The sequence below is a fragment of the archaeon CG10_big_fil_rev_8_21_14_0_10_43_11 genome (genome assembly GCA_002763265.1).
Lineage (GTDB): Archaea > Nanobdellota > Nanobdellia > PEZQ01 > PEZQ01 > PEZQ01.
The window spans coordinates 1-57,671 of the sequence record PEZQ01000002.1; the positions used below are offsets into that span (position 1 = coordinate 1).

34 protein-coding genes (1 of these 34 running past the window's edge) are annotated in these 57,671 nt (G+C 45.6%); 9 read left to right on the forward strand and 25 right to left on the reverse strand.

The genetic code is table 11. The annotated features are described in order from the left end of the window. The 11 genes from COT72_00365 to COT72_00415 all read right to left on the reverse strand — a co-directional run. Positions 1–18,682 (reverse strand): hypothetical protein (locus COT72_00365; GenBank protein PIO00515.1); only part of this gene is annotated, 18,682 nt, incomplete at its 3' end. Between the two features lie 165 nt (positions 18,683–18,847). Further along, positions 18,848–20,074: a hypothetical protein gene (locus COT72_00370; GenBank protein ID PIO00516.1), complete on the reverse strand. Its 1,227-nt coding sequence runs from the start codon at positions 20,072–20,074 to the stop codon at positions 18,848–18,850. Positions 20,075–20,114: 40 nt separating this feature from the next. Beyond that, a complete protein-coding gene (locus COT72_00375) occupies positions 20,115–20,495 on the reverse strand; it encodes a hypothetical protein (GenBank protein PIO00517.1) in 381 nt (126 codons plus the stop codon). Further along, a complete protein-coding gene (locus tag COT72_00380) occupies positions 20,464–22,341 on the reverse strand; it encodes a hypothetical protein (GenBank protein ID PIO00518.1) in 1,878 nt (625 codons plus the stop codon). Before COT72_00380 ends, COT72_00375 begins: the two co-directional genes overlap by 32 nt. A 52-nt stretch (positions 22,342–22,393) precedes the next feature. After that, the gene (locus COT72_00385) at positions 22,394–23,764 is read right to left on the reverse strand and encodes a hypothetical protein (protein PIO00519.1); all 1,371 of its coding nucleotides are present in this window, start codon (positions 23,762–23,764) and stop codon (positions 22,394–22,396) included. 36 nt (positions 23,765–23,800) lie between these two features. After that, positions 23,801–24,994 (reverse strand): hypothetical protein, encoded by a 1,194-nt coding sequence (locus COT72_00390; GenBank protein PIO00520.1) that lies wholly within the window; start codon positions 24,992–24,994, stop codon positions 23,801–23,803. Between the two features lie 6 nt (positions 24,995–25,000). Next, positions 25,001–26,416, reverse strand: a complete 1,416-nt coding sequence (locus COT72_00395) for a hypothetical protein (GenBank protein ID PIO00521.1) — start codon at positions 26,414–26,416, stop codon at positions 25,001–25,003. Positions 26,417–26,472: 56 nt separating this feature from the next. Beyond that, positions 26,473–27,879: a hypothetical protein gene (locus COT72_00400; GenBank protein PIO00522.1), complete on the reverse strand. Its 1,407-nt coding sequence runs from the start codon at positions 27,877–27,879 to the stop codon at positions 26,473–26,475. Then, entirely contained in the window at positions 27,876–30,713 is a 2,838-nt protein-coding gene (locus COT72_00405; GenBank protein PIO00523.1) for a hypothetical protein, read from the reverse strand. Before COT72_00405 ends, COT72_00400 begins: the two co-directional genes overlap by 4 nt. Positions 30,714–30,752: 39 nt before the next feature. Beyond that, positions 30,753–32,534, reverse strand: coding sequence for a hypothetical protein (locus COT72_00410; GenBank protein PIO00524.1), 1,782 nt, complete (start codon positions 32,532–32,534; stop codon positions 30,753–30,755). 31 nt (positions 32,535–32,565) lie between these two features. Beyond that, positions 32,566–33,327 (reverse strand): hypothetical protein, encoded by a 762-nt coding sequence (locus COT72_00415; protein PIO00525.1) that lies wholly within the window; start codon positions 33,325–33,327, stop codon positions 32,566–32,568. A 115-nt stretch (positions 33,328–33,442) separates the two neighbouring features. Between COT72_00415 and COT72_00420 the strand changes: the two genes are divergently transcribed. Beyond that, the gene (locus tag COT72_00420; protein PIO00526.1) at positions 33,443–34,813 is read left to right on the forward strand and encodes a hypothetical protein; all 1,371 of its coding nucleotides are present in this window, start codon (positions 33,443–33,445) and stop codon (positions 34,811–34,813) included. Here the strand turns inward: COT72_00420 and COT72_00425 are convergent. After that, the gene (locus tag COT72_00425; GenBank protein PIO00527.1) at positions 34,810–35,610 is read right to left on the reverse strand and encodes a hypothetical protein; all 801 of its coding nucleotides are present in this window, start codon (positions 35,608–35,610) and stop codon (positions 34,810–34,812) included. The two genes, COT72_00420 and COT72_00425, sit on opposite strands and share 4 nt — an antisense overlap. Beyond that, positions 35,510–36,259, reverse strand: a complete 750-nt coding sequence (locus COT72_00430) for a hypothetical protein (GenBank protein PIO00528.1) — start codon at positions 36,257–36,259, stop codon at positions 35,510–35,512. Before COT72_00430 ends, COT72_00425 begins: the two co-directional genes overlap by 101 nt. A 65-nt stretch (positions 36,260–36,324) precedes the next feature. Between COT72_00430 and COT72_00435 the strand changes: the two genes are divergently transcribed. After that, the gene (locus COT72_00435) at positions 36,325–37,005 is read left to right on the forward strand and encodes a dolichyl-phosphate beta-D-mannosyltransferase (GenBank protein PIO00529.1); all 681 of its coding nucleotides are present in this window, start codon (positions 36,325–36,327) and stop codon (positions 37,003–37,005) included. Here the strand turns inward: COT72_00435 and COT72_00440 are convergent. The 6 genes from COT72_00440 to psmB all read right to left on the reverse strand — a co-directional run bounded on the left by COT72_00440 (position 37,002) and on the right by psmB (position 42,870). Next, positions 37,002–37,379: a hypothetical protein gene (locus tag COT72_00440; protein ID PIO00530.1), complete on the reverse strand. Its 378-nt coding sequence runs from the start codon at positions 37,377–37,379 to the stop codon at positions 37,002–37,004. The genes COT72_00435 and COT72_00440 overlap by 4 nt on opposite strands. 84 nt (positions 37,380–37,463) lie before the next feature. Next, entirely contained in the window at positions 37,464–38,702 is a 1,239-nt protein-coding gene (locus tag COT72_00445) for a hypothetical protein (GenBank protein PIO00531.1), read from the reverse strand. A 408-nt stretch (positions 38,703–39,110) separates the two neighbouring features. After that, on the reverse strand, positions 39,111–39,632 hold the full coding sequence (locus COT72_00450; GenBank protein ID PIO00532.1) for a hypothetical protein: 522 nt from the start codon (positions 39,630–39,632) through the stop codon (positions 39,111–39,113). A 33-nt stretch (positions 39,633–39,665) separates the two neighbouring features. Beyond that, positions 39,666–40,208, reverse strand: a complete 543-nt coding sequence (locus COT72_00455) for a hypothetical protein (GenBank protein ID PIO00533.1) — start codon at positions 40,206–40,208, stop codon at positions 39,666–39,668. Between the two features lie 44 nt (positions 40,209–40,252). Continuing rightward, positions 40,253–42,151: a beta-CASP ribonuclease aCPSF1 gene (locus COT72_00460; GenBank protein ID PIO00534.1), complete on the reverse strand. Its 1,899-nt coding sequence runs from the start codon at positions 42,149–42,151 to the stop codon at positions 40,253–40,255. Positions 42,152–42,225: 74 nt separating this feature from the next. Further along, positions 42,226–42,870: a proteasome endopeptidase complex, archaeal, beta subunit gene (gene psmB, locus COT72_00465; protein PIO00535.1), complete on the reverse strand. Its 645-nt coding sequence runs from the start codon at positions 42,868–42,870 to the stop codon at positions 42,226–42,228. A 90-nt stretch (positions 42,871–42,960) separates the two neighbouring features. Between psmB and COT72_00470 the strand changes: the two genes are divergently transcribed. The 3 genes from COT72_00470 to COT72_00480 all read left to right on the forward strand — a co-directional run bounded on the left by COT72_00470 (position 42,961) and on the right by COT72_00480 (position 45,180). Then, positions 42,961–43,479, forward strand: a complete 519-nt coding sequence (locus COT72_00470) for a hypothetical protein (protein PIO00536.1) — start codon at positions 42,961–42,963, stop codon at positions 43,477–43,479. A gap of 129 nt (positions 43,480–43,608) precedes the next feature. Then, positions 43,609–44,685, forward strand: a complete 1,077-nt coding sequence (gene prf1, locus COT72_00475; protein PIO00537.1) for a peptide chain release factor 1 — start codon at positions 43,609–43,611, stop codon at positions 44,683–44,685. Positions 44,686–44,742: 57 nt separating this feature from the next. Next, complete coding sequence (locus tag COT72_00480; protein ID PIO00538.1) at positions 44,743–45,180, forward strand: translation initiation factor IF-5A; 438 nt, start codon at positions 44,743–44,745, stop codon at positions 45,178–45,180. 28 nt (positions 45,181–45,208) lie between these two features. On the opposite strand, the gene COT72_00485 is transcribed toward COT72_00480, so the two are convergent. Then, on the reverse strand, positions 45,209–46,207 hold the full coding sequence (locus COT72_00485) for a hypothetical protein (GenBank protein ID PIO00539.1): 999 nt from the start codon (positions 46,205–46,207) through the stop codon (positions 45,209–45,211). A 281-nt stretch (positions 46,208–46,488) separates the two neighbouring features. On the opposite strand from COT72_00485, the gene COT72_00490 reads away from it, so the two are divergent. From COT72_00490 to COT72_00505, 4 genes are all read left to right on the forward strand, one after another. Further along, positions 46,489–46,866, forward strand: coding sequence for a hypothetical protein (locus COT72_00490; GenBank protein ID PIO00540.1), 378 nt, complete (start codon positions 46,489–46,491; stop codon positions 46,864–46,866). 417 nt (positions 46,867–47,283) lie between these two features. After that, positions 47,284–48,498 (forward strand): cell division control protein Cdc6, encoded by a 1,215-nt coding sequence (locus COT72_00495; GenBank protein ID PIO00602.1) that lies wholly within the window; start codon positions 47,284–47,286, stop codon positions 48,496–48,498. 158 nt (positions 48,499–48,656) lie between these two features. Beyond that, positions 48,657–50,102 carry a DNA polymerase II gene (locus tag COT72_00500; GenBank protein ID PIO00541.1) on the forward strand — a complete coding sequence of 482 codons (1,446 nt, stop codon included), beginning with the start codon at positions 48,657–48,659 and terminating at the stop codon, positions 50,100–50,102. Positions 50,103–50,157: 55 nt separating this feature from the next. Then, a complete protein-coding gene (locus COT72_00505) occupies positions 50,158–53,739 on the forward strand; it encodes a DNA polymerase II large subunit (GenBank protein PIO00542.1) in 3,582 nt (1,193 codons plus the stop codon). Here COT72_00505 and COT72_00510 read toward each other — a convergent pair. The 5 genes in view from COT72_00510 to COT72_00530 are tightly spaced (at most 38 nt apart) and all read right to left on the reverse strand, a layout consistent with a single transcriptional unit that may run on beyond the window. Continuing rightward, a complete protein-coding gene (locus COT72_00510; GenBank protein ID PIO00543.1) occupies positions 53,732–54,937 on the reverse strand; it encodes a hypothetical protein in 1,206 nt (401 codons plus the stop codon). The genes COT72_00505 and COT72_00510 overlap by 8 nt on opposite strands. Continuing rightward, entirely contained in the window at positions 54,934–55,428 is a 495-nt protein-coding gene (locus COT72_00515) for a kinase (GenBank protein ID PIO00544.1), read from the reverse strand. The genes COT72_00510 and COT72_00515 overlap by 4 nt, the downstream gene beginning before the upstream one ends. Positions 55,429–55,430: 2 nt before the next feature. Continuing rightward, a complete protein-coding gene (locus COT72_00520; GenBank protein PIO00545.1) occupies positions 55,431–56,051 on the reverse strand; it encodes a hypothetical protein in 621 nt (206 codons plus the stop codon). Positions 56,052–56,089: 38 nt separating this feature from the next. Further along, positions 56,090–56,683 carry a hypothetical protein gene (locus COT72_00525; GenBank protein ID PIO00546.1) on the reverse strand — a complete coding sequence of 198 codons (594 nt, stop codon included), beginning with the start codon at positions 56,681–56,683 and terminating at the stop codon, positions 56,090–56,092. Between the two features lie 6 nt (positions 56,684–56,689). Then, positions 56,690–57,671, reverse strand: the 3' portion of a protein-coding gene (locus COT72_00530) for an ATPase (GenBank protein PIO00547.1). The gene runs 878 nt beyond the window's last position; the window shows 982 of its 1,860 coding nt (coding positions 879–1,860); its start codon lies off the right edge, out of view; the stop codon is at positions 56,690–56,692.

The window sequence follows — 57,671 nt, forward strand, 5'->3', positions numbered from 1 at the left end:
CACAGCCAATTGTTTCATTTGCAGACTGACAGCCGCTTGCATCACATTCCGCGCTTTGACCAACATCAAAGTAGAAGCAGGAAGCGTTATAGTATGAACCTTCATCGCTTACCGTGACGTTGCCTGCTTTTCCGCACGCAACTGAATTTGTAAACTGCCAGCCACCATCAATGGTGTCATTCATTTCACAGGATACGCCATAATAGCAGAGGAATGTATTATCGTTGTACTGGTATCCCTGGTCACAGGTTGTGCAGGTGGTATCGTCAACCTGCGTTGCGTCATCGAGCGTGAGGTCAGTGTACACGCTCACGCCCGTGCCGTCGCAAGGGTCGCTTCCTGAGCCGAGGTGATAGCACGTGTTTCCAACCTGACAGTTTGCGCCTGCGTTATCAATGTAGCCGCCAGCATCACAGGTTTGGAGTGCCGTGCTTGTTGGCGCGGTGTATGCGCCATTTGCGCATGATTCGCCATAGTAACATGAGCAGTCAGCGCCAGATGTACACGTTGTGTCTGGCGCGCTTGGTTTTCGAATCGTACCTGATGCAGCACAATTGTCAAGGTCGTTAAAGCAACTGCTTGAACCATATGTGCCGTCACAGTACGTGCACGTGTCAGGATTAATATTATCATTGTTTTGCGCAGATTCAGTGATGCGCGCTGCAATGTCACCTGCACCTCCGCTGTCATCTCCGCAACAGTTGTTGCTTGAAAAGAGCGCGTCCCATGTGTAAGTACATGCATCACAATAGTTTTCTGCACTATCAGGGTCAAACGCGCTTGTGTTTGTAAACGTGTTATTGAAAATGTTTGTGTACGCTGGGTCAAGGGACTGGCACGCAAAGTAGTTGCCACTTCCACCACACAACGCACTTATGTTTACCACAGCGCTTCCGCCAGCACTTCCTGCAGCGTGAGTTGCTGTTGCGTTCACTGATGTCTGCAGACTGGAGCCATCATACAAAAAGCAGGTTACGTTTACGTCACGTGTGTCAGTTGTGCAGTAGTTTCCGGTGAATGAAACATTTACACCTGAACTGGTGCTTGCCGTGCTGTTGAGCGCAATCGAGAGGGAGGCAATGTCATCAACAATCGGACCATTTGCAGTTGTGTAGTTTTGGAGTGCGCCAACAAGCGTGGTCGCGTTCACCTCAGGCGTGAGCGATGTGCTTGTGCTTGATTTTGTGCCAAAGTTTGTGGTGTCAAAATACACATAGTATGTTTGCGTGCTGTTTGCGCTTTGGCTTCCGCTCCACACAAATTCAAGCATAAGAGAGCCATCAGACCAGCCAGACTCATGGTTAACTGCGCTTCCTGCAGCACTGATGACACGAATTGAATCCTGGTCAATTGTGTCCGTGACTTGTGCGTTTTCAAGCATTTTTGTGAGGTTAATTGTTGCCTGTACTGTGTTGCTGCTTGTTGCGCTTGTGTGCGAGAGCGTGACTGGCACGCGGTAATGCCATGTTGTGTTCCACCAGTCAGCAAGCGTGTTTGAACCGTCGTGGATGCGTATCCAGTCAATATCCGTTGTGTGACTAACTGATTCATTTATGGTTATCTCAGCTTGGTCAATTGAAAGACTGCTTGCAAGCGTTGTTTGCCACACATTCCATGACGTGTTTTGTGGAGGGTAGAGCGTTGTCTGCGTGACGCCAGCGCTGTTTTTGAGGACAATTGACTGAATGCTTCCCTGCGTGTTCTTGTAGCGGAGAGCAAAATAAGGATATGTTGTTGAGCTTATGTCTTCAATACCCTCATAGCTGGTGACTGCGGTTTGTCCGCTTGTCACATTGAGCGTGACATATTCATCGGTTTGCACGAGATTTCCTAAGCTTGTTGTCCAGTCAGTAATAACAGCAAAGCTCTCACCCCACCCCTTGGCAAACGTGTCAGCGTTTGAGACGAGCTTGTCTGAAACAAAATAATAATCATGTGAGAGTGAACACGCAAGCCCGTTTTTTGTGACACTGAGAGTTGCACCGTCAATGCCTGCGCTTGAGTCGTGGCTACTGTCATCAATCCATAGGTTTGCTGTTGCGTTCTCATTGCTGGTGGTGTTAAACACAGCAGAGTAGGTGTATGTGTCTGTTGCCGTGCCGTTTGTCGGTGAAACTGCTGCGTACGTGCTTAGAACTCCGTCTGCAGGTGTACACAGGCAAGAGCCGCTGCGCTCGTAGCCTGAACTGAAATTAAGCGACTGGCAGTACGCAACGCATTGCGTTACTGAAACCTGACATCCATTTGTTGGGTGGCATACTTCTCCTTCTGCAAGCGTACATGTGGTAATCTGACAGCCTGCAGTAGTACAGTCATCGCTTCGGTCGCTTGTTGCATGATAATAACAGGTGCTTCCTGCAGTGCTTCCCGGGTCAGCGCATGCTGCACTTGACCAGTCAAAGCCATCATTGTCTTCTGCACACACATTTGATGCAGAATAATAACAGTTGTTTGCCGTGTCGTCAAGACAATATCCTGCTCCGGCTCTGCTTGTTCCTGTTGTGTTTGAGAGACTTGTGTAATCACAGTTTTGCGTGTCAGTGAGTGTGTTGCATCCGCTTGCATCGCACACACTTGTAGTGTTATAGTAACACGTGAGCGTGGCGTCTGAGAGGCTTAATTCCCCTGCCTGATAACACGCGGCGTTTGCTGTTCCACTCCAGCCTGATGCACCGCAGTCAGTTGCAAAGTAACATAAGTCATTTGTATCGGAATACTCGTAGCCCGCACTGTCCTCAGCACACGTAGTGCAGGTGAGGTCTGCGTTTCCGTCGACTTGAATGGTTGTGTCCCCGCTTCCTTGCAAGCATGACCCGCTTGCATCGCAGGTTTGTGCAAAGTAACAGGTTTGTCCGTCTGCTTGTGATTCTACGCATGCTGATGAACAACAGTTATCATTACAGTATGAGGTAGCGCATTGGTAGCCTTCATTGTTTTGACATGCTTCACCAAGGTCAAGACGGCACTTGTTGCCATCTACACCGTTTACACAGCTTCGCGCAGAATCAACATCAGAGCACTGATAGTTTGAGGTGCACGTTTCAGTTGGGGTGTCAACTGTTCCGTTAACCACGCAAAATCCAACTGTCGGGTAGGTAGTATTTGCCCAGCTAAAGCCTGGAACAATGTCAGTTGCAAGTCCACCAAGCCCGTAGTATTGGCGATTTTGTGATGATGGCTCAACACTCCAAATGCCGGTACCATTGCTTTGCACAGCAATAATAAGTGAGGTTGGCGTTGCATCAGTCTCATTTGTAAACACGCCAACAACGTCATCAGTTGCGTTTCTGACTGTCCACGTGTTTGATGCAAGACAGCAACTAATGCCTGCTTGTAAGTCAAACGAAGTCGTGTCGCTTGGCACTTCAAAATAATACCTGCCTGATTGGAAAATTTCGCTTGCAAGCGTGCTGTTTGAAACGCACACATTGTTGGTGGTGGTGGCGCCATCCATTTCAATAAAGGACACGTTTGCGATATAGTAGAGGCGCACGTCTGCAGAATCTGGCGTGAACACTGCTTTCCACACGCCTGCTGTTTCTGAGTCAGGAATGGTTAGTGAGTGCGTGTTTGAGGCGCTTACTGAATTTGAAGCAGTCGCATCTCCATCATCAGCAAAGCACCCTGTTGAAAGTGACGGATTGCAGGCAGTGTCGGTGTATGAGGTGTACTCTTCTGTTGAGAGCTCGGTTCCATTTGGTTTGTAGAGCGTGACCGTGAGGTTGTCTGAGCCTGCGTAATTGTTTGCGTCTTTTGCAAAGACACGCATTTCAAAGCCATTTCCTGCGGTGTTGTCAAGATAGACATGGCGGGCTGCGCTTCTTAGGCTTGGAAGCGCGTAGCAGTCGGTACCGCTTCCGTCACGGTCGTAGCATGCTTTGAGCGCGAGGGTATCCCAGTTTGAGCTGTCATCGCTGCATGCTTGCAGTTCACTGCCATCACAGCTTGACTGGCATGTTCCTTCAACACACAGGTTAGAACAACAGTCAGCACCGGTGAGACATGACGCGCCCGTGTCATCAAACACGCCTGACGCGCTATACGTAGTGTTAATGTTATTATATGTTGTTGAGCGCACACTGCATTCAACATAGTAGCCAGGACACATGTTCTGACGATTGTTTGTGATACTCACATCATCTACGGTCCCGCTCAGGGATTGGTCGCTTGTCCAGTCTGTGGCGCCAAGCACCAGTGCCTTATCTGTTTCGTTATATATGGTACAGTTGTAATCAATATTATCTGCCAAGCAACTTGCTGAATGCGCAAAAGCGTAGTCAACATCAACAATCACATCATCAGTTCCGCTTCCAGACGCATTTGTTGCAGTCGCGCTGCTCTCAATAAAGTGGTCAATGCACACCGTGCCCGTGTTGTGGTCAGTGCAGCGGTCATTGTATGAGGCATCATTTTCAAAGTCGTAGCGCGGGTCAAGTTGGGTGTTGTAGGGTCCTGTGCTCTCATCACTAAGAGTAATACAGAAGGTAGAAGGGTCTGCTGCGCATGCTTCATTATTAAGATTGTATGAATCACCGTCATCAAGCACGCTTGGCAGGAGTTGTGACGCGCTAAACGTTGCTCCTGAGGAGAGGTAGGTTGGACTTCCATCAGTAGGCCCATAGAGCTGGAATGTTCCGCCATCACTGCTTGTTTGCAAAAGGTCAAGGTCACCATTGTTTGTTATTGAACCGCAGAAGCAAATTTGGTTTGTGCTCGCATTTACATACACCGTGCTCGTGGCGTACGCGTTTACGCCTGCAACTTTCCATTGTGAGGCTGAACTGCAGTCTGGTGTGAATGATTGAGAGAGCACGGTCTCGTCATAGGCAATGCGCGCGTAGTCAGGGTCAAGTGCGTCGCAATACATCGTGTTTGAAACGCCTTCTGACAATACGCTTGAGAGTGAAGTAATAACGCACGTCTTGTTCTCGCCAACCGTGTCTTCAAATGCGCAGGATTCTGTTGCGCTCTGATCAATTGGCGTGGCGTCATCAACGGCGCATACTACTTGCGCTGCTCGTGAAAGACCGCTTTCATAGGTAATGTTGAATACTGGCTCGATTTGTGTGGTGTTTCCTTCAACATCAACTATCACAAACGTGCTTGTGGTAATGTCATCAACAAGCGGGTTGTCCGTGTACGCAAGATTCTGAAGCGCGCCGGGAACCGTGATGAATGCGGGATTTGCTCCGGCAAGTGAGTAGCGCACGTAATCCCAGATAACCTCAGCAGTAGGGTCAGCGCTTCCCGCACCGTCAAGACCAAAGTAAATGGTTTGTGCAGAAGACGCCGCGTTGAGTGTGTCATTTATGCGCAGCACGCCATCAATGTACACGTTAACGGTTGTTCCAAGAGCAGTCATGCGATACGTATGGAACGCGTCAGTTGTATTGAAATAGTAATTGAGTGAGGTATCATCATAAAAACTGATGTGGTCTTCAAATAATTGCAAGTAGAAGCTTTGCGCGTCATCGCGAATAATGAGAATAACCGCTTCATCATCCCCGCTTGTTTGCTGTATTTTGAGTCGTGCTTCAAGTGTGGTTCCAACACCGTTGTCGCCTGAGATGCTTCGCGTGTAATAGATGCGGTCGCTTGCGCTCGCGTCAGTAGTGTTGAGTTTGCTATCAACAATGGCTTCGCTTTGCGTGCCGCTCTTAGACCAACCATCGCTTGTTGGAAGCACGTTTGCTTCGTATTCAACGTCCCACACGGTTGCTGGGGCGTATGAAATGTTTGGCTGGTCGCGCGTGCTAAAGTACACATAGAAGGTTTTGTTTGCGTTCGCGTTGTGTGAGCCCGTCCATTCCCAACTCACGGTTGCAAGAGGGTTTTGTCGCGGGGTTGCGATTGCCATAACGCCATTGCTCAGTGTTGTGTCATCAATAATTGTTGCACTTGCAAACGTGCCGTCACCATTGCCTGCATAGTACTTGATGTCACCGCTTGTCCATCCCATAGTAACAAGGTCAAGATGTCCATCACGATCAAAGTCGTACGTGTCACAGCCCGTGTGCTCGCTTACGGTGAAGAGCGTAGTTGATGAGCTAAAGTCTCCCGCACCATCGCCATAGTTAAAAATAATATTTCCCGTACCCCCGTTATTGCAGATGTAATCAATATCGCCATCCTCATCAAAGTCGCCGGTTGCAGAGCAGTACGCGTCACCAGAGCAGCCATCACTTACTGCAACCGCGCCGCCAAACGTGCCATCACCATTTCCGTAAACGATTTGTGCGTTACTCGCACCAGTTGACGCATGCACGATAATATCGAGATTGCCGTCTCCATCAAAGTCTGCAGCGTCTGCTGAGCGCGTTCCCGCCGTTGTTACGGTGCTTCTTGCAAAGGTTCGATCACCGTTGTTGAGGTAGAGATAGTCAGTACTCGCGTCAGCATTATTATAGAAAAAGTCCATTAAACCATCATTGTTAAAGTCTCCTGCAACAATGTCCCCGTTATCAGTAAGTCCTGACAAGTCGTCAATGAGCACTTGGACAAACGTTCCTGCGCTTGTTTGCACAAACAAGTAAATGTCATCTGGAGTGCCTTCTTCTGGTGCGATAATATCAAAAAGCCCGTCGCCGGTGAAATCAGCAATGGCAACCCCGTTAACTTCATTAGTGAAGTCAATAATTTGGGTGAGTGTGCTAAACACTGCTGAAGCGCTGAAGTTAGCATAGTGTATTTGTCCTGCAGTTCTTCCGCCAACTGTTATGAATTCCTGGCCTACGGCAAGGTCGTGTTTTGTTGCGACAAAACCTGTTTCTGGGTCGTATACGCGCACAGAGTAGGGGTCAACCTGTTTGTGCGAAAGGTTTGCCTGTGCAAGGTAGCGATTGAAATTGATGCGCGCATTTATGACCGGGTCTGTTGAGGATGTGGTTGTCGTGACATGAACAGGAATACGGTAGGGGTATGAGGTGTTTTGCCATGATGCAAGGTAACGCGTCTCATTTGATTGCGGCTTGCCTGTTTGGTCAGCAGTCCAGTACGTGTAGCTTGTGTTTCCTGAAAGGAAGGTTTCAGTTCCTACCTCATGCGAAACGCGCTGATTATTTGAGTCAGTATCAAAGATGGCAAGCGTGACGTTGTCAAAGTAATTAGTACTTGTAGGCTCATCAAGTTTGACGCCAAACTGGCCGGTTCCTGCGCTCACGGGTTCCTGGAAGATGAGTTCGCCATCAGCGTAGAAGGTAAGGAACGTGCCATTTTCAATAACTTTCCAGTTATTTCCAAACGCCGCAGTATACGAGCCTCCCCCAACAAGCTGGTACGTTGTTGCTGATAATCGTCTGATATAGCGACCATTTGAAATGATGCCAGTGCTTGTCACATCATTTTCTACAAACACTTCGTACGTGTAGTTAACGTGCGTGCCAAAGTCTTTGAACGTGAGGTCGTCGTCCTGCGAGTTGCCCGTGCCTGAGAGTTGTCCATTTGACACAGCCCATGTTGCGCTTCCTGCAGTCACGCTCCATGTTGGGGTGTTTGTGTAGTCTCCGTCGCTAAAGTCATCATAATAATAACTGCTAAATGCGCCGGCATCAGCTTGCGGGGCGGTTGTTTTGAGAATTGCTGAAAGGTTGAACGTGTCGCTTGGCTCACCATGCGCTGTGAAACCATTAGTGTACAGGTCTGTTATTTCTGTTGCTGAGAGTGTTCGATTATATATAGCAAGGTTGTCGATTCTGCCATCAAAACCGCGTATTCCACCTGCATTGTTGCCAAGGTTAAATGCATTTGCAGAATCACTGGTTCTTGTTCCCGTAGTAGAACTCGATTGCGTTAAAGATTCACTGACTCCATCAATATAAATAGCAGGACTATTAGAGACAGAATCACTATCATATACTAATGTAATATGAGACCATTGGTCAAGAGGAACTGCATAAGCAGTTGTGTACCATGCATTTGTCCCTCCGCTAAATGCCTGATTGAACTGTATTCTTGCATTTGAACCTGAAACAACAACATGCGCTAAGTGCTGACTCTTATCCCATAACCGTCCTAAACTCCCTCCTCCCGCAGATTCAGGATAAATCCACGCGCTTATAGTTCCTCCCGCGTCAAAGACATCAGCGATGCTAGAAACAGCAGATACCGCTATATTATTAGAAGCACCATCAAACTTCAGCGCGCTTCCGTTATACCCCCCAACCCATGACGCGCCGGTAATGGTTCCATCATTTCCATTTCCCGAGAGGTCGTGGAGCACGCTGCCTTGTGCTTCATCAAACGTGTACGCAGCAGCAAGGTTGGGGTCAGCAACAACCGCGCCGCTCACGAGTGTGGCTTCTGCAGGCACGCAGTAACATGTGCTGCTTGAAACATAGCCCGTGCCATACCCTTCAGCACGGCATGCTGCTTCGCACGCGCTTGCATCCACAAAGCAGCCATCTGTTTCGCCTGACGGCGGCACGCCATGACATGTTTCGCCAAAACCAAGCGAACAGGATTGTACTTGGCATCCGCTTGCTGAGCAATCATCAGCGCGCGAACCAGTTGAGTGATAATAACAGGTAGTGCCTGAAACCGTGCCAATATCCGGACAGTTTCCCGTGCTTCCGGTAAGACCCCAGCCTGTTCCACTTGCACAACTGTCACCGCTTGCAGCATAACACGAATCAGTATCATCATCAAGACAGTAGTCCGCGCTTCCGGTGTGAGAAGAGTATTCACAATTGCTCCACGCGCCAATATCAGTAATAGTGCTGTCAGGGGATGCGCACGCACTACAACAATACGTAGTGTCGCTACCAACCCCGCCAAGCGTGACTTCATCGCACACCGCGCTTGCAGCGCCAGTTATGCAGTCTTCTTCGCACAAGCCTTCAGCATCCTGCCCGCTTGAACAACCAGACTGGGAGCGCCATGTTGTGTCTGAACTGTCACAAAAAAGCGCTGAGCCAGAACAATCGTTATTTGGGCAGTATTGTGTGTCATCTGATTGACATTCGTCCCATTTTGTTGAGTAACATGCCCATGCAGCATCTCCTGTGCGCGTGTTGTCTGTTGCGGTACATCCATTTGCATCTGCGCAATCAGTTGCTGCATCACAGCATGCGCCGCCTGTTGGACTATTTGAAAGGCCGTTTGTAGTGTAGTTCTGGTTTTCAAAGTAGTATTCGCTTGCGTCATCACCACAGCAGGTTGTTGTTGCAACATCGCCAAGCCCAAGATTCCATGACACGCCGCTGTCGTTTCCACCGGTTGTTTTATCGCCAGCACTGCACGCGTTACAGTAGCCTTCAGCATCATCAGGGTCAAAGGTAACAATTGAGGAAGGTTTTGTAATGCCGCTTGGCGTGTATGAAAAGTTCGTGGTCAAAAGCACTGCGTCAACGTATTGCGTGTTTCCGCCACACGCGCTCGCGCTTGTTATAGTAATGCCATACGCGCCAGAAGACAGGTTCCAATAGCCCGCATCTGACCACGCGAGGGTTGAGGATGATGAAGAATAATTCGCGTAATGGGTGATGCTATTAACTGTTACTGCATAGTCTCCTGCACTGTTTCCTGAATTACACTGGGTTGCGTATATCCAGACTTTATAGGTTTCCCGGTGCGGCGTTGTTGCAGTAACCACAATCTGGCTTCCCCCGCTAAATAAGCGCTTGAATCCTGCGCTGGTGCTCCCATCTGCAACAGGGTTTCCGCCAGTTGAACCGTTTTCAGCTTCAAGCCACGTGTTTGCGGTATTAATAGTGTAAAATGAGGGGTCGTAGGCAAAGCATTCAACTAAATCATTTTCACCATTACAGGGGAGTGTGCCGCTTGAAAATGTGACGCTGTAGGGCGAGGCGGTGTCTGTTTGCGTAACATATCCTGAACTGCCCGGTGCACGACATGAGAACGTGACTGCGCGGTCGTCACCCGTACAGTACGTGAGCGAGCTTGTTGTTGCGTCAAAATCGGTTCCACCAGTGTTTGCGGTGCTCACGGTAAAATCATTAACTGCATCAACCACAATTGTATCAGCATACGAATAGTTTTGAGCAGTCTTTGCGTAGCGCACAAAATCTGTTTGCGCGTACAGTGCATTGACTTCTTCAGCAGTGAGAGCTCTATTATACAAGTATACTTCATCAATAATACCATCAAAGCGTTCAGATGAGCCAGCATAATTTGCGCCAATAACAAACGCAGCACTTGTTGAACCAAGGGTTCCCGCGTCATTGTCAGCTAACGCACCGTTCTTGTAGAGCCGAATTGTTGAGCCGTCAAAAGTCATAGCCCAGTGCGCCCACGTTGTCGCACTCACAGACGTGATTGACGAGTAACTCGTGCCTGCGTTGTACACGGCAGCATACATTACTCCGTTTACGTGGCGCAAGAAGAAACCATTGTACGGTCCTGATGAGAACTTGCTTGCAAGAGTAGCAAGCGTGCCGTCAGTCACGTCCGGATACGCCCATGCCGAGAGGGTAAACGCAGATGGCGTGGTGGTTATGCCGGTTGAAATATAATCAGAACTGCCGTCAAACGTGAACGCGCTTCCAATTTTTCCGTAGCGAACCCAGTCCGCGCTTGTGATGGTGCCGTTATTGTCCATGCCTGATTGGTCGTAGGCGCTGGTTGAATCATTTGCTTCAAAATCCCAATATCCTAAAAGCGCGGGATCAAAGCTTGCGTATGGCGCATCAGGTTTTGCGCCGCTATCAATGGTATCAAAGTACACGTAATGTGTGGTATTGGTATCCGCGCTGTGCGTGGCGTTCCACAACCATGAGGCTTTTCTGCCCGCATACTCTGCACGGACTTCATCTGGCGTGAGTGCGTAATTATAGATTTTGACTTCGTCAAGCCATCCTTTTGTTGAGTATGCTCCTGTGTCGTACCCCCCAATGCTCAAATCACCAGTTGTTGATGATGGCGTGCCGCTCACACTCCATTCATTGTCCAAATCTCCATTCACATACAATCGTAGCGTGCTTGCCCCGTCATGAGTTGCAACAAGATGGTACCATTCCCCGTTTGAAAGCCCTGTTGAACCAAGTTTACTTTGAACGCTTGGGTCCCACACACGAATAGTCGCGGCACCCCCACTTCCTGAACAATGATAGAGCTCAAACTGACCTGCTTTTCTTACAAGCGCAGTACACACATAACTATCAGGCTTAAACCATGCTTCAATAGTAAAGCCAGTGCTGACATCTACATCAATTGCTGCGTTATCCCCAACAACCACGACATCTGATGAGTCTGCAGTATTTCCCTCATTTGTTCCTGCAAAGTAAAGCGCGTTGCCGTGGATTCCCTCATCCCATGTTGCAGTGTAAATCGTGCCAGTCAAGCCATTGCCTGAACCATCCGCAGTTGTGGCCCCAACACCTTCACTGAAGCGATACTGCGCAACTGGGCCTGTTTCGTTGAATTGCACAACTGACGCGAGTTCTTCTCCCGTCTCATTAATCACGCGCACGCTGTTTGGGTCAAATGAGCTGACCGCGTTCATGGTTGACAAGTACGCGTCAAAATTGATGCGCGTGTGCACCGGGGTAGCGTTTCGACCGCTTGAACCTGCTTGCAATTCTACGGGCACACGGTAGTGCCATTCTGACGGGCTGATGCGCAGATTGTCAACGCGCGTGAGCGATGAAATGCTTCTAAACCCAATGTACCCACTATCGCGCGTTCCGGTTGCTTCACACTGCAACTCGCCATCAACATAGAAGCGCGCGGTTGGACCGTTTACTACTGCTTTAATGTGATACCATGTGTTGAGAGTTGGGGTGAACGTCGGCGTAGCGGTAGAGCCACTGCAGTAAACATCCCCATTATCAACACGGATATTAAACACGCCCTCAGCGTCACCAAATGAACTATCAAGCTGGTTGAAGTAGAAACCTAATTCTTTATTGGTGTACGCAGAGGATACAATATTGATGTCTGCTTCAACAGTGATGTTTTCAAAGGTTTTGCCTGAGTAATAAATATACTCATTTGTGTCTGATGAATCTGGTGATTCAAGCACGCCGCTTGACGCGCTCCACGTGCCTGCAGTCACGCTCCATCCTGACAGGTCATAGTCAAAACCGTCAAAGAAATTATTCCATTCTGAAAGCTCATAGTGTCCGTCATGCACCATGACCCAATCAATTGCAAGGCTTTGGGATGCATCATTGTAATCAGCAATATCAATGCCTGTGAGCAGGTGTGATGTGCCGCTTAGACTTGCGGCGTCAAGAATATTTACGGTGCGCGTTTCCCAATCTCCTGTTCCTGCAGCGTTATAGGTATTATAATACCACGTGGTTCCAATCTTGAACGCACCGCCAATCGTATGGCCTGATGGTGCTTTAAAGCGAATGGTGAAGTTTGGATACTCAGTTACATTTACGCTGATACCTTCTTGACGCAAATAGACCGTGTTTGATGCTTGCACACCAGTAATATTTGCAACACCGCCGCTTACCGTAACTGCTGAATCATTATTGTACGCAGTCCACTCACGCGCATCTGAGAAGCTTTCAGCCCAGCCACGCGTGACATGGTCGCTATTTGCGCCGGCTTCATCAGAAACAGCATATACTGAGTGGTCAAGACCGCACATAAGTGCATTGCTTTCAAGCTGCACAGATACGGTGTTTGGTGAACTAACACTTGGGGATAAATAATTATTTTGTTCAAAGAGCTGGCGAACTTCAGCCGCGGAAAGGGCGCGGTTCCAAAATTTAACATCATCAATGAGACCGTCAAAATATTCTGAACCAAGAGGATATCTGCCAATATAGTGTGTGTCTGCGCCAAAGGCAATGGTTCCAGAATCACTGTTTGCACCAATAAGCGCATTATCAACATACAGGCTTTTTCCCGAGCCATTGTACACGGCAGTTATTAAATGCCATTGCCCATCAACAAAGTCGTCCGCATCAATAGAAACATCAAGCTCATTGTAAGAAGCTCCGGCATTCAAACCAAATGAAAGAATCGTGCCTGAATTCTGGAATGCAAGCAACCAGTCAAGAGCTGCATTTTGTTGTCGAACAATCTCATAGTACACGTTTGATGTTATGTCATCAGGTTTAATCCATGCTGAAATCGTCATTGCCGAAAACGCACTTAAGTCAAGCGCAGGAATGTTCACATAAGACGTGCTTCCATCAAAGCTCAGCGCATTTCCCGCGTACCCGCTTGCCCACGTTGCACTGAAAATAGTTCCATCATTTCCATTTCCTGATGCGTCCTCTGCAACACCGCCAACACCTTCATCAAGAGCCCAATATCCTACAAGCCCTTCATCAAGGGCAGCCACGTCCGTTGTAAGACTGGTTTTAAGCGATGCGTTTGCACTTGATTTCACGCTTGCAGAAAGAACAATCGTATCTTTTGGCTCAACTGCTTCGTACGTGCCGCGCGTTGACTCGTAAATTTTCTGGATTTCTGCAGGCGCCATATACCGGTTAATGATGCGCACGTCATCAATCACTTCGTCAATAGCATAGTTTCCCGTTGAGTAGCCAAGAAGCGTTAAATCCTCAGTGGTTGGCTGTTTAATCGTGAAGCTGCCGTCAATGCCGTTATTATACGTGCCGTTGATGTAGACTTCCATGCGCGAACTGTTTTTTGTCACAACAAAGAAATACCACGTGTCAGCATCGAAAATGTTATCGCGCGACATGGCGTGTGCTGTGTCAGAATCATCATAGAGTCCCGTCCAGTACCCATACGTCCAGTCAACACCGTACGAACCCCCATCATACCCGTCCCTGCCGTGTTCAACACGATGCGGAACTGAGCCGGCAAGCTGGTGAATCGTGTCCTGCCAAGGATAGCTTTCCTGATTAACCCCCTGTTTCCACCAGAACGCAATTGTGATTTCATTGCCGGAAAATGCTTCAGAAATACTATCATCATTTGGAATCGTGATTTTTCCCGGCTTTGAGTACGCGCCAAGCCCATGTTTTCCAGCAGTATATGTTGCACTGCCCGTTCCATGATTTGCGTAAACAGAACTGTCGTGGAAGTATGAAGAATCATTGCCGTCTTCAAACGTCAGGTATACAACCGTGTCATTGGTTGAAACAACCGCGCTTGCTGAAAATGCGCCCTGCGCACCCGTACAAAAACATACATCATTATCCAAATATCCTGTTCCTGCACCTGCTTGCGCACAATCATTCTCGCACGCAGCAAGACCGCTTGCACAACCCTGGGTTTGGTCACAATACTGACCAAATTCAAGCGCACAGCTTGCAATGCCTGAACAACCACTTGTGGTGCAGTCATTGCTTCGGTCAAGCGAGCCTCCCCCATCATAATAACACGTTCCACTCACCACCGTGCCCGGGTCATAACATGTCGCGCTTGATGTAGCTTGCAATCCTCCGCTGGTGCACGGGTCAGACGCGAGGTAATAGCACGTGTTTGCAGAATCGTCAAGACAGTCCACACCAGAGCCATCAGTGTAACCCCCATAATCACATGAGCGTGAAAGTGCGGCACTTGACGGAGCAGTATACCCACTTGACGCGCAAGCTTCTGCATAATAACAATAACAACCAGTACCCTCAGTACAGGCGCTATCCGTGTTTTGCGTGAGCAACTGACCATTTAAGTCGCAGCCCTGATTTTCATAACAGCTTGATGTGCCCGCACTGCCCGCATTGCAGTAATGGCACACGTCAGGGCTTCCAGATGTGTCAACACCATAGTTATTATCACTGGTCGTGTCGTCACCACAACATTGTTGGTTTGCAACATTTGTCAACACACTATCCCACGTGTACCCACTACACCCACTCGCGGTTGATTCACAGCGCGCTTGGGTCGTGTCACGGTCATAACTTGTGCCAGCAGCTCCGCTTCCCGAACAACCAACTCCTTCCCAGATAGTGCTGCTTGCCGTACAACACGTTGACGTGCCCGCACTGCATGAGGTTGTTTCGGGTGTTGGGCAATTGCTTGGCGAATAACAACTTGTTCCTGTCCAGCAATAGCCTGAAGAGCCGCCACCGCTCGTGCACGAGAGATAATCAACCGGGTACGCGCTCGCGGTTGAAGAGTAGGAACCATAATTTCCTGCCGTGTCATTTGCGCGCACGCGATACGTGTACTGGTTAAAACAGCTCAATCCAGAATCAGTATAAGACGTTGTGGCAATTGAGTACCCGTCAGTTGCTCCAGGATTTGCTGTTGTTTCATCCACTTCGTACTTGTCAAGACCCGTAAGAAGGGTTTCGCTCTCCACGTGGTACAGACGGCAATTGTCCCAATACACGTCGCCGGTTGCCGTGCCAAGCGTGTAGGCAAGCAGGCGGATATTGCCACTCGCGCCTGTTGTAAAAACGGTCTTGATTGGCACCCATTCGTGATAGCCGCTTACTTGGTCGTAGCTCACGAAGCTTCCCTGCTGTTCAACGTGCAAACGCGCGTATCCTGCTGAAAGCGAGGTATTTACCATGCACTGCATGACGTACGTTGATGACGCATCAAGGTGCGTGCCAATCGTAAAGTCAGAGCCAAAGTACTTGTTGCTTGCTGAAGTAGTTTGCTTAAGACTATACCCACCGGTGTATACTTCGGTTGTGTCAAAACTATACCCGTTTTGCACAAGCGAGCCTGAGCGCCAATAGCCTTGTTCGCTTGCCTTCTCAAACGAGCCGTCATAGAACCAATCATCATCATTACCTTGGTCATCCCACGCACTCACTGTGTAGTAGTAGGTGGCTCCCGTATCGCTTACCCCGCCCCACGAGACTACAAGCGATGACAAGTCAGCCTGTTCTGTAACTGAGGCAGATGGCGTGCCCGGACCACCGGACTCTGCGGCATCAGAATCAGGATAATCATCGTCTGCTACAAGTGGGGTAATCTTGAAGTTGTCAACCGTCATATACGTGTTGCAGGAAGTGACGCCCGCATTGCCTGAAGTAAGTGAAGCGTCCGTCACTTCGTACTGTTTTACCCCGTCAACATAGAGTGTAAACGTGTCGCCTTCAACAAATAATTTCCAGTGATGCCATGCGTTGTCTTTGCTAAAGCCAACCGGCGTGCTTGCCGAAAGCACGTATGCTGATTGCGAATAATCATACACATCAATACCGCTTCCATCAATCCACGTGCGGTACTGGTTTGAGCCGCCGGTGTTTCTGAAAATAATTCCCGGAACATCAGCCCCGCTCACTTCATCATGGCGTAGGTCAACTTCAACAAGGTAATCAGTAAGACCGGTGTCGCCAACAAGCGCGTTTGCCCAGCACGTTGCGTCATTAGTTTTAGTGAATTGTTCTGAACTCACACTCCACGACCCCGCACTAATGGACCATGCGGGATTGCTCGTGTAGTCCCCGTCCGTGAACATGTCAATCACGCCGCCAACTGGAACGAACTGGTCTGACGAGGAGTTTGCCCGATAAAACGCGTTTTTCTTCACACCAGACTGCATCACATCAATAACTTCGCTTTGTGAGAGTTCCTTGTCAAACACGTAGAACTCATCAACAAGCCCGTCATAGTTGTATGAGCCGTCAGAATATGCACCAAGTTTTGCTGTTGTGATAGTTGAGATTGTTCGCGTGAGACCCGTTCCTGAATGCCACAACTCACCATTGAGATATATCTTCATGTCCCCGCTTGTTGCATTCTTAGTAAATGCCCAGTGATTCCACACACCTTCATATTCTGATGCAGTGGCCGCCTTGTTAATGCGGTCATAACTTGCGCCACCTGAGTTACCCGCGTCCCAATAGACATTTTCGTTGCTCCAAGGCAGATGAATGTTAATCACGCGCTGCGAACTCGCATCACGCGCTTCAAACAAGGTATCCGCTTGAGGCTGAATTGTAGCATCACCATACTGCCAGAACGCGAGCGTAACTTCATTTGTTAATGAAGAAAATGCAGAGGACGGAATAGTCACGTAGTCTGCACCGTTGAACGTGAGCGCTGAACCGTATTGTCCTACACTTGACCATGCCGCGCCCGTGATTGTGCCTTGCACGTTGCTTTGGCTCCAGTCATCAGTCGTGCTTCCTGAGCCTTCTTCAAATGGCATGTAGAGCACGAGATTAGCATTGCCATTGGTCGTGTTAATGTCAATTCTGTTGTTTGAATCATTCTGTGCGCTAAGCGAAGCGTCAGGCGATTTGTTTTTTGTTCGGTCAGCAGTGTTCACACAACTTGACGAGCTATACGAACCATAATGCGCTTGACTCGTGTCTTCAATGCGTGCGCGATAACAATAGTACGTGTTGTCAGAAAGACTATCATGCGTTGTTGACGTGCTCGTTCCCGTATAAAGGTCAGTCCATGAACCACTATTTGCCTGATACTGCACGCGATACTGGTAACTGCCCGGCAAGCTTCCTGACCATGACAGGCTTGTTTTGCCAATCTCGCTGTTAAGTACTTTATCAGTCACAACTGTGGCAGTAATAGAGGGTGTGGCAATGGCACTGCAATCATTTGACGTGCAATAACTTGCCGTTGGGCAGTGCGCATCAGCATTGCAGTCATACCACGTGCCAGAACTGCAATAATCTGTGCCGTCACCGCCCACGTTGCCGGTAACACCAGAATTATAACATGTACTGCTGTACGTGCAATCCGTGCTTGCAGAACAACACGCGTCATCAGAGGATGAAGTAGTGCACCCCGAGCCGGCATCGCACGCACGCGTTCGCTTGTTCTCCCCGCCATCCTCACAACAGGTGGTTGCTGAAGTTTCACCGCCAAGATTCCAATAGCCCGCGCCCTTGACACAGTCACAAATCGTCTGGCTTGCATCACCATCACTTTGAGCAACCCCGCTTGAACAATAGGTGGTACCATAACAACCATCCGCTTTAGGGTCATAGGCAAGTTGCGAGAAATAAGGCGTCAAACAGTTGGAGCCAACCCTATTCCACTTTACAAAAAACCTAAGATTGCCTGCTGCATCCCAGCAACTGCTTGGAAAATTAAAATCAGAACCATAACTGTTGCATGAATACGGGTCCCAGCTCTGCACCGCAGTTCCTGCCGCCACCGTACCAGGGGGCCCCGCTACATCAAGATCGTGGTCGCAGTTTATGTTGCGATGCGTCATATACGCAAAATTGGTACCATCATCTGAACAGGTCACATCCATGTCACCAAGATACCCTGATGCCGTGTACTTTCCCTCAAGATATACACCATCAAGACAGGTGGTTGAAAGTGACGTATCATACACCACATATGTGGGGTTTGCCCACGCGTAAGAAGGACCACAGGCCATGTAAGTATTCGCGTTTGCTGTCTCATCCAAGTACGCACACCAATCGCCCGTGTCATCAGTGTACCCGTTGCAACGCCAATACACACCAGCAATTCCCTGATACTCCTCAAATGTTCCAGAAGCGGACGTATCGGCCAGCTTTGTAGGACCAATTACTGTGAAACCTGCGGATGTGGCAAGCACAAGAGTAGAGTGGCCAAAAAGAATGTAGGTAATAAAAAACGTAAAAACGAGAAGATAGGAGAAAAAACTCTTTTGCGTGCTGCGGGGAAGCGCTGCTTTTCTGATGTAGAGAATGCTTGCAAACCAGCAAAGAAGAATGCCTATTGCAAAAAACCGCTCAAGAAATGCGAAATTTGAAAAAAGCAAAAAGAGCGCAAGAAACGCGAGGGAAAGCGCGTATGCACTAGTGCGAATAATTACTGCAATAGCCCTGTCCAGTTTCAAGACACCTACTCCCCAAACACTAAAAAGATTCACCGCATGCACATAAAAAGCTTACGAAAAAGAAGCGCGGAGAGTGCTTGAAATTAATAAAAAAGAGTTAAGACTGCCAAAAAAAGACATAACCCTGTTTTGAGACACATAAACGCGAGAATAAGACGTATGAGACCTTTCTTGTCTGCAATTTTTGCGTGTTGAGACCTATTTGGATAAGGAGAATACTACAAAATGAGAGGTGTTAAACAAGAGCTCATAGGTTTGGGCGATAAAGTCGTTGAGCACACTGCTTTGAGTCATAAACTCATCAGACATAATAATGGTTTGAGGAGGGTTACTGCCAAGACGCATAACCACGTCACCCCACCCCTTTGCACCTAAATGCTGGGGAAAAGAGTCATATTCACCTTCAAATACCGGAGTATTATACAAGAAGGATGCGTAATTTACCACAATAGGGTCGCCAAACAGCGTGGCGTTCCGGTCAAGCCTGCTTAAAACTAATACCAGCTCAGAATTATCCTGCAATGAAGAAATAATAGTTGCGTGTGCAAGCAAAATGCCAAACAACAACGCGAATAAAACAACATCTTTTTGTTTTACCTCTGAGAGAACAACCGCAAAAAACGGAAGCGAAATAAGAACATAGTGGTAAAATGGCGCGCTAAAGAGAAACAAAATAAACGCGTCAGTTGCAAGCAAAAGCAGAGCATGATGTTTTTTGAAAAGAAACGCAATAGAGACAAGAATAAACAAATTAAGGGTTGCATAGTCAAACAGGAATGATACTTGTGTAATACCTATCTTTGTTGCGGCGTGAAAGAACAGGGTGTTTTCAATAAATGGTAGGCCATACATGAGTGTGAGACTTATGAAACCTATGCTTATACTGGTAAGTGCGCTCACTAGAAAACGCCGGTTTTTCCCATACATAAAAAACACAAAGGGCAGATACATAAGAGCAAGATAGCGCGTAAAAAAAGCAAACGAAAACAAAACCCCGGCAAGCACAGGGCGTTTTCGCACAAGCGCAAATGCAGAGAGTGCGACAAACATGCCGGCAAGCAGCATGCCAACACCGCTGCGCGAGAACGCGAGAAACCCCGGCATAAGCAGGAGAATCACAACAGCAAAGAGCTTGTTTTTTGGCGCAAGCGCGTACACCAGAACAAGCAATGCTGACGCACAAAAAACAGGCACAAGACGGGCAATAAAAAGCGACGCACCAAAAAAAGTGAACAGCGCTGAGAGCACCCATACCTGAACGGGAGGGTGAGCAAAAAATAAGTCAGTGTAGAGCAACGCGCCGTTGGCGGCTTGCTTTGCACTATTAAAATAAAAAATGTCATCCGAGTAGATTATGCCCGCAAAAAGCAGGCTTAGGGAAAAAAAGATGCCTACTACAACAATGAGGGGTTTTGCAAGCGCCATGTTACACAACAAAACGTGGGCAGGGGATAAAAGGTTTTAGTCAGCATTGCATTGCCCTGCGCGCAGCACCAACCCCGGTTGATGTGTTGAGCGCGGCATATATAACATACGTTGCATTGCGCAGTGGAACCATGAATGTTCGGTGTTCAGGCTCAGAGCAGGCGTGCGTACGGATAGTATCATAGAGCGCTGCATGAACTGAATGGGTAACAAACACGCGTGAGGTCACGTCTGATTCGCATGAAGCGGTAATTGTGCAGGTTATGTTGCACGCGCCAAGTGTAGTGCGCACACCAGCACACACAAGCGATGTTTCAAATGATGCGCGGGGCATAAGAACAATGCCTGCAATGATTACTGCACACAAAAAGAGCATGCCAACAAGGAAACTACGCCACTTTGAAGATGCTTGTGTTTGCATCAGAAAACACCTCCGTATAGTACATGCTTTTTGAGAATAGTGCGCGACTGAGACCTGTTGAAAATGAGCCAATAAACACGTGGGTCACACCCTTTGCTAAAAGTTGGTCATGCAGCGTTTGGTTGTTTGGATTGAGAGTAAGAACATGGTAAAGAGCAACACGCGAAGCATACTCAGTGTAGTTGTACGCACTCCAGCACGTATTTGTAAAGTACCATACCTTTCGCGAAGTAATGGGAAAAATGCGCTCTCCATAACTGCTTGAACGCCCCACACATCCCGCACCACCCCCATCAATGAGAAAGGTTGCATTAAGAGAAACATTTTCACGAATAAAGTCCATTGCGTGATAAAATGACGCGTCAGGAACTGGAATTGAAGATGCAAACGTTCCCTGCACAATCGTGCTGAAGAAAAACAAAGGAGAGGGGGAGGCAACAAGCACAAATGCAATAACGATAATAGTATTAATTCTGGTGCGCGTTAAAACGCGTGAAAACGCAATTGCATAAAACAACCAAACTATCAGGGTTTGACGAACAAAGTTATTGTCGCCAAACAGAAAGAAATTAAACACAACAAGAAAAATAAAAAACAAGCCAAGCGTTTTTTTCTTCACTAATGTTTGCCAGTCAAACACAAGAAACAGGATGCCTAAAACAAACAGGATAGAAAATGAAACGCCCTGCGAGAAAAGAACAAACACACCAAGCACGCGGGCAGGTAGTGGAAGCGCGTTTGCTGTTGAAATTGCAAAAAGGTCTGCTTTATTCTGCAACAAAAACGGGAGCAGAAGATACGCGCCAAAGGTTAAAAAAAAAGGAACAAGCGCAACAGCGCTCAACACTGCTGCAAACAAAAACTCTTTAATGATGCGATAAAGGCGTGCGTACTCTTTTTCAATACTAAGCGCGCATGCAACTGCTGCTCCAAACACTGCGGCAACAAGACCCACATACCAGTGAAATAACGCAATACCAAGAGTTGCAAGCACAAAAGCAAAACGGGCATGCCCTCCTTTTGAAAGCACATTGAGCGCGTACATAAAAAGCATGAGAAAAGGGAGTGCAAGCGCGTATGGATAAATGCCTGAGACTGCGAGAAGAAAACAAAAATCAAAGGCAAACGCGAAAAACAAGAACGCGTTTTTCGCGCGTTTTTTGCTAAACAACTGTGAGAAAAAAAGAAAGGCAAAAACCAAAAAAGCACTATTGCCAAACAACAGTGCAAATGACGCACCAACAAGCGTGTTTATTCCGGCAAGGTCAAAAAGAAGAGGTATAATGATAGTTCCTGGAAAATAAAAAAACCCTTCAATAATTTCAAAGGGTACAAGATTTGCCATAATACCCCCTTTAAGAACCATAGCATGGGCAAGAGAACCAAAACGCCCCACATCAGAACCAAGAATAATCCAATTGAGTTTTGCAAAGACAAACACGCGGGCAAAAAACGCGAGCACAAGTATCATAAGTGCAGACCTGCTTTCCAACCTGAATTCAAGAGCGCGCTTAGACAAGAGCAAGATACGAAACGCGAACGGAAACGAAGAGAGTGAAAACACAAAAAACAAAAACCATTTTGAAAGTGGCGCGTTAAGCAAACTACCAAGCACAAGAGTAGCAAGCGTGTTAAGTACAAAACTGCCAAGAACTGAGAAGCCAATAAAACTGAGCAGAGCAGGTTTTTTTGAAAATGAAAGGTATGCGAGCGCGCCAGGAATAAACAGAATAAAAAGCGCACTTAACAGCAAGACAAGAGGAGAAATAGAAAAAAACAGGCCGCACAAAAGAAGGGAAAACGCGCTAAGCACGAGAAACAAAACACCACCTTGTTTGATGCGCATACCACCTTCATACACTATGCGCCATTAAAAAAATGTAGCGCGTGCACACGTATTATGCGCGTAAAATCTTTTCTTTTAGCACAAGCCAGCCTGAGCGAAGCTTGACTTTCAAGTCGCGCGGGCTTCTTACTGAAAGCAGATTTGAAACAATTTTTTGGGGGGTGAGATAAAATGATGAGTACGCCTTTGTTTGCAGAGACTTCATCTCGTCAAGAGTCACCCCTTTTGGAACATAAAAGGGAAATGTGTCATCAGGCATGAAACGCGCCCAAAAATCAGGCGCGAGTTTTCCTTCACGAACCGCAATACTAAACAAATCAGAACCCGGAATGGGCATAGCAAGATGAAAATCAGCGTAATCAGGATTCAGCTTCTTTGCAAAGGCAAGGGTTTGTTCCATCTCTTCTTTTGTTTCGGTTGGGTGGCCAAACACAAAATAACCAATGGTTTTGAGTCCTGCTTTTTTTGCTTCATAAAACCCATGAAATAATGCCTCATTGCTCACATATTTTTTGATAACCTCGTTTCGCACGCGCTCGCTTCCAGATTCCACACCGAACTTGATATTTGTGCACCCTGCTTTTTTCATGAGGTCAAGAAGTGGTCTGTCTACATAATCAGCACGCGTCTCACACCCCCAGCGAATCCTGATACCGCGTTCAAGAAGTAAAACACACATATCTCGCACGCGTTGCATGTCAAGGGTGAAAAAATCATCTTGAATCTCAACATAATCAATGCCCTGTTTTGCAAGCAGTACAAACTCGTCAACCACGTTTTTAGCGCTTCGCTTGCGATACGAGCGTTTTGTTGGTAGCGCGCAAAACACGCAATTGTAAGGACACCCGCGTGACGTGATAAGGGTAGTAATACGGCCCGGGTCAAGGGGTGAAAAATATTTTTGTTGGGGTAGCAAGTCGCGCGCGGGAAGCGGGAGCGCGTCTAAATTTTTAATTGGTTCAGGTTTGTTTGCGCGCACGATGCCCGTATCATCAGCCCATACCAAGCCAGGCGTGCTCATGTCACGTGTTTTAAGAAAGTGAGGAAATGAGCGTTCAGCATCACCGCGAAACCCGAAATCAGCGCCAATCATGGTAAGTGAGTGGGGTGCGTGGTGAATGTGGGGTCCGCCAACAAACGTTTCAGCGCTAATGCCTTCTGCAAGTCTTTTTGCAATAGCAAATGAAAATGAAGATACATAAAATCCAACTGCGTCAGGCTTCTTGTCATTTACAAACGCAATAACGTCTGAGACTGACATATTGAGTGCTGGCGCGTCAAGAATAGATACTTCGATGCCTGCTTTGCGAATACTTCCTGCAATGTAGGCAAGACCAAGCGGGGGGTAGAGTTGAACGGGTAAATGGAGGTTTGTATCTTGTGAAGAGAGCGTGTACGGGGGGTTGACCAGTATAACGTTCATACTACAAGAGAATCTTGTTTTGCTATAAGTGTGTATCTATGCAACACCCACAGAAACAGCGTTATACACGCGTGCAAGCGTTTCTTTTGAGAAATCCGCACGCACAGGAAGCAGGACGGTTCTTTTGCTAATCATGCGCGAAATTGTGTGTTGTTCTTTTCCGCAGTAAGTCAGCCATGATGGTTGCGCATCAATGCCACGCGCAAGTAAATGTGCAAGCATTTTTTCACGCTCATCAGAGAGAAACACAAGATCAGCATACGAGTGTTTTGAAAAACGTGCCACGTTTTGCACAGGCACGATGCGTGAAAGTTTTTTTGCAAGCGCGTGCGCGTTTTTTCTTCTTGCTTTCAAGTGGGCGGGGTGTTCAAGCTGAAAAAGACCAAGACTTGCCTGGAGCCGCGAGAACTCTGCGTTTTTTGGGGTTTTTACACCAATATCTTCAAACAAGAAAGCAAGCGGGTCTTTGTTAAACATACGCAAAATGCGCAAGACCGGGTATGAGGTGAGCGCAAAAACGCGCGGTAAAAGTGCTTTTTCAAAAACGCTGGCTTTCATGACTTTTCGTAGAGTAACAATAGGTGATGCGCGCCGCGCGTGTTTCTGTTCTTCACGCAAGTGTTTTGAAAGTCCTTCATCACTCGTAACAACCACGCCTCCGCCAAGCGTGTTAAGCTCTTTTCCAATACCCAAACTAAACACGGCAGCATGACCAAAACTGCCCGCGGGCTTGAGATGATATGATGTTTCTAGCGCGTGCGCACAATCCTCAACTAAGATGAGTCCGTGTTCTTCACAAAACGCATTGACTGCTGAAACGTTGAACGGGTTTCCGTGCGCGTGCAAACCAATAACGGCACGCGTGCGCTTTGAAACCTGTTTTGCAAGCGCGTCAGCATTGAGGTTAAACGAATCAGCGTTCACGTCTACAAACACGGGCCGTGCGCCAAGCCTGCGTACCACATTTGCAACAATAGGCGTGTTGTATGCGGGCAGGAGCACTTCGTCACCAGACCCCACCCCGTAATAGGAAAGTACGAGTTCAAGACCAAAGCGTGCTGAAGAAAAGGCAAGCGCCTCATCCTGCTTGGTGCGACGTGCAAACGCGTCTTCAAAATCGTCTACAACACGCGAATCACAGGCGCGTGCGAGCACGGCTTTTGAAAGTGGCGTGTGAATGCGCTTTCGAGGAATGACCTGCATACACTTTTTTTGTGCGCGCATACACATAAATTTTTAGGTGAAAACGCGCAGCGTGTCACGAATAAGCGGAATATTCTTGTCAAGGTTAAGTACAAACGTGAGCGCGTGGCGCGTTATAAAACGAAAGAGAAAGCGTGGAGAAAAATAAAATGAACGATAAAATCTTGATTGCAGTGCCTCAAGTGTTTTTGTATCAACCCTGCTAAAGTTTTGCTGTACTTCTTCATTGCGGTTTGTAAAACTCCACGCATTTATATCCCCTTTAAACAAAGATGCAGCAGGGTATTCAGTGAGGTGGGCGACCTGTATCATATCAAGGTCAAGCGAGTTTGCAAGCGTGATGGTTTTTTCAATTTCCTCAAGCGTTTCAGATTCGTTGCCAATAATAAAATAGCCAACAATGTTGATGTGGTATTTGTTGCAGAGAAAAACAGCTTTGCGAATCTTTTCAACGCTTGTTCCTTTTTGCACGTTTTTAAGGATGCGGTCACTGCCTGACTCAAGACCCATGCAGACTGTTGTGCATCCTGCACTGCGCATTGCTGAGATAAGTGGTTCGTTGAGCGTGTCAACCCTGCTTTGCACTGCCCATTTTATGCGCGTCTTTCGTTTTGCAAGCACCGCACACAACTCAATAACGCGGTTTGAATTAAGCGTGAACAAGTCGTCGAGGATATAGACAAAGTTCACGCCTTTTGAGTGTAAACACTCGAATTCGTCTGCTATGTGTTGTGCGCTTCTGTAGCGATATTTCTTGCCGTGCGATGCGCGTTCAGCTTCAGAGCAAAACGAACAACTATACGGGCATCCCCGTGAAGTCATAACAAAACCAACACGCATGCGTGCGTTGAGACTGGTAGGATAATAAAAAGAGTATCCCTGATTAATAAATAATTCATGCTTTGGCGAGGGAAGCGAGTCGAAATCGTCAAGTTCAAGGATAGTTCGCACCCCCCTTGCGTAGGTGAGTTTTGAAGCAAACCAGCACAATCCGGGAATATCACGCACACATTTTTTTTTGGTAACTAAACAGTCAACAACACGGGCAAGCGCGTTCTCAAACTCGCCAAGAACAACATAGTCAATACAAGATGACGCGTGCAAAAAACGTGTTACAAGATAGGTGGGCGCGTTTCCAACTACGACAACAGGCATATGAGCAAATAATGCGTTTTGCTTAATTGCATTCACCAGCGACACGGTTTCCTGTGAAACAGCTAAGTTTGGTTTTATCACAAGAATGTCCGGTTTTGTGTGGGAAAGAAACGAAAACACGGTTTGAGGGGTTTTGCCATGCACTGCAGTATCAAAAAAAAAGGTCTCGCATCCTTCTTTTTCAAGAATGCGTGCAGCAATACCAAGGTCAATTGGCGGAAGTAAATGCTTGGGGTGCGTGGTCTTATCCTTGAGATGAAATGTTGTGTGAAGCAGGGCTACGCGCGGCGCCATATCCACATGAATAACATGCGCGCTATAAATGTGTTATCATACTAAACAATGTTAGCTTAGCGCGCAAAGACGCGTGCAGGACCAAATTGCATAACTTGTTTAAAACCATATTTTAAAAGCAGGTCTTGAGCAATGCGCGTTGTGTTAAAACCAGTACGGTTCTCGTAATTTATAACCGGTTCGCTCTTTTCGCCGCTTAGAATTGCATAATTAAACGTGGCGTTGAGAAACGCGAGTTCAAGCTCCCGGGGGCTTTTGGCTTCACGAACACGCGGTATGCTGTCGCCTAAGGAAGGAAAGAACAGTAACGGGATGTTTTTTTGCGTGTACACGTACCCGCACGTTTCTGACCACGTATCAAAAAGAATGAGACCTGTTGCAGCGGCTTGGTTTCCAACAAAGGTTTGTGCCTGACAAAACGTTTCTTTTGGCGCGAGATTTGTTGAGAAAAGCAACAAAACAGAAACAAGTGTAAAACCAGCAAAACACCACACTAAATGCGTATTTTTTTTGACAAGCATGCTCAATCCGGTTCCAAACATAATAAGCAGCAAAACAGTAAGCGGAAGAATAAAACGATATTCCTTGTGAGGGATAAAAGAAAACACAACAAGCCAGACAAACGCGCTTGCAAGAACAAGACGGTGCTGTTTTTCCCAGGTAAAAACAAGAACACCAAGAAGAGGAATAAGCATGAACCGCCAGGAAAGCGCTATTTTTTGCACGTAAAAAACAAAGGGGGCAACACCAAATTGCGCGCTTTGATTGCTCAAGATATTATAATAGAAAAACCGGAATGTTGAGACAAACGGAAAACCATAGATAACCCAGTCAAGCACACCAGAAAAGAGCAGGGACAGAAAAAGACCAAACACAAAAGAGCGGATATCCTGTTTTGAACGCCACACATACAAAAGAATAACGGGCGCAAGTATAAATGCGGGCGGGCGAATCATACCTGCAATTCCTAAAAGAATGCCTGCAAAAAATCGCGATTTTGGTCCGCGCACGCTTAAGCCAAGAGCTCCAAGAAGAGGAATAAGCATAACTGGAGTTGAGAGCGTTCGTGAACTATAAACAAGCAGTTCCCACCATACGCCAACAAAAAAAGTAGCACTTAACGCCTCACGCTGCGAAGCATGAGAACGCACAAGCAGGTAAGTAAAACACACAATAAGCATAGATGCAAGAACGTGGGTGAAATGTGTGCTAAACAGTGCAAACGACGCGGAAACAAACGACGTGAATGTGAAGATAGCCTGGATGAGAAGAGGGTAGAAAAAAGAGCGCATGCCATACACAAATTCAAAGGGGATGATGCCAAAACCCTGCGCACCAAAAAAGGCTACTTCAAGAGACTGAAAAATTTCGTCAGAATGAAAAAATCCACCAGACCGTACAAACACAAACAAGCGAAGCACAAAGGCAAAAACAAGAATCAGCGGAAGGGGTTTTGGTTTCATGTGCGTGCATACACCTCAACGAGTTTTTGATTGTGTGCGCGTGTTTGAAAGCGTGAAGGAGGGTAGGTAAGCACGGGCACGGCAATGATGCGTATGTATGTTGCATTAATACAACGCGAAAGACCAGGCACGTATTTGAGGTCGTCAGTATGTATAATTAGTGAGTACTTTTGTTCAACACATCGCAAGAAGAGTTCTTCTTGAGAAAGCACGCCATTCTCAACAAGCGTGCGCAGCTTCCACACATCAAGCGCGCCAGACGAGTGTGCTAGAAAAAGCACGCCGCCAACTTCGCTTAACACAGGTCCTGTTGATTGATTAACAAGCACGCTCAGACGAGCAAAGGCAGGATAGGCGTCAAAAAAAGAATAGGCAGCACGCATACCGTCAAGTGGGTTGAGTGAAACCGCACCACCCATTGAAAGTAAAAGCACTTGGGCTGCGATGCCAAACAAAAGCAGTGCCTTCATGCGCTCGGTTTTAATGTGCGCTGAAAGATACACTGCTCCAATAATGCAGCTGATAAATAATGATTCAAGCGCGTAATTTGAAGACGAACCCGCATTAAAAGCCTGAAATACGAGCAAGGCAAAGGCAAAAAGCGCGTACATGCCAAGAAGCGAGTGGGGTGAGCTGCGAACGTATTGGTACGTGAGGAACAGAAGAAGCGGCGCTGAGAGCACAAGACTCACAAAGAGGTATATGTCAAAAGATGAACCAAACGACGTGTATAAAAAAACGTGTTTTACAAATTCTCCATTTGAAAGCAGGGTGAGCGCAACAAACAAGGCAAGGCCTAAACCAAAAAGCATAGTAAAAAACACGCGCGCACGACGTCGTTCATACAAGAAAAGATAGACAAAAACAGCAAGGGGCGCGGCAATAAAGGTGTGCTTGGTGTAGAGTGAAAAAAGAAACGCAAAGGCGCCGAGTGCATCTTTTTTATAGGAAATAAAAAACAGGCCAAGAACAGAAAAAAAGAGCGCGAGCATATCAACCCTATTGTGCGCTGACCAGAACATGACAAAATATGATGCAAAAAACAAGAAAGAAAAAAGCGCTGCCCACACAGGTTTAGCGTGGTGTTTTCGCGCAATCACATATATCAAAACACCAATACCAAGCGATGCAATAAATGAAATAATGCGACCTGCAACAAATGCCTGAGAAAATAACGGCATCAAAAGCGCGCTTAGCGCGTAAAAAAACGGGGGGTACGTGTTTATTGAGGGCATGCCCTCTGCGGGAAGCGGGGGGTAGAGTGTGCTTCCAAGAGACAGATTTTTTGAAAATGCAAACACAAAACCTTCAGCAGTAGTAAAATCAAAAGGAAAGCTCAGACGAACAAGACCTTGATGAATAAACACAACAAAAAAGATGCCAAGCAGGGTAACAGCAAAGAACATACCAATAGTTTTCAAAAGCCACGTGTCAGACCACACACGCCGCACAAGTGCTTCAATCTCAGTGGCCCACACCACAAGTAAAACAAGTGCTATAAACACAAGCAAGGGAACAAAAAATGTGGGGAATAAAAGGTTAAGAAAGGAATTTGTGCCTTCTAAAAAAATGCGCGGGGCATAGTATGAAAAAAGAGGGTTTGCAATGGGTAAGAACGTGTCAAAACGCGCCTGAGATGAGGGTGCCATTTCTTGATTAACCAATTCAACTTCTTCAGGGTAGGTAAGACCAAGACCATGAAAGAATAAGGAGATGAGCAGCAAAGAAAAAAAAAGCGGTTTTTTGTTACCCTCAAAACCGCGAACAAGCGGAAGCGCAAAAAAAGGGATAAGAACCGTAAAATGCCGCAGTTCAAAGACCAGACCACCCCACCACGTTTTAAGCTGGGTGAGTAAAAGCACAAGCAGCACGAAAACGCCAAGAAACGCAAGCGCATGCGCTTTTTCTTTGCGAAGCATTTTTGGCACGGCAAAAAGACCAAACAACAAGACAGGCGAGTAAAAGAACAAACCACGATACGGATAAAACAAACTGCGAACTGCAGTGTTAAAGCTTCCTGAGATAGAAAAGGAAAATTCCTTTGAAAGACCCGGCTCTCCTGGCCAGTAGAGCGGGTCAGCATACGCATTCAAAATGTCAAACGGCGTGCCAAAAATAATTATATTATATACAAGAAGGGGCAGAATACCTGCAAAACATCCGGCAAGAAAATGCACAATGTTTTTTCGCCTATAGAGCACCTGCACAAAAATAACAACAAGCACAATTCCAGAAAGCAGGTCTGCAACAATTGCAAGCGCGCCAAGCATACCTGCAAGAAACTGCTTATCCTCGTGCTCAGAAATCAGATAATACGCACTAAACGAGAGCAACGCACCAAGCGCGCTTCCAAACAAAGTGCGTGAGTAGGTAAAGAGCATGGTTGCAAATGCAATCGCAAGCGCGCCAAGAATAGCGTGTGACTGTTTTGTTTTTTTGCGCAAAAAATAGTACACAAGCGTGCACAAAAGCGCGCTGGGAATGGCTGATACTACGAATGTTGCAAAAAAATAGAAAAGCTGCTCACTGGAGATAAGTTCCTCTTCAAGGCTGGTGTGAACAGGTAAGAGACCAAACACTGCTTTCCAGATTGTGTATACCGGAACCAAAACAAATGAGGTGAGGGGTACTTTTTCAGTATAGTAATGACCCTTATAATATGCGCGGTCAATGCTGTTGTTTGCAAATGAATCAGTGATAAATGAGTGTTCTTCAACAATAGCGCGCGCAAGATTCACACGTGCTTCATCATTGGTGCCAACAAATGAAGAAAACACAGAGAAGAGCAAAAGACAGGTAATAAATACTTTTACCGGCACACCCACAGGAATCATGCTAAGAGTGTTTGAGCACGCAACGCGTATTAACGTTTTTTATTCTGCAAAGACACCCTTAATAGTCACTTGTTCTGCAGCGCACTCTCCATACCTATCAATTCCAATCCAAAGCGATTCAACACCAAAAACAGAAGAAGGAATAACCATCCTGCCACACGTCTCGCTAGCAACGGTTTGTCGCTGCATAAATCCTCCGGCACTCACATCAAGAACCACGCCGTCGTCTCCAGCATAGTTTGTGCAATAAAACACGCTTAACTGTCCATAGTTTGAAAAGTTAAGCTCCTTAGTAATAAAGCTTGCATCATTACACGAGCACATGTCAAGAAGCAGGCCTTGAGAAGTATTTGTTGCAGGACAGGTTACTGACGTGTTCCACGCACCATACAAAGGGTTATGAAGTGTAGGAATAACCGGGAAGAGCACATAATCATAGCTTACAAGGTCTGCGGGGTTTTCATACACCCAGTCCTGACGAACAGCAAGACTTGATACATTAAGAACGGAAAGAAGAGCAAGCAAGACAAACACTGCCCTCACAAATTGGGACTTGTTTTGACTAAGGTAGTCAAATGCAAATATGCAGAGTACCAGTATTGCGGGGAAGTAATGACGAACATAGCGCGGTGTTGCACCACCATGCCACGCACCAGAGACAAGTGAAACCACCAGATTTACACCAACCACAAAAAGTAGGGCATTTCTGAGTTTTCTCGGCTTGAAAAACAGCGCGCCAAGCAGACCAAACAGGAGAAAGGGAGAATTGTAAATAAATCCCTTTTCAGAAAAGAGCGCGCCAAACAAACCATACGAGTTTAAGAACAGACCGTTTGCCCATCCAGCAAAGGAATACACAAACGTTTGCACACGAAGCAACGGGCTAAACCCAAATAACTCGGTTACAAGACCGCCTGGATTAAATGGGAAGACGCTTACGTCTTGGCTTACCCAGAATCCACTTGACGCGTGATACGCAGTAAAAAACAGTTTGAGCACGGCAACGGCACACACGTAAACAAAACCCAGAGTAAACAGGTCTCGTTTTGTTAGTAATTTCTCAGAATAAAGTAACACGCCAAAGGGCAGTGCCAGAAACAAGGCATAATTGAGCACACCGCTTAATATATGGCCGACAAGCAGGCCGAGCGGGGTTTTGAGCAGGTAGGTGTAGGGGAATGCCAACACAAAGGGTAAGAGCGCGGCGTGTAAAAGGTAGACAAATCGGTGGTCGCGCGTCTTGTACAAACCAAGCGCGCCAAACATGAAGAGCATAAAAAAGGTTGCTGAAATAATTTGTGTCAGGAGCAGGGGAACATAAATCACAATGCCGGTTGCAAGACCTGCAAGAAGGGTGAACACAAACGCGTATTTGCGGTAAAACAAGCGAAGCGTAAGATACAGCACAGAAAGCAGAATGCTTGCAAACACGGCGTTGCCAAAGAGGAGTGCTGTTTGAAGACCAACAAGAGAGGAAAGAAAAGAAAAGGGCAACAGAAATGTGCTTGCAGCAAACACGCTGCGCGTTGGCCAGTAGCAACCCGCAGAGTCAACAACAAAATCAACATTCTCACTCACGTTAACAGAGCCAAGCATGCTTCCTTGAGCAAAACAGGTTTTTCCTTCACGTAAATTAAGAACAGACGCACTTACAATATCAAAGCGCTCATCAAAAAATGTAGTATTCTCATGAGCAGAAACAAGGGCGTGCCAATTTTGCCCATCAAAGCGCGGAAAAAAAGAGAAAAGCGCAAGAAATATAACAAATACAAAAACACTTCGTTTTAACGCAGACAAACCATTCTTGGAAAGTTTTTGCATACTAGTTAGAAGAAATGCAGCTTTATAATTATTAAGTTACGCGAATAATCAAAAGCCCTGCAAGAAAAAAAAGACCGCAGACAATGCCGATTCGCCGGTAGTCTGCGCGAAGCAACGCGGTGTCTGGAATGGAGATGCGGACAAGAAAAATAGATGAAAAAATAATAGCAGGAATACTGACAAAATAAAAACCAAGGCCAAACGGCATGAAAAGAGATGCGCCAATGGCACAGATAAGAAGCGCACGTGAAATGAGGCGTGTATTCTTTTTTCCAAGTGCGCGGGCAGTAGTACATGCGCGGTCTTTTGCATCCTCTTTGCTGTCTGCACATTCATGAATAAGCTGGGCCACGGTCTCAAGCAAAAATAGAATAACAAGCACTACCCACGCGACTGTGCTGAGGGGAAGCGTCGCGCCAAGCAAAAACAAAAGTGAAAACCCCGCGCTGTTGCTGAGGGTTCCAATGACAGGGATTGCTTTAAGACGCGGAAACGGAAGCGAGTAGAGCGTAACAATTACCACAAAGGTAAGTGAAAAAAGAATTTGGTTTGCATCCAAAAAACGTATGAGCGGCGCAAACAAAAGAAGGGGAATAAAGGGGAAAAAACCTTTTTTCTTTTTGTCAAAAAAATCATTAAATGAATAGGCATAGGCAAGCAACAGCGCAGCACTCACAAGCGCAATACCCATGCGAAGAGCAGACGCGGGTGATGATGCAAACGCGCCAAGCACAACAAACCCTAAAAAATGCGGCCAGTGCAACACGCGATACGTTTTAAGAATTCCCTGCATACCACTCCACCAATACGCGCTTTGGCTTAATAAAAATTCGTAGACTGCGCTGCTATGTGGCTAAACAGCGTTTTAAAACGAAGAATTATTAAACTAACACAACACACAATAGAGTATGGGGGAGCACATACAAGAGCGGCTCAAAAACAAGATAGAGCGCGTAGGCGTGCGAGACGAAGAAACAGTTGTTTCACACGGCGTTGGCGAATGTCTTTGTTGTGGCCTGCTTGCAAAACAAAGCAAAGTGCTTCGTGATGGATTCTTGTTTACTATACGCCAATGCGATGTGTGTGCGTTCCAAAGCGAAGCGTTCGACAAAAAACATGATGAATTTGCACTCTACAAATCCTCACTTGCAAACACGCACATAACAGGGCGCGTGGGCGAACCAATTAGCGAAAAATCCTTTAGCAATCTTGACATGCACGCAGTTGTGCTGCACGTAAATGCAACGTGCAACACGCCCTGCAAGATTTGCTTTTATCCTGACTTGCTTCCCCAACAAGATATTACAATTACTGCGGTTCGCAACGGGCTCAAACGATTTACAAACCAGCAAAAAACCGTGTGCGTGTTTGGAGGTGAACCAACCATACACCCTAAAATAATGCATATTGTCAAAGAAGTGAAAGCGTCAGGCAACACCCCCGAGCTTTTCACAAACGGCATCAAACTTGCAGACATGAATTTTCTTGACGCGCTTATTGATGCAGGTCTTGAACGCGTGAACATTACCGTTGACTCATTTGACAAAGAACCCTACGAGCGATTGCGCAGCGGCGCGTGGGAATGGAAACTCCGCCTCAAAGGCCTTGAAAATCTTGGAAAACGAAACATCATAACTAAAATCAATGCAACAATTGCAAAGGGAATTAATGACCATTCAGTCAGTGAGCTTATGGATTACATCAACGAACACGCGTACGTAACTGAATTGCGCGCGCTCGCACTCAATCCTACCACGGGAGCGTTAGGTCTCGAATACGTGCCCTCCATCACTGAACTTATCTCGTACATGCCTTGTTTTAGTGTTGAGCATTTCACCGAGTTTCGAACATTTCAAGAGAATATTCAGCGCATCAATCACGCGCTTGGGTTTCGAAAACCATACAACACCGGAGACGCGCCAACACTGCTTGCAAAACGCACGAGCAATGGATTGCGCCCATTATTCTCAGTTGAAGAATTGCGCGCATACAATCGGGCTATGGAAAACCTCAATGACGCGGCTGCAATGACGCACGCGATTCGCGCGTTCAAAAAAAATAAGCGCTTTGCGTACGCGCGCATCCTGCTTGGCTCTCGCTTCAACCCGTGCGTAATTGAGAGAAAACTTCAGGCGTTGGGTATTGTTAAAATAACAACGTGCGCATTTACTACCCGACTTAACAAGGATGGGCGAAGCGATATGAAAGTGATAAGCCTGCTTGCAGACCCCAAAAACAAGGATGACATGATTATTAGAGTGGGAACAGTACCAAGTTAGGGGGCTTTCTTTGTAGCGCGCAGCACGACAAAAGGAATGGTAAATGAGCGTGTTCTTCCAATAGTTTGCACATCAAAGTGTGAAAGTGCTTTTTTCCATACTGATTTGTTTTCTTGCGTGCAATACAAATACAACACGCCGCCCGTCTTAAGACGTGTGTGTGCTTGTTTTGCAAATTGGCGCGCAATACTAAAAGAGAATTGTTTTGTTCCCTTTTGGGTGAGAAGTTTTGGAGGACTATTAAAAAGTATGTAGTCAAAGCGCCCGTGCACGCTTTCAAGAAGGTTTGACTTAATAACGCGGAGCGGAACACGGTTTAAGGCAGCGTTAACGCGCGTGCAGGTAAGCGCGTCAGGTGAAATGTCTACACACACAAAGCGCATACCTTTTTTGAAAAGACAAATAGAAAGCACCCCTGCCCCGCACCCAACATCCACAACGCGTGTACCCTGTTTGAGCGCAATACTATCAAGAAAAAAACCCGTCTGATGAGACAGAGGGGGAAAGACGCGGGGTAGGACAAAAAAAGAGTGACCACGAAACGGCACTATTTTTGGCCGCTTAAAAAAAGGTGAAATGCGCTCAAGCACAAGAAAAGGGCTGAGCAGGGTTTTGTGAATAGTGCAAGTAAGCTTCATACTCCTATTTTTTTGTATGCAGAGTAAATAACTGTTTTGCAACAAAGTAAAACACGTTTCAGATTTTTTTAATAGAATACACAATACCAATGGGCGCGTCAGCATAGAGAAACGCAAAGGAGATATCATATGCTCCGTTAACAAGCTCAAGCGAGTCATTGCGGGGTATGAGCATTGAAACAAGCGGGTTTCCAGGCACTGAGAAGTTTGCGCTCACAAACGTGTCAGCAAACCTGCCACCAGTATCAATGTCGCGCACAAACCCTTGCGCATTAAGTAGTTGGTTTGAAAACGAGCGATTAAAAAATGATGTGTTAAGAGTAGTGCCAATTGTCCCCGCGCCCCTTCGCTGAAGCGCGGCAACATTAATCACATACCCGCTATTTGCCCCTGTTACCAGTGTGCCAACAACGGCGACGCGCTCACCTTGATTTGCACGAACTGATGTGTTAATCAAACGTGCAGGAACAAAAAACCCATCACTCTCCAGCCAATACACCGGAACGCTTTCTGAACTAAAAATAAACAACACTGTGCCTTCAACTTGCACGCTTTTTCCATGGGGGAGCGGGCGCAATTCAGAAATAGGATATGATGCTGAAAGCGAAAATAAATCACGTGTCGAAATCTCAGCAGACTGCTGAACAAGACCGTTTGAAGGAAAAATCACAAAAGAAAGAGTGGTAATAAAAAGCATGCTTATGAGCACAATAATCACTTTCCCAAAACCAGTTAATCGTGACCACGCGCCAGAAAGCATGCGAATATTGATTTTCCCCCTTACACTATTGTTTAGAACAAAACGCATGCTTAAAGCTTACTCTTAACACTACACAGACTTAGAAATGCTTTAAACAATCATCCGATTCAAAAATGGTTATGCGTGCGTGTGTTATTCTTCCAACCTATAATGAAGCAGAAAATATACGACGCGTGCTCACCAAACTTGCGCGCCAACCTGTTGATGTGCTTGTTGTTGATGACAATTCGCCTGACAGAACCGCACGCATTGCAGAAACGTGCGGGGCGCGCGTTCTTGTGCGCACAAAAAAAGAAGGGCTTGGCAAAGCCTACGCAGCAGGCATGCAGTATGTCATGCAGGACTACGATGTTGTGTTTGAAATGGATGCTGACTTATCCCATGACCCGCAGGATATTCGGCAATTTCTTGAAGCAATAAAAAATGCAGATTTCGTGATTGGCTCGCGCTACATTACGGGGGGGGCCACTCCTGATTGGAACTTTGTGCGAAAATGCATTAGCAAAGGCGGAAACATGCTTGGCAAAAGTATTGCGGGACTGCCCTATGCTGACTGCACGAGCGGGTATCGGGCTATACGAACAAACCTGCTCAAAACACTTGATGTTTCTGCCATAGAAGGAAACGGATATGCGTTTCAAATTAGCCTGCTCAAACGCGCGCAAAAAAAACAAGCACGCATCAAAGAAATCCCCATCACCTTTATTGACCGAAAAAAAGGACGCTCAAAACTAGGCATTTTTGACATGCTCGAATTTGTTATAGTCTGTGTTAAACTACGATTCACCCGTTAGTCTACAACAGCATAAAAACAGTTCTTGCCTTTCTTCACTTTCTTCACGTGACCCTCAGAAACTAATTCTTTGAGCTTTCGAAAAAACGTGGCGCGAGAACACACATTATGCGCAAGACACTCGCTTAGGATTTCTGATGACGTGAGCGGATTTTGTGCGCCAGCAATAATAGAGAGAATTCGCTTTGTATCTTCTTCAACCAACGCCGACATGGGCGTGCTGCTTTCGTGTTCTTGAAAAGAGCGCGCTTGCGCAACCATGTTTTGATGCGGAAGCTCAAAACTGTTTTCTCCTTCAATAATGTTTCTTACCACAAACAAGGACGCAGCGGTTTCTCGTTCATAGGTAAAAAAATCCCTCAATCGTGAAATCATACTATTAGAAAAAAAGCGGGGCTATAAATAAATATTGCACAAAAAGAGTAAAAAAGAAAAAAAGCGCGGAGATATTGCGCGCTTCTAGAGTTCATTAAGGGTTATGATACGCAAACCGCGCATACTGCTTATTTTTGCAGACACGCCCACGATAAACGCAATTTTTCGTGAAGATGCTGTTTCAACAAGCGCTTTGTCAATCTCGCCGTCAAGCACGAGCGCGTAGCCCGCGTCCAACTCTTTGAGAGATGACTTAAGCTCAGAGATGGGCACTTTTCCAAGGATTTGAAGCGCATCATCAAGAATATAGGCTCCTGATGTTCCAGTCAAATCTTCAAGAAGTGTTTTGAACGTTTTTCTCTGGGACTCGGTGAGTGTTGCACTTCGCTTCTGTTCGTGGTTTTGGTTGCGATGCTGCTCGCGCATGTCATGGCGATTCTTTTTTCGTCCATTACTATTCATAGTTGTTCGCGGCGCGGTTGTTTCTTGCTTTTTTGCAACGCCATTTGCCTGGTCAAGCGGCACTTTTGCACGAAGCGCTTTGTGAATCTCTTTTTGTGTGAGCTCTTCAACTTCTTTTCCCGCAGGAGCAGTTGCTAGAAAGTCCAGCTCGCCGCGTTGTTTAAACTCAGAAAGAATAAGTTCTCCGCCTCGGTCTCCGTCCACAAAGAGGGTTGTTTCTTTAACTTTTGAAAGCTCAATAACGCTTTTTGGAATTGATGTGCCATTAAGGGAGATAACATTTCTAAAACCACCGCGAAGCAGGGTAACAACGTCAGCGCGCCCTTCTACAACAATCAACTCGTCAGTCTCGTCAATGCCGGGACCTGCTGGAAGTTTTTCAGAACCGTACTCGACAATTTCAGCAGTCCGAACTGATAAGAACACGGTTTCAGACATTTCTTTGCTGTCAGAATCAAATGACTGCATCATTTCTGCAAGCAACTCTTTTGCGCGCGCAACAACTTGTTTTCGCTTGACAACGCGCACGTCTTCAATGTGAGAAATCTTGATTTTTGCATCACAGGGACCAACCCGTTCAATGGTTTCAATAGCTGCGGCAATAAGCGCGGTTTCTGCTTTGTTGAGTGAAGAAGGAATGATTATTTCTCCTTCTGCATGTCCTTTTTTTCGTGAGAGGTTGACATCGATTCGTCCGATGCGACCAGATTTTTGAAGTTCTCTTAATTCAAGTTCGTTACCAAGCAATCCTTCAGTTTGTCCAAAGACTGCGCCGATGACATCAGGTTTTTCCACAACACCATCAGAGGCGATTGACGCATGAATAATATATTTTGTTGATACCGGGGATATTTTTCCCATATTGGATGATTCACCTATTATTTTTTTTGAGGTTTCATCCAAACAAAAAAGAAGAGACGCTCTTAAGCGAGGTTCACGGTACTACAGCAGGCGGCTTTTTTATGGACAACACGCGTTCTTGCGCGATTGTGCTAAAAAAAAAGCCATTGACCTAACGAATGCGGTACCGGTGAATTCGTGATTGTGAGGGGAAATGTAATTGCCCGAGGTTCTTGGATTGTAAACCAATTCAAGAGCGGTATTCTCTTTGTGAATATTTTTTTTTGAATGGATGAAGGGTTTTTGTCGCCCAATGCTCCGTATACACATCACTCTCAACAGACTGTTGCGTCCGAGCACACCTTCAACATTGGGCTTATGTAAGTAAGAGATGAGAAACCGTATTTAAACTTATGGTTTCTTTTATGTTTACACTTTGTAAAGGTGGAGAAGCGCTTTAAGCTCGTCAATAACCGTTTGCGTCTCGCTTGAGAGTTTTACAATCCATTGTTTGTATGTTCCCGATGAAAGGGATGCTGATGCCTTTTTCCCGTAAAGAAAGCGGTCAAAAAAGCTTTTGAGAAAACGCGAGTAAGGCGAGCCTTCCCATCTGCCCGCATAATCCGTGACAAGCGAGGATTTTATCTCGACTTTAAGGTCTCCTGATTCTTTTGGCATTTTTTTTCCGCCTTCTTCCACACTGGTATCAGACACATTTGCTTTAATTTTGAACTTGATTAAAAAGCGCGTATATTTGTCAACATTTCGCGTGCATTCCCATTCAACTTCGTGCGAACGAGAAGAACCTTTTGATTTGAGCACCTGCTTTTTTTCCTTAATATCATAACCAAAAGTGATAAGCACATCGCTTAGTGTTGCATAGACTTCTTTAAACTCATACACGCCATCGTATTGAATGGTTTTTTCAATAATCAAGTCCTCTTCTGCCATAGTGCACTCTTCTGCGGGCAGGGAATAAAAACATTACTGAACTGCGCTCAAACATGACAGGCACAGCATGCTGCCCTCATAACTCTTAAGAAAGGAGGCTTTTCCGCACGCATCGCACACCCCTTTAACATTATCCATTCTGCGAACATCAGATGATGTATCATTCATGAACTTGTCTGCAAGTAGCTCAATAAGTGTTGGCTGCACGCGAAGAACGTCAGTTTGCGTAATAAGTCCTACAAACACACCATTATCAACAACAGGCAGTCTGCGAAATCCAAGACTTACCATAGTTTGGGTTGCTTTTGCAAGCGGTGTGTGCGAAGGGGTTGACACAATATTTCGAGCCATTACATCACCAACACGTGTTTTTTTAGGGTCTTTTCCCTTGAGAACAACCTGCCGGATAACATCTGTTTTTGTCAAAATCCCCACAAGCTTGTTTTTTTCAACAACAACAAGACTGCCCACATTACCCGCAACCATTTTTTTACTTGCTTCAAATATTAAAGCAGTTGACACTGTTGAGAGCGGGCTGCGCGTCATTGCATCAGCAACAAGAATAGTAGTAACCATACACGGTTATTCAAAAAAGGATGGTGCTTAAAAAAGTATCTCACCTAGCGTATTCGTACAATATCCAGATTTCTCGGCGCAGTTGTCTCAATATAATATTTTTGGTGTATGCTTGATGCAATGTCAAGGGCGGTTGTTTTCTCAGCATGCACGACAATAACACGGCGGGGTTTTGGACGAATCTTTCCAATATAAGACAGAATCTCGTTTCGGTCGGAGTGTCCTGAAAAACCACGAATGGTTTCCATACCAAGTTTTACCAGAATACTTTGCGTGCGGTTCCCGTTGCGCTTAATAATTTCTGTGCTGCCTTCCTGGAGCTGTCTTCCAAGAGAACCCACGCCTTGGTAGCAGGTGAAAATCATTTGATTTTTCGGATTGTTTGCAAGATTCTCCAAATAAAACATGCTTGGACCGCCAGCAAGCATGCCTGACGTTGCCATAATCACGCAGGGACCTTCTTCTTCAACCAGCTTTTTGCGCTCTTCTTGTGAACCAACATGTTTGAAACAATCAGATAAAAATGGGTTGTGCTTCTTATCAAAAATGGATGATGCGATGCGTTTGTTAAAAAATTCAGGATACGCGGTGTGAATCGCGTTCACATCCCAGACCATACCATCAATGAAAATGGGAATTTCTGGAATAAGCTTGTCGCGCATTGCTTTTTCAAGCACAATCATAAGTTCTTGCGAGCGGCCGACGCCAAGCACGGGAAGCAACACTTTGCCGCCGTTCTTAATCGTTTTTGTAACAATGTCAAGAAACATGTTTTTTGCTTCTTCAACAGATGGTGTGATTGTCTTTCCATACGTTCCTTCAGTAATCACGGTTTCAACACGCTGAAAATCAGTGTGCGCGTGATTGAGCAGGTTTGTTCCAGAATACTTGTAGTCTCCGGTGTACACAAGGTTGTGAAAACCATCCCCAATATTCATGTGCGTGACCGCGCTTCCTAGAATGTGGCCTGCGTCAAAGAGGGTGATTCTAATATCAGGGGCAATGTCAGTAACAACACCATAATCAAGGGGAATAACATGTTTGAGCATTTCTTTTATATCAAGAATTGAATACAGCGCGTTTTTACCTTCCTTTTGTGCAATACCAATTGAGTCAATCTGCATCAAGGTCATGATATCGCGAGTTGGCTCAGTACAATACACAGGACCACGATACCCATATTTGAAGAGCAGCGGCAGCAAACCGCTGTGGTCTGTGTGCGCGTGTGAAATAATAACCGCGTCCAATTTTTTAAGGTCTGCTTCACTTACTTCCAAGTGCGGAAACGCGTGTTCATCTGAGGCTACGTTGATTCCGCAATCAAGCATGATATTTGATTCAGGGGTTTGCAGGATAAAACATGAACGACCTACCTCGCGAGCCGCGCCAAGAAAGGAAATGCGCGCCCAATAATTTTTTTTGCGATGAAATCCAGAATAAATTTTTCTGCCAATTGAGTCAAGAAATTTTCTTCGATAGTCAGAATTCTTGAAGAGCGTGTGGCGAATGGTTTTAATAAGGTCTGATTTGATTGCAGGACTTCTTCGAAGAATCGGCGACCACAGGGTTTTCTTTTGTATTTCAGTAACAACTTCGCCTTTTCGGCCAATTACAAGACCTTGTTTTTTTGCTTCAATAACCACAATGCTTCGTTTTTCATCAAACCACAAATCTTCAACTTCAGCTTCTTTTGGAATGATGTTTCGAATCAACGTGTCTGCCTGCGCCACAGGTACAAGAATACTTTGGTCTGCTCTAATTTCAATGCGTTTTTTAACCTGCGTTACAACGGAGCGAATCGCATGGGTGTGATTAGTCACAAACTCTTTATTTTTTGAATAGAGCACGATATTTGCTCCCTCAAAAACGCTGTCGGCTATTTCTGCGTTTTTTGGTAGTAACTGTGTTACTCGTTCCAGAATTGGAAAACTCTCGTTTGCCATAATAGATAATACCCCTGAGCCAAAGGTCAAGAAGGCTCAATACATGAGGAATGTGAAAGGAGGATATCCAACAGTTATGCGGGTTGCTTTAAAAGCTTTTCGATTTCCTTTTTGCTGAGGAATTTTGTTCCTTTCTGGGTAATAATCGCAAGGGCAATACCATCTCCAGAGGCCATATCCCGTTGGATTGCAGCATGCACTGCGCGAACGGCAAGATGTGTAGCGCTTTGCTCGTCAAGGTCTTTTGAGTAATGGTCTTGCAAGACACCATACGCAAACACAGAACCAGAGCCAGTTGAGATAAATTCATCTTCAAGACGCGCGCCATCCGCGCCCAGCACGAACAATGACACGCCATGCGAGTCATAGCCGCCAAGAAGGAATTGCACGTAATAGGGCATGAACTGGTTTCGTCCGCCATACAACACGTGCGCGACGAGGTTTGAAAGTGATGAGATGCTGAGTTTTCGCTTGTTAGTTAATTCATAGAGTTTTGCCTCAGCACGAATGTAACGAAGAAGCATTTGCGCGTCACCAACACCACCGGCAATAGTTATAAGCGCGTTTTCAAATACTTCGTGGATTTTTTGCACGTTCTTGTGCGCAATCATATAACCCATTGATGCACGCTTGTCTGCAGCGAGAATCACGCCGTCTTTGAATACGAGTCCAACCGTTGTGGTGCCGGTCTTAAGTACGTCTTTTTGCTGTTCTTGCATTAAGTATCACCAGAAATTATTAAAGGTGTAACACGTAATACGGATTAAAATCATCTTTATAAATATTGCTATACTACACTTTTCTTGCACATGAATAAAACCATGCAAACACTCAAAAAAAAGGTAAACCTCAAACTCGTGTTTGGTGCGTTTGTAGCAATCATGTTTATCCTGCCAACCTTTGCAGGGTTTCTAAGCGCGCCCCAAACCACTGGAAGCGCAGTGAACACACTTGGTGCGCGCGTGATTGGTAGCGCGCAAGGCGGGTTTAACAAAACCGCAGAAGCACCTTTGTTTGAAAACAAAACATTAGTTGTGCTCTATTATGGCCAAAGCACGTGCGAGCATTGCCAATGGCAAAGGCCCATTCTTGAAGAGATTGCACAAGAAAATGAAAATATCACGCTCAGGGCCTATGATTTTGACAAAATAGCTCCGCAGGGCGCTGATTTGAACCGTTTTAACACATTCAATCCGGGCCAGTACATTCCCCTTGTCATCATTGGAAATGTTTATTTTAGAGCAGGCTCGGGCGAAGCATATGGTGCAGAAGTAGACAAAGCCGCCATACAAACGCTTATTAATGAACTTCTTGCAACACGCGCATAACTACTCGCACGCATGAATATAGGGTAAAAACGCACCACAGTATCACGCGCAACACCCCTTAATTTCCAGTGGAAAAGGAGTGAAACAAGTGTTTATAAAGCCGCTACGCGTGTTTCAACAACAAAAACCATGCAAGACAAGGATATATTCAAACTCAAAAAACTCCTCAAAAAACTTGAAGCAATCAGAGGAAGGGGAACTGAACTTATTAGTGTCTACATTCCTGATGAGTACAATATCAACATCATGAGCGACCAGCTCTCAACAGAACGAAGCATGGCAGTAAACATCAAGAGTAAATCAACTCGAAAAAATGTGCTGGCTGCTCTTGAAAAAATACTTGGGGAACTCAAAAAATACCAGAAAACACCGCAAAAGGGTATGATTATCTTTTGCGGCAACACAGGAGGAGACCGCGTTGACATTGAAATGTGGGTAATTCAGCCCCCTGAAAAACTTAACACAAAAATGTATCGCTGCGACCAAGTATTCTGGCTTGACCCGCTCAAAGACATGATTGCAGACAAAGAGGAATACCTTCTTGTATCAATTGACCGCTCAGAAGTGGGTTTTGGCATTCTCAAAGGAAAACACGTGGAACTGATTAATGTCACTGAATCCCACATCCCGGGGAAGATGCGGGCAGGTGGGCAGAGTGCTGCCCGATTTATGCGCGCGCGCCAAAGCATGAAAGAAGCATTTCTCAAAGACAGCGGGGACTTTATCAAAGAAGTCATGCTCAAACGCAAACTCAAAAAAATTATTCTAGGCGGACCCGGCCACATGAAAGAAGAACTTAATGATGCACGATATCTCTCCAACCACTTACAAAACGTCGTAGGTCTTGTTGACACCGGCTACGCAGGAGAAGACGGATTTGAAGAACTACTCCAAAAAAGCCAAGACCTTCTCAAAAATGAAGCACTTATGGAAGAAAAAGTCAGGCTCAATAAATTCTTCAGCCTGCTTGGCGCACGAAGCAGTAAAGTATCCTATGGCATGACCCAGACAAAAGCACTTCTTGAACAAGGTCTTGTTGAAGAAATATTTGTTTCAGAGAGTGTGGGTGATGACTTGATTGAAGAGATAAATGAAATTGCCCTTGCCCAGGGAAGCGCGATTCTTGTAGCATCCACTGAAACACGCGAAGGCGAATCCCTCAAACAAATAGGGGGTATTGGCGCAATACTCAGATATGCACTGTAAACTTAAAGCTTAAATACATATTTATGATAAAGAAGAACAGAAAATGGTGAAACAGACATGAGCAATGAAGGAGAAAAAAGACATGTTGAGCTGCACAGCATCAAAAAAGGAAGTTTTATGATTGTTGAAGGTGCGACCTGCAGAGTCACTGACATTCAAATGTCACGACCGGGAAAACATGGACACGCAAAAGCGCGCGTTACCGCAGTGGGAATTATAGACGGGAAAAAACGCGTATTTGTAAAACCAGGAGATGCGCGCGTTGAAGTACCCATTATCGGGAAGAAACAAGCACAGGTGTTAAACGTGCGTCAAGAAACAAAAACCATTGATGGAAAAGTTGAAATAACCCATATTGCAAATGTGATGGATCTTGAAAGTTATGAAACGTTTGACATGACCATTCCTGATGAGCTTGTTGACAAAGTGACTGAAGGAACGCAAGTCCTGTACTGGGAAGTTATGGGCTCAAAGCTTATGCAACGAATCGCATAAACAACAAAAACAAAATTAGTCTCTTTTTTTATGCCGCTACTTCGCGTGCGAGAGCAAGACCAATCTCAACGGGGTTTGGGTGCAAATCAAGACTACGCACCACTATTTCTTCGGTATTAGTATAACTGTTAGTCTGAATTCTGCCACTTGCGCGCACAATACGACCCATGACTGCCTTGCGCAAAGAGTCCATGTGCACTTGCAGGGATGAATCTGATTCAAAATCAGCGAACAACTTGTCAACTGATGACGCAAAAAGAGAGGCGGCAACATCACCAAAAAATATGCACCGATACACAAGAAGCCCGGTGTCAAGATTAACTGAAACAACCATGGATTTTTTAGGGGCTACAACACCATGCGTTGTGCACGCGCCTTCCTTGAAGCCGCGGTTACACTCCCCACACACATCAAAAAAACGAACTTGCGGAAACACATAGGTAATGGTACCAAGCACTACCTCACCCCCACCCTGATTAGAAGCCGAACCATTGCTCTGCGGAAACGCACCAAGCTCGGGCACAGACACACCCTCAGGATTAAGCGACAAACGGGAACGATTAGACAAATGAACTTCTACTAAATCATTGTTAATACGCGAATACGCATTAAGAATCTTAATGGTGTCACCAATAGAGATTTTTTTCTCAGAAATAAGGCGCGTTAACTCATTCCAGATAACAACACGCACAACACCAGACGCATCGCCGATCAAAAAACTTGCAACAGCCCCTTTTCGTCCTTTTGATTCAAATTCGCGAATAGGATACGTGGTTATAATGCGCCCCACAAGATTCACCGATTTAAGACCACCAGCAATGTCTTGAATCTGCGTGAAGTCCTCAGATTTTGAAGGAATAAATGAAATACCTTTCTCATTTGCAACAATAAACGCGGCACCTTCATCACTCACAAGTCCTTGCAGCTCATCTTTTTTCTTCTCAATAAGCCCAATAACCTCTGCTTTAGAGAGTTTTGAATCAGCCACTATTTTATCAACAATCTTATCAAAAGGAAGCTCCAGCATAGAAAGTATCACACCGCCTGTATTATTATAAGATTATATGTTATACATTACACGAGTTAGCAAAAAACAACAAAAAATATAACAACAAACACAGCAGGTATACTCTGATGAGAGGCAGACCCACACAATCAAAGGTGAGAAACCGTGTTTCAGCAATATTGCAGCATATGAATTCATCGTATGGGTATGACCTTTACAAGAAATATCGGATCCTTTTTGGAGCGGTGAAAATCAGGACAGTTTATTACAACCTGCGAAAAGGAGTGCTGCTCAACGAGTTTATGATAAGCGACATTAAACGGGAAGTAGGAGAATACACGTGGGGGACTGAAACCGAACGCGTATACTACACAAACGGACCCTACTCCAATCCGGTGCTGCTTGATGAAGTTCAAATTACTAAACTCAAAAAATTTGAACCCCATAACCCCACCATGGTGTCACAAGAGCAAATTGAACGCGTTATTGAAGAAGCAACCCAAGCAGTCCAGGGATACAGCAGGGAATTTAGAGAACTCAAAGTAGGTGTGCGCGTGCGAAAATATAAACAAATAGATGTGCAGCTTGAAAAACTGCGAAAATGGATTGGGAAAAATGATGATGACGCAAAAGAAACAATTCTAACACTCAAAGACACCCTTGCCCGCTATGAATACTAACTACCCCCCCACCCCTTTATTTCTTATGGAATTGTCTTGCAACAAACCGAGCGCGTAATTGCATTAAAAAAATATAGTGTCCTAAAACAGCAGGGCACACCATCAAACAACTCTTTGCTTTTGATACATCTTAAAAAAAAGGTAAAGACCTCAAAAAGTCCATATGAAATATGTTAGTAACCACAATAAAAAAGAAGTATAATATAATTACAATATTGTAAATAAATATTATTACAATACTATTATTATATTCCATCTGTTCCATAAGAAATGATGGTCTTGTTCCATACGCAAGCAGGGTTAACACCAACAACGCGCCCACTGTTTTTTCTGTTCCAGCGGAAAACAAGGGGTGGGGTGGTGTGTGGTATAGTAACGTTAATAAATGCTGAGCCTCCATAGGAAGATGAGGGGATGATGATAACAGCTCAACGGTCTCTTGATGATATTTTCAACACTTTTCTTGAGAATAAGAAAATATTTCGAAATAAAGAGTCACTCACCGAACGTTACACTCCTGAGACAATCCCTCACCGGGATAATGAAATCCACCAGCTTGCAACTATTTTTGCACCTTCTCTTCGTCTTGAAAAACCTTCAAATGTTCTTGTGTTTGGAAAGACCGGCACGGGAAAAACACTTTCAGTAAATCACGTTCTTACCTTTATGTCCCAAAAAGCAGCATTGCAGGGTATTCCGGTTTCCATTGTGTATGTAAACTGCAAAATGAAAAAAGTAGCTGACACAGAATATCGTCTTATTGCTGAATTTGCCCGTCAGTTTGGTGTTTCAGTTCCCCCCACCGGTCTTCCTACTGATGAGGTGTACAATCTCTTTTATGAATCAGTTGACTCAAAAAAACAAGTTATTGTGCTCATCCTTGATGAAATAGACCACCTTATCTCACGCGCGGGCGATGATATACTCTACAACCTCACCCGTATTAATTCTTCTCTTAAAAACGCGCTGGTCTCCTTTGTGGGCATTAGTAATGACTTGCGTTTTACTGAACACCTTGATGCACGCATAAAGTCAGGCCTGGGTGAAGAAGAGATTATATTTTCACCCTACAACGCGTTGCAATTGCGAGATATCCTCAAAGAACGCGCGCTCCAATCATTTTATGAGGGCGTTATTGAAGATGGGGTGCTTGCAAAATGCGCGGCATACGCTGCTCGCGAGCATGGAGATGCGCGGCGCGCGCTTGATTTATTACGCGTTGCAGGCGAGCTCTCTGAGCGCGAAGCATCTCCTAAAATCCTTGAGCTTCATATTGACCTTGCTGATGAGAAAGTGGAAAAAGACCGTTTATACGAAGCCGTTATCAGGCAGCCCAAACAAAGTCAGCTCGTTACCTATGCTATCATGGCATATTACGAGGAGCAGGACACGCCTGCTTTCACTGGTGATATTTATTCCATCTATAAAGGCCTTTGCGAATCCCTCGGAATAAAACCCCTTACCCAGCGCAGAATTTCAGACTTGATTACTGAACTCGATATGCTGGGAATAATCAACGCCAAAGTGATCTCCCACGGCCGCTATGGGCGAAAGCGGGAGATCACCCTCTCCCTACCCCCCAACACCTTTAGCAAGTTGCAGCTTCTTCTCAAAAATGAGCTGGAATCCTGAGAAGAACTGCTACCCCTCTTGCAAAGTGAATCTTCTCAAAAACCCGCGCTTCGGCGTTGATTATTCAAATACGCACTAGTCGCCACAATCATTTTTTTATAGCCTCATCAGGTGTGTTCGCATACCTTCCCGTATTGCTCTTGCCGGTGTTTGTTTAGATGAAAAAAATTCTTGACCATATGAAACTCAAAGGATATCTCCCTAGTCCCGAGCTTCTCAAACTCCCTGAATCTGAGCTCACTCGCTTTGTTGAAACACTCACTCCCGCGTCAGGAATGAATATCCTTACTCAAGACCTGTACACTAAATACAAACAGCAAAATCCGGCCACCAAAAAAATTGATTTAGGCTCGTCAAAAGTTGAAATAATCCGTTCGTTTGGACTCAATAAATCTGTGAGTTCTACTAATAGTTTTGTTTCATTTTACAATTATCGTTTTGCGCGACTCAGCGAGTTTGTTAAGCGACGCCCGGAAATGCAGAGTGCTGTCTCAATTAAACACCTTTCTGACACAAATGCGTCTGGTGACGTCAAATTTGTGGGAATGATTGTTGATATTAGGTACACCAGTAATCAAAACGCAATTCTTGAAATTGAAGACCCCACCGGAGGGACGCGCGTTCTGGTTGCAAACAGCAAAAAAGAACTTTTCTTAAAAGTCAAAGAACTCGTGCTTGATGAAGTAATTGGTGTTATTGGTTCGCGAAAAGGAAATATTGTGTTTGCAAACGACCTTGTTTTTCCTGATATTCCGTCTTCATTTGAATACAAACGCGCGCCGGATAATGTGACTGCCGCGTTTGTTTCTGATGTGCACATCGGTTCAGTTGATTTTTTGCCTGATAAGTTTCAAAAATTCATTGACTGGACGCGCGGGCGTGTGGGCACTGAAAAGAACAAAACTGATGCAGAACGATTGGCATACGTGTTTGTGACAGGTGACCTTGTTGATGGTGTGGGTATCTACCCAAACCAGGACGAAGAACTGAATATCAAAGATATCTACGCACAGTATGATGCCTTTGAAGAATATATCAAACAAATCCCCGACCACATCAATGTTATTATGTGCCCTGGCAATCATGACGCAGTTCGTCTTGAAGAACCTCAGCCAGTTCTTGGCGCAAATTTGCTCAAAACTCTTTGTCAATACAAGAATGTCACGCTTGTTTCAAACCCATCTTTTCTTACTATTCATGGTATTGACGGGTTTTCCGGGCTCAAAACCCTTATGTACCATGGTTACTCCCTTGACCATTACTGTGCTGAAAATGAATACATACGAAACAAGGGGGGTTATGACAATATTGGTTTTGCTATGGAGTTCTTGCTGCGAAAACGCCACCTTTCTCCAACACACTCTGCGTCCCCCTTTATTTCAGGTTCAGAAGACAGTCTTATTATTGACCCTGTTCCTGACATTTTTGTTGCAGGCCACACCCACAAAGGTGCGGTGCACAAATACAAGCACATTGATGTGCTGAGCTCTTCATGTTTTCAAAAAGCAACGAGTTTTCAAGAAAAACTAGGCCACCACCCAAACCCCGGCGTTGTTCCGCTTCTCAACCTTAAAACACGCCACGTGACGGTGATGGAAACATAGTGCACTATGTGCTAAACAAACGTTTTTATTCAATTGAACATTTCGAATCAACACTATGGTTGTCGCATCACCGGTGATGCAGGAATATTTTGCCACTCTTGAAAAACAAGCCCTTGTAGAGTATGAACTTGCCCGCGCTGCGCGCAAAAAAGGACGTGACCCAAAGCCTCATGTAGAGGTTACCCTTGCGCGAAACATTGGCGAGCGAATTGAAGGGCTTATTTCAGCACTCTACCCTACGATTGCAAATACCGGGCTTGCAAACGCAATTCTTGAACTTGAACATAAATATGACCAAGGCGATTGGCGCGTTGCGTTTGCTATTGCAAAACAGTGCGCTCATGGCGTGTTTATCACGCTCAAATCACGCGAGGAGTATATGGACCTTGGTACGCGAGTGGGTCTTGCGTATCTCACTCAAGGAACAGTGTCTGCACCTCTTGAAGGTATTGTGGGTATTAAAGCAAAGAAACGCAAAGATGGCAAAGAGTATTTAGCCGTATATTATGCGGGCCCAATTCGTGCAGCAGGAGGAACTCCTATGACTGTTTCTGTGGTGCTTGTTGATTACTTGCGTGAATTACTTGGCTATGCTGAATATGACCCTACTGATGATGAGATAAAACGCTACTACCATGAGCTTGAGATGTATAATGACCGCGTGTCGCGATTGCAATACTTTCCTTCTCAAGAGGAAGTCCAGTTTCTTGTGAAAAACATGCCCATTGAGATTAATGGTTCGCCAACATCCAAACGTGAAGTTTTGATTTACAAAGATGTGGAGCGCGTTGAAACCGCCCAAATTCGTGGGGGTATGTGTCTTGCCCTTGCTGAAGGTGTTGCTGGTCGCGCAAAAAAATTGTGGGGCGGTCTTGCACGTTTTACTGATTTTGATTTTTCGCGCTGGGATTTTCTCAAAGAATTTCTTGATTTGCAAAAAAAACAGTACGCGCACGCTGAAAATGACACTAATGAAACACAAGAAGATACAGGGATTAAAGTAAAACCCTCGTTTAAATATCTTCGCGACGCGGTTGCAGGCCGCCCGGTGTTTTCATTTCCCTCACACCCCGCAGGATTTCGCATACGCTATGGTCGAACCCGCGTTTCAGGGGTGGAAGCATATGGATTTAACCCGACAACCGGGTTTGTGCTCAATAAATTTCTTGCTATTGGTACGCAGCTCTCTATTGAACGACCTGGAAAAGGTTGTACGGTCACTACGTGTGAAGTTATTCGCGGACCAGTTGTTAAACTCACCGCGGGTGATGTGGTGCGCGTTGATACTATGGAGGTGTATGAAAAGCACAAGTATGACATTGCTGAAGTTCTTTTCCTTGGCGATGTTTTGGTTAATTTTGGCGCGTTTCGCGAACACAAACATGTTCTTGTACCTTCACCTTTTGTTGAAGAATGGTGGGCTCTTGAACTGGAATCAAAAGCGCCTGATTCAGCACTTGCCGAGCGCTTTGTTAAAAGCCCCTTTCAAGAAATAGGGTACGATGAGGCAAAAGCGATTTCACGAAAATTTGACATTCCTCTTCACCCTTCTTTTACGTTTCACTGGAACCTCCTCTCTGCTGATGACCTGCGCATTCTTGTTAATGCTGTTTGCGCGCCAACCCCGCTGCAGCTTGCCCGCACAGACAATCTTACCCTTAAAGCATCAAACGAGCTTAAGCGCGTGCTTGAAACCGCGCTTATTCCTCATCGGGTATCTCCAGGTGTGCTGATTGTTGAACATGATAATGCGCGTGCACTTCTTGATACTCTTGGGGGTGAAGATGGTTTTGATGCAATTACTACGGCGCTTGCCCGTGACAACGATGCATCTATTTTGCGCGCGAAGAAATCCGCGCTTACTATTCTTAACACGGTCGCCCCTTTTGCGCTTCGGGATACTGCCGGTTTCACGCTTGGCGCGCGCATGGGCCGCCCGGAAAAAGCAAAAATGCGAAAAATGACTGCGTCACCGCATATGTTGTTTCCTGTTGGTGAGCAAGGTGGCCGTTTTCGCTCGCTTAATTCAGCGTTTGAGCAGGGTTTTATCCTATCTGATTTTCCGCTTCGCTATTGCGACGCGTGCAGTTCCATGACTTTTCTTAATGTGTGTGAAAAATGCGGGGCAATTACAAAACACTGGAACACCTGCCGGCGCTGTAAGACAAGCACGTCAGATACGTTTCACTGCCTTCCTCACAAAGCGCTGAGCCCTGAAGAAAAAGAAAGTTATCGCACATCGCCATTTGAGCGGCGCGCAATTGACACCACGGCCCTTGTAAATTCTGCACTTGAAAAGCTGAGGGTTCTTGACACTAACACGCTTGGCAATGGTTTTTCAACACTTAATTTTCTTGTCAAAGGGGTTAAAGGCGTGACAAATGAAACAAAAACCATGGAGATTATTGAAAAAGGCATTCTTCGCGCAAAAAACAACGTGTTTGTGAACAAGGATGGGACTATGCGTCTTGATATGACGCAGTTACCGGTCACACACTTTAAACCAATTGAGATAGGCACATCAGTAGCGCGGCTCACTGAGCTTGGATACACCCACGACATTTCAGGCAAACCCCTCTCACACGCGCAGCAAATTCTTGAAATTAGACCGCAAGACATCATACTTCCCGCGTGCCAGGAACTTCCTGAAACAGACACGCGAAGAGACGTGCTTAATATCACCCGTTTTCTTGATGGATTACTCAAAGCAGTCTATGGACTTGATGCGCACTATGCAATTACACGCACAGATGACCTTGCAGGTGTGCTCTGCATCGCGCTTGCGCCTCACACATCAGCAGGCACATTATGTCGCATTATTGGTTTTTCAAAAACACAAGGCGGGCTTGCTCATCCTCTCTTGCATGCTGCAACACGTCGTGATTGCGATGGGGATGAAGTTGGTTTCATGTTATTGCTTGATGCATTCATCAATTTTTCTCATGATTACTTACCAAATCAGCGCGGCACAAAAAACATGGATTGCCCGCTTGTTCTTGCACTGTCACTTGACCCCTCAGTTATTGATGATGAAGTATTTAACATGGATGTGGTCTGGCAGTATCCCCTCTCATTTTATGAAGACACACTTGTGTTCAAAGAACCGTCAGAGGTCAGCTTACGTGTTGTTGAAAACTTGCTTGAAACGCCTGAACAATTTGAGGGATATGGCTACACGCACCCGGTTGATAACTTTAACAACGGCATTCGCGTAAGCGCGTACAAAACATTACCCACTATGGATGATAAGGTTGAAAAACAAATGGATTTGGCCTTTAAAGTGCGCTCTATTGATGTTGCGCAAGTTGCAACCCTTGTTATTGAAAAACATTTACTTCGTGATATCAAAGGTAACTTGCGAAAATTTTCTTCACAAGGCTTTCGCTGCATTGCATGCAATGAAAAGTTTCGCCGCGTCCCGCTTCGGGGTAACTGCACGCGGTGCAGCGGAAAAATTGTTCTTACTATTCATGAAGGAAGCGTGCTCAAATACGTGAACCAGTGTCTTGACTTGTCCTCACACTATAAGGTGAACACATATCTTAAACAATCCATTGACGTGCTTCGCCAGCGTCTTGAAAGCGTGTTTGCCCAGGACCCTGAAAAACAAGAAAAACTTAGCAACTTTTTTACATAGCGCGCAGTACATACCCTATGAGGGTTGGCACAATAAGACAACCCATAGCATGACTTTTCATACTTTTTGAGCGAATCGCAACGCGTGAAATAAGAGCACCGCTCACGCACACCACTACACCAAGCACGCCGTTTGATACGAAGTTAAGCATGAGTATCGCAAAAACAACTATGCGCACAAGATGTCCATAGTTAAGGGTTGCAATGTGTTTGATAATACGCGTGCCAAAACGCAGACACACAAAGAAACTAACTACCGCGCTCAAAAAACCAGCCACAAACAAAAACAACATGCTTTGCGCACTCAGTACAAAGAATTCCTGCATGATAACAAGCACACCGCTTCGCGCGCTTCCTGCAAAAAAGAGCGTAAGAAGAGAAATAAACACATCAGCAACATTAATTGCGCCAAGCCTGACGAGAAACTCATTTTCATCTTTTTTTGAATAAAGCACTACACTTGCTTGTGTTGGCCCAATCGCAGGCACAACCCCCAGTATAATACCGCTTACCACGCCAAACACGCCTGCTTTGAGCAAGTCTTTTTTCTCAAGAGGAAGTCCATAACTTTCACGCTGCAAAACAGGTTGTGTGCGCTGGTGCTCCCACATAATACCAAGACCAAAAAGCCCGCTAAACAAGCTGAGCAAAGGAAAACTAAGCGTGCTGTTAAGTGCAAAAAGACCGAGTATGCCACTTGCAAAGAACACAAACAGCGCTTCTTTTTTTGCATCCAAAAAAAGCAAATGCGCGCTAATGCCTGCAAGCAAAATCCACGCATAGTCCGCAAGAAAGGTGAACAATACGGGAAGCACAACACCTAATACTGGAGTGAGTGCAAGAAACGCGCTTGTGCCAACAAGCCCGCCAAATGCGGTTAATTTCAAGGCGCGCACACCGCTTCCTTCAAGAAACATTCGATTTCCAGCAAAGGTTGAAAGCGCGCTTGACTCTTCTCCTGCACCAAAAACGATTGCTGGAATAAAATCAAAAAAATTGTGCGCCACACTCATACTCATCAAGAACACAGCAAACACAAGGTTGCCTTCAAACAGGCTTACAAGTGAGAGCACAAACGCGACGGTATTAATATGCAAGCCCGGTACGATGCCAGTGACTATTCCGGTAAGTGCTCCTGCAAGTATTGCACCAAAAAACAATATCACGGTTGTGCGTGATTTTTTTTTGTTGATATTTATAGTTTTATGTGCTTTGAAGTATCAACGTGAGAAATGTGCTCTTTGAGAAGCGCAACTGTTTTTCTCAGTAAACGTGTGGTAGTGTCAACTTCAAGAATTCTGTGACCCCGGTCAAACGCGTCTGCGCCGCACACATTCATGATTTCAGATTCAAGATTATCTGCAATTTTTTGTTTTGAATACCCACGCGCTTCAAGACGCTTTTTTAAGACGCGCGGCGCGCAACGCACTACAATGCATACATCACCTATGCGTTTAGGTGCGTAATGGGATAAGTGAGAATCAATAACTCCTTCTCTGGCACCAAGCATGGTTTCGAGTTTGTCTTCATCAATTACAAGCGTGCCATCCCTGTCTTTTGAGTCAATGAGTTCAGAACATTTTTTAATAAGCGCGTTTACATCAATGTAGACAAGACCAAGCGTTTTTGCAAGGCGTTTTGCAATGCTTGTTTTTCCTGCGCCGGGTGTTCCTGTTACCATAACTCTCATAGTTAGACCTCAATAACAATGCCTCGTGGTCCGGCATTAATAACGCGTGTTGTTCCTATGATTTCTTCTTGTTCAAATGTTTCGTGCAGGTGTCCGCATAGTGCAAGGGTTGGCTGCAATTTTTCAATCATGTTCCTCACCGCTCTGCTTCCTGCATGAAATCCAATATTATCCAGTGTTGTGCCATGGGGAGGTTCGTGCACAACCATGACTTTTTTTGATAATCCTTCAAGCGAGTTATGCGCTTTTTCAAGCATGTTTTCAATGGTTTTATCATCCTCGGCACAAAACCCCAATTGGGTTGCAGCGCATCCAAAAAAGCCTACATCACCAATCTTTGTCGAATACCCATGCAAGTGCTTTACTGTTCCTTCATATGCCCGCGCAAAAAAATCAGTTGTTGAAATTGGCTCATGATTGCCTGGAATCAAAAGCACATACAAACCAGCATCAGCAAAGGGCTTGAACAAGCCATCAACTTCCATATTAAAGAAGGTGATATCTCCGCATAAGACAACTGCATCAACTTTTTCGCGTTTTGCCTTTGCAACAAGACGTTTTACTGCGCGCACGTCTCCGTGAATGTCTGATGCTGCAAGGATGCGCGTCTTTTTTTCCATCATGTAACAACGCGAGGGTCACTGCTTTTAAACGCTTTGTTTTACAATTCTAAGAGCACGCCTTGTTTTCCTAAGCTGATAAGTGTTGTTCTTCCAAAAATGCTTACTTTTCCTGCGTTTTCATGGATATGGCCGGCAAGCACCATAAGCGGCTCTTCTTTTTCAATAAAATCGCGCAACGCCCTGCTTCCCGTGTGTGTTCCTGAACGCGTGGTGTCAATGCCTGTTTTGTAGGGTGGGGCGTGGCTTGCAATAATCAATTTTTTTGCGCCGTGTGCAGTCTCTAAAACACGTGTTATCTCGTTTTCAGTGCGTTCTCCGGGCGTGCCAAATGGGGTGGGGTTGCTGTATCCAAGACCAAAAAATGTGTAATCCTCCAATGTTTTGAGCGTGTCATGAAACCACGTAAAACCATACTGTGTGCATACGCGTTTGACATCTTTTGCGCGCTCATTGTTTCCGGGCATGACCCACAATTTTTCTTTAAGCGGTGCGAGTGCGCGTGCAATTTCTTCAAGACCTTCTTCTAAATCAGTAAGGTCTCCTGCAAGAATGAATACATCAGCATCCATACGTATGATTTCTCTTGTGCGCTCAAGGTCAACGTGAATATCTGAAAACGCAAACACTTTCATGGGGTATCACAAGTACAGAGAAATGTCCACTCCATCCTCAATAAATTGGGCAATTCTCTCACCAAGCCCTCCTTTTTTTGACACGCGAATCGTTCCTTTTCTGCTCACAACCGCATCAAAAATAAAGGCGTCATCTGCATAAAATGACACGTTCCTGCCCTTTGCGCTCTTTTTAAGTTCAAAATAGTAATAGTTTTTATCATCATGCATGCCATACTTGACCTGCGCGCCACGTGGCGCATTTGGCGTTTCTTCTGTTTGTTCGCCTTTTTCGTGGTTGTCACGGTCTGTTCGTACATCAATGCGCACACCCAATTCTTTTTCAAGCTGTTTGACGTTTTGTCCTTCTCGTCCAATAATGCGTTTTGCTCCGGCACTGTCTGTTTTCACAATAACTGCGTTGTTTCCAACAAGTTCAACATCTGCAAAACTGTTTTTTGGAAGGTTTTGTCTCACCTTTTGTGCAATATTGGTTTCAACCATTTTGGTGATACCTGTTTTTTGCTGTTTTTTTACGGGCACCACTACGGTTTGCTCGCCATAGGTATAGAGTTCGTAGAGCAAAGTTTTTGTTACAAAATCACGCACTTCAACAACCGGGCGGGCAAGGTCTGCTTCAATCATGCCTGACGGAACTTTGACGGTCATAACCAGTTCAAGCACTTGGTGAATTTGGCCGCCTTGTACAAACACAACAGTGTCAAGAACAGAGGGTATCACGCCAAGTTCAATTCTCCCAATAAATCGCTGAATTGCGTCAATTGGCGTAGTTGAGTGAAGCACTCCAACCATACCAATGCCTGACAAGCGCAAATCACTGTAGAGGCTGAAATCCTTTGTGTCGCGCACCTCATCAAAAATAGTGTAGTCTGGGCGCGAGAGCAAAAGAATGTCATGAATTTCAGAGCTGGTTCCGAAATTTTTTGAATACTGCGTGATTGCCGGCTTCAAATCAAGGTCGCGCGGTGATTCAACCGTTTTTACAATT

Bases quoted from the DNA above. Each gene is read 5' to 3' on its own strand.
- COT72_00370 (PIO00516.1), bottom strand. From the start codon at position 20,074: ATGGCGCTTGCAAAACCCCTCATTGTTGTAGTAGGCATCTTTTTTTCC.
- COT72_00375 (PIO00517.1), bottom strand. From the start codon at position 20,495: ATGCAAACACAAGCATCTTCAAAGTGGCGTAGTTTCCTTGTTGGCATG.
- COT72_00380 (PIO00518.1), bottom strand. From the start codon at position 22,341: ATGCGCATCAAACAAGGTGGTGTTTTGTTTCTCGTGCTTAGCGCGTTT.
- COT72_00385 (PIO00519.1), bottom strand. From the start codon at position 23,764: ATGAACGTTATACTGGTCAACCCCCCGTACACGCTCTCTTCACAAGAT.
- COT72_00390 (PIO00520.1), bottom strand. From the start codon at position 24,994: ATGTGTATGCGCGCACAAAAAAAGTGTATGCAGGTCATTCCTCGAAAG.
- COT72_00395 (PIO00521.1), bottom strand. From the start codon at position 26,416: ATGGCGCCGCGCGTAGCCCTGCTTCACACAACATTTCATCTCAAGGAT.
- COT72_00400 (PIO00522.1), bottom strand. From the start codon at position 27,879: ATGAAACCAAAACCCCTTCCGCTGATTCTTGTTTTTGCCTTTGTGCTT.
- COT72_00405 (PIO00523.1), bottom strand. From the start codon at position 30,713: ATGATTCCTGTGGGTGTGCCGGTAAAAGTATTTATTACCTGTCTTTTG.
- COT72_00410 (PIO00524.1), bottom strand. From the start codon at position 32,534: ATGCAAAAACTTTCCAAGAATGGTTTGTCTGCGTTAAAACGAAGTGTT.
- COT72_00415 (PIO00525.1), bottom strand. From the start codon at position 33,327: ATGCAGGGAATTCTTAAAACGTATCGCGTGTTGCACTGGCCGCATTTT.
- COT72_00420 (PIO00526.1), top strand. From the start codon at position 33,443: ATGGGGGAGCACATACAAGAGCGGCTCAAAAACAAGATAGAGCGCGTA.
- COT72_00425 (PIO00527.1), bottom strand. From the start codon at position 35,610: ATGACTCGCTTGAGCTTGTTAACGGAGCATATGATATCTCCTTTGCGT.
- COT72_00430 (PIO00528.1), bottom strand. From the start codon at position 36,259: ATGCGTTTTGTTCTAAACAATAGTGTAAGGGGGAAAATCAATATTCGC.
- COT72_00435 (PIO00529.1), top strand. From the start codon at position 36,325: ATGGTTATGCGTGCGTGTGTTATTCTTCCAACCTATAATGAAGCAGAA.
- COT72_00440 (PIO00530.1), bottom strand. From the start codon at position 37,379: ATGATTTCACGATTGAGGGATTTTTTTACCTATGAACGAGAAACCGCT.
- COT72_00445 (PIO00531.1), bottom strand. From the start codon at position 38,702: ATGGGAAAAATATCCCCGGTATCAACAAAATATATTATTCATGCGTCA.
- COT72_00450 (PIO00532.1), bottom strand. From the start codon at position 39,632: ATGGCAGAAGAGGACTTGATTATTGAAAAAACCATTCAATACGATGGC.
- COT72_00455 (PIO00533.1), bottom strand. From the start codon at position 40,208: ATGGTTACTACTATTCTTGTTGCTGATGCAATGACGCGCAGCCCGCTC.
- COT72_00460 (PIO00534.1), bottom strand. From the start codon at position 42,151: ATGGCAAACGAGAGTTTTCCAATTCTGGAACGAGTAACACAGTTACTA.
- psmB (PIO00535.1), bottom strand. From the start codon at position 42,870: ATGCAAGAACAGCAAAAAGACGTACTTAAGACCGGCACCACAACGGTT.
- COT72_00470 (PIO00536.1), top strand. From the start codon at position 42,961: ATGAATAAAACCATGCAAACACTCAAAAAAAAGGTAAACCTCAAACTC.
- prf1 (PIO00537.1), top strand. From the start codon at position 43,609: ATGCAAGACAAGGATATATTCAAACTCAAAAAACTCCTCAAAAAACTT.
- COT72_00480 (PIO00538.1), top strand. From the start codon at position 44,743: ATGAGCAATGAAGGAGAAAAAAGACATGTTGAGCTGCACAGCATCAAA.
- COT72_00485 (PIO00539.1), bottom strand. From the start codon at position 46,207: ATGCTGGAGCTTCCTTTTGATAAGATTGTTGATAAAATAGTGGCTGAT.
- COT72_00490 (PIO00540.1), top strand. From the start codon at position 46,489: ATGATAAGCGACATTAAACGGGAAGTAGGAGAATACACGTGGGGGACT.
- COT72_00495 (PIO00602.1), top strand. From the start codon at position 47,284: ATGATAACAGCTCAACGGTCTCTTGATGATATTTTCAACACTTTTCTT.
- COT72_00500 (PIO00541.1), top strand. From the start codon at position 48,657: ATGAAAAAAATTCTTGACCATATGAAACTCAAAGGATATCTCCCTAGT.
- COT72_00505 (PIO00542.1), top strand. From the start codon at position 50,158: ATGGTTGTCGCATCACCGGTGATGCAGGAATATTTTGCCACTCTTGAA.
- COT72_00515 (PIO00544.1), bottom strand. From the start codon at position 55,428: ATGAGAGTTATGGTAACAGGAACACCCGGCGCAGGAAAAACAAGCATT.
- COT72_00520 (PIO00545.1), bottom strand. From the start codon at position 56,051: ATGATGGAAAAAAAGACGCGCATCCTTGCAGCATCAGACATTCACGGA.
- COT72_00525 (PIO00546.1), bottom strand. From the start codon at position 56,683: ATGAAAGTGTTTGCGTTTTCAGATATTCACGTTGACCTTGAGCGCACA.